At 30.8% G+C, this 57,671-nt stretch carries 51 protein-coding genes, 1 tRNA gene and 1 other RNA gene (2 of these 53 only partly in view); 14 read left to right on the top strand and 39 right to left on the bottom strand.

Features of this window, described 5'->3' with window-relative positions; all coding sequences use genetic code 11:
* On the bottom strand, positions 1-1,173 hold the 5' portion of the coding sequence (locus ACQY6M_RS09425; RefSeq protein WP_428740900.1) for a UDP-N-acetylmuramate--L-alanine ligase. It extends 180 nt beyond the left edge of the window; 1,173 of the gene's 1,353 nt are visible here — the first part of the coding sequence; it begins with the start codon at positions 1,171-1,173; its stop codon lies off the left edge, out of view.
* A gap of 185 nt (positions 1,174-1,358) precedes the next feature.
* Between ACQY6M_RS09425 and ACQY6M_RS09420 the strand changes: the two genes are divergently transcribed.
* Both ACQY6M_RS09420 and ACQY6M_RS09415 read left to right on the top strand, forming a co-directional pair.
* Positions 1,359-7,460, top strand: coding sequence for an alpha-2-macroglobulin family protein (locus ACQY6M_RS09420; RefSeq protein WP_428740899.1), 6,102 nt, complete (start codon positions 1,359-1,361; stop codon positions 7,458-7,460).
* A 43-nt stretch (positions 7,461-7,503) separates the two neighbouring features.
* Positions 7,504-7,992 carry a hypothetical protein gene (locus ACQY6M_RS09415; protein ID WP_428740898.1) on the top strand — a complete coding sequence of 163 codons (489 nt, stop codon included), beginning with the start codon at positions 7,504-7,506 and terminating at the stop codon, positions 7,990-7,992.
* A 35-nt stretch (positions 7,993-8,027) separates the two neighbouring features.
* Here the strand turns inward: ACQY6M_RS09415 and ACQY6M_RS09410 are convergent, their stop codons facing one another.
* Positions 8,028-8,381, bottom strand: a complete 354-nt coding sequence (locus tag ACQY6M_RS09410; protein WP_428740897.1) for a TfoX/Sxy family protein — start codon at positions 8,379-8,381, stop codon at positions 8,028-8,030.
* 187 nt (positions 8,382-8,568) lie between these two features.
* On the opposite strand from ACQY6M_RS09410, the gene ACQY6M_RS09405 reads away from it, so the two are divergent.
* Positions 8,569-11,316 carry a TonB-dependent receptor gene (locus tag ACQY6M_RS09405; RefSeq protein WP_428740896.1) on the top strand — a complete coding sequence of 916 codons (2,748 nt, stop codon included), beginning with the start codon at positions 8,569-8,571 and terminating at the stop codon, positions 11,314-11,316.
* Positions 11,316-12,386, top strand: coding sequence for a phytase (locus ACQY6M_RS09400; RefSeq protein WP_428740895.1), 1,071 nt, complete (start codon positions 11,316-11,318; stop codon positions 12,384-12,386). Before ACQY6M_RS09405 ends, ACQY6M_RS09400 begins: the two co-directional genes overlap by 1 nt.
* A gap of 38 nt (positions 12,387-12,424) precedes the next feature.
* Here ACQY6M_RS09400 and ACQY6M_RS09395 read toward each other — a convergent pair whose 3' ends face one another.
* The 3 genes from ACQY6M_RS09395 to ACQY6M_RS09385 all read right to left on the bottom strand — a co-directional run bounded on the left by ACQY6M_RS09395 (position 12,425) and on the right by ACQY6M_RS09385 (position 15,701).
* Positions 12,425-12,952 carry a DUF4136 domain-containing protein gene (locus ACQY6M_RS09395; protein WP_428740894.1) on the bottom strand — a complete coding sequence of 176 codons (528 nt, stop codon included), beginning with the start codon at positions 12,950-12,952 and terminating at the stop codon, positions 12,425-12,427.
* A gap of 100 nt (positions 12,953-13,052) precedes the next feature.
* On the bottom strand, positions 13,053-14,537 hold the full coding sequence (locus tag ACQY6M_RS09390; protein WP_428740893.1) for a S8 family peptidase: 1,485 nt from the start codon (positions 14,535-14,537) through the stop codon (positions 13,053-13,055).
* 165 nt (positions 14,538-14,702) lie between these two features.
* The gene (locus tag ACQY6M_RS09385) at positions 14,703-15,701 is read right to left on the bottom strand and encodes a M28 family peptidase (RefSeq protein ID WP_428740892.1); all 999 of its coding nucleotides are present in this window, start codon (positions 15,699-15,701) and stop codon (positions 14,703-14,705) included.
* A 67-nt stretch (positions 15,702-15,768) separates the two neighbouring features.
* Between ACQY6M_RS09385 and kdsA the strand changes: the two genes are divergently transcribed.
* Together kdsA and ACQY6M_RS09375 are read left to right on the top strand one after the other, a co-directional pair.
* The gene (kdsA, locus tag ACQY6M_RS09380) at positions 15,769-16,587 is read left to right on the top strand and encodes a 3-deoxy-8-phosphooctulonate synthase (RefSeq protein ID WP_428740891.1); all 819 of its coding nucleotides are present in this window, start codon (positions 15,769-15,771) and stop codon (positions 16,585-16,587) included.
* A gap of 38 nt (positions 16,588-16,625) precedes the next feature.
* A complete protein-coding gene (locus ACQY6M_RS09375; protein ID WP_428740890.1) occupies positions 16,626-17,576 on the top strand; it encodes a transglutaminase domain-containing protein in 951 nt (316 codons plus the stop codon).
* Here ACQY6M_RS09375 and ACQY6M_RS09370 read toward each other — a convergent pair whose 3' ends face one another.
* From ACQY6M_RS09370 to ACQY6M_RS09360, 3 genes are all read right to left on the bottom strand, one after another.
* On the bottom strand, positions 17,577-17,945 hold the full coding sequence (locus ACQY6M_RS09370; RefSeq protein WP_428740889.1) for a DUF1801 domain-containing protein: 369 nt from the start codon (positions 17,943-17,945) through the stop codon (positions 17,577-17,579).
* A gap of 8 nt (positions 17,946-17,953) precedes the next feature.
* Positions 17,954-18,175, bottom strand: a complete 222-nt coding sequence (locus tag ACQY6M_RS09365; protein ID WP_428740888.1) for a DUF3820 family protein — start codon at positions 18,173-18,175, stop codon at positions 17,954-17,956.
* A 144-nt stretch (positions 18,176-18,319) separates the two neighbouring features.
* Positions 18,320-19,528 carry an NAD(P)-dependent oxidoreductase gene (locus ACQY6M_RS09360; RefSeq protein ID WP_428740887.1) on the bottom strand — a complete coding sequence of 403 codons (1,209 nt, stop codon included), beginning with the start codon at positions 19,526-19,528 and terminating at the stop codon, positions 18,320-18,322.
* 253 nt (positions 19,529-19,781) lie between these two features.
* Here ACQY6M_RS09360 and ssrA point away from each other — a divergent pair.
* Positions 19,782-20,177, top strand: a transfer-messenger RNA (tmRNA) gene (gene ssrA, locus ACQY6M_RS09355).
* 108 nt (positions 20,178-20,285) lie between these two features.
* Here the strand turns inward: ssrA and ACQY6M_RS09350 are convergent.
* The 17 genes from ACQY6M_RS09350 to ACQY6M_RS09270 all read right to left on the bottom strand — a co-directional run bounded on the left by ACQY6M_RS09350 (position 20,286) and on the right by ACQY6M_RS09270 (position 40,052).
* A complete protein-coding gene (locus ACQY6M_RS09350; protein ID WP_428740886.1) occupies positions 20,286-21,014 on the bottom strand; it encodes a hypothetical protein in 729 nt (242 codons plus the stop codon).
* A gap of 56 nt (positions 21,015-21,070) precedes the next feature.
* Positions 21,071-21,931, bottom strand: a complete 861-nt coding sequence (locus ACQY6M_RS09345) for a GIY-YIG nuclease family protein (RefSeq protein WP_428740885.1) — start codon at positions 21,929-21,931, stop codon at positions 21,071-21,073.
* Positions 21,932-21,955: 24 nt separating this feature from the next.
* Positions 21,956-22,945 (bottom strand): HNH endonuclease domain-containing protein, encoded by a 990-nt coding sequence (locus ACQY6M_RS09340; protein WP_428740884.1) that lies wholly within the window; start codon positions 22,943-22,945, stop codon positions 21,956-21,958.
* Positions 22,923-25,112, bottom strand: a complete 2,190-nt coding sequence (locus tag ACQY6M_RS09335) for a hypothetical protein (RefSeq protein WP_428740883.1) — start codon at positions 25,110-25,112, stop codon at positions 22,923-22,925. Before ACQY6M_RS09335 ends, ACQY6M_RS09340 begins: the two co-directional genes overlap by 23 nt.
* Positions 25,113-25,159: 47 nt before the next feature.
* Positions 25,160-25,546: a DUF6979 family protein gene (locus tag ACQY6M_RS09330; RefSeq protein WP_428740882.1), complete on the bottom strand. Its 387-nt coding sequence runs from the start codon at positions 25,544-25,546 to the stop codon at positions 25,160-25,162.
* A 6-nt stretch (positions 25,547-25,552) separates the two neighbouring features.
* Positions 25,553-26,590: an HNH endonuclease gene (locus ACQY6M_RS09325; protein ID WP_428740881.1), complete on the bottom strand. Its 1,038-nt coding sequence runs from the start codon at positions 26,588-26,590 to the stop codon at positions 25,553-25,555.
* On the bottom strand, positions 26,583-28,274 hold the full coding sequence (locus ACQY6M_RS09320; protein WP_428740880.1) for an AAA family ATPase: 1,692 nt from the start codon (positions 28,272-28,274) through the stop codon (positions 26,583-26,585). The genes ACQY6M_RS09325 and ACQY6M_RS09320 overlap by 8 nt, the downstream gene beginning before the upstream one ends.
* Positions 28,275-28,347: 73 nt before the next feature.
* Positions 28,348-29,301: a phospholipase D family protein gene (locus ACQY6M_RS09315; protein ID WP_428740879.1), complete on the bottom strand. Its 954-nt coding sequence runs from the start codon at positions 29,299-29,301 to the stop codon at positions 28,348-28,350.
* 56 nt (positions 29,302-29,357) lie between these two features.
* A complete protein-coding gene (locus ACQY6M_RS09310; protein WP_428740878.1) occupies positions 29,358-30,251 on the bottom strand; it encodes a hypothetical protein in 894 nt (297 codons plus the stop codon).
* 263 nt (positions 30,252-30,514) lie between these two features.
* Positions 30,515-31,579 (bottom strand): restriction endonuclease subunit S, encoded by a 1,065-nt coding sequence (locus ACQY6M_RS09305; RefSeq protein ID WP_428740877.1) that lies wholly within the window; start codon positions 31,577-31,579, stop codon positions 30,515-30,517.
* Positions 31,569-33,473 carry an HsdM family class I SAM-dependent methyltransferase gene (locus tag ACQY6M_RS09300; RefSeq protein WP_428740876.1) on the bottom strand — a complete coding sequence of 635 codons (1,905 nt, stop codon included), beginning with the start codon at positions 33,471-33,473 and terminating at the stop codon, positions 31,569-31,571. Before ACQY6M_RS09300 ends, ACQY6M_RS09305 begins: the two co-directional genes overlap by 11 nt.
* Positions 33,474-34,429: 956 nt before the next feature.
* The gene (locus tag ACQY6M_RS09295) at positions 34,430-35,638 is read right to left on the bottom strand and encodes a primase-helicase family protein (protein WP_428740875.1); all 1,209 of its coding nucleotides are present in this window, start codon (positions 35,636-35,638) and stop codon (positions 34,430-34,432) included.
* A 6-nt stretch (positions 35,639-35,644) separates the two neighbouring features.
* On the bottom strand, positions 35,645-35,965 hold the full coding sequence (locus ACQY6M_RS09290; protein ID WP_428740874.1) for a hypothetical protein: 321 nt from the start codon (positions 35,963-35,965) through the stop codon (positions 35,645-35,647).
* A 1-nt stretch (position 35,966) separates the two neighbouring features.
* On the bottom strand, positions 35,967-36,260 hold the full coding sequence (locus ACQY6M_RS09285) for a helix-turn-helix domain-containing protein (protein ID WP_428740873.1): 294 nt from the start codon (positions 36,258-36,260) through the stop codon (positions 35,967-35,969).
* 222 nt (positions 36,261-36,482) lie between these two features.
* Positions 36,483-37,397: a hypothetical protein gene (locus ACQY6M_RS09280; protein ID WP_428740872.1), complete on the bottom strand. Its 915-nt coding sequence runs from the start codon at positions 37,395-37,397 to the stop codon at positions 36,483-36,485.
* A gap of 11 nt (positions 37,398-37,408) precedes the next feature.
* On the bottom strand, positions 37,409-38,653 hold the full coding sequence (locus ACQY6M_RS09275; protein ID WP_428740871.1) for a tyrosine-type recombinase/integrase: 1,245 nt from the start codon (positions 38,651-38,653) through the stop codon (positions 37,409-37,411).
* Positions 38,654-38,915: 262 nt separating this feature from the next.
* Positions 38,916-40,052, bottom strand: coding sequence for a hypothetical protein (locus ACQY6M_RS09270; RefSeq protein WP_428740870.1), 1,137 nt, complete (start codon positions 40,050-40,052; stop codon positions 38,916-38,918).
* A gap of 309 nt (positions 40,053-40,361) precedes the next feature.
* On the opposite strand from ACQY6M_RS09270, the gene ACQY6M_RS09265 reads away from it, so the two are divergent.
* Positions 40,362-40,928 carry an RBBP9/YdeN family alpha/beta hydrolase gene (locus ACQY6M_RS09265; RefSeq protein ID WP_428740869.1) on the top strand — a complete coding sequence of 189 codons (567 nt, stop codon included), beginning with the start codon at positions 40,362-40,364 and terminating at the stop codon, positions 40,926-40,928.
* 108 nt (positions 40,929-41,036) lie between these two features.
* Here ACQY6M_RS09265 and rpsU read toward each other — a convergent pair whose 3' ends face one another.
* On the bottom strand, positions 41,037-41,225 hold the full coding sequence (rpsU, locus tag ACQY6M_RS09260) for a 30S ribosomal protein S21 (RefSeq protein ID WP_428740868.1): 189 nt from the start codon (positions 41,223-41,225) through the stop codon (positions 41,037-41,039).
* Positions 41,226-41,537: 312 nt separating this feature from the next.
* The gene (gene prfA, locus ACQY6M_RS09255) at positions 41,538-42,614 is read right to left on the bottom strand and encodes a peptide chain release factor 1 (protein ID WP_428740867.1); all 1,077 of its coding nucleotides are present in this window, start codon (positions 42,612-42,614) and stop codon (positions 41,538-41,540) included.
* 76 nt (positions 42,615-42,690) lie between these two features.
* Between prfA and ACQY6M_RS09250 the strand changes: the two genes are divergently transcribed.
* The gene (locus ACQY6M_RS09250; protein WP_428740866.1) at positions 42,691-43,125 is read left to right on the top strand and encodes a hypothetical protein; all 435 of its coding nucleotides are present in this window, start codon (positions 42,691-42,693) and stop codon (positions 43,123-43,125) included.
* A gap of 40 nt (positions 43,126-43,165) precedes the next feature.
* On the opposite strand, the gene ACQY6M_RS09245 is transcribed toward ACQY6M_RS09250, so the two are convergent.
* The 5 genes from ACQY6M_RS09245 to ACQY6M_RS09225 all read right to left on the bottom strand — a co-directional run bounded on the left by ACQY6M_RS09245 (position 43,166) and on the right by ACQY6M_RS09225 (position 50,270).
* Positions 43,166-45,721 carry an adenosylcobalamin-dependent ribonucleoside-diphosphate reductase gene (locus tag ACQY6M_RS09245; RefSeq protein ID WP_428740865.1) on the bottom strand — a complete coding sequence of 852 codons (2,556 nt, stop codon included), beginning with the start codon at positions 45,719-45,721 and terminating at the stop codon, positions 43,166-43,168.
* Positions 45,722-45,896: 175 nt separating this feature from the next.
* Positions 45,897-47,075, bottom strand: coding sequence for an AIR synthase related protein (locus tag ACQY6M_RS09240; RefSeq protein WP_428740864.1), 1,179 nt, complete (start codon positions 47,073-47,075; stop codon positions 45,897-45,899).
* 56 nt (positions 47,076-47,131) lie between these two features.
* Positions 47,132-47,617 carry an N-acetyltransferase family protein gene (locus tag ACQY6M_RS09235; RefSeq protein ID WP_428740863.1) on the bottom strand — a complete coding sequence of 162 codons (486 nt, stop codon included), beginning with the start codon at positions 47,615-47,617 and terminating at the stop codon, positions 47,132-47,134.
* A 2-nt stretch (positions 47,618-47,619) separates the two neighbouring features.
* A complete protein-coding gene (locus ACQY6M_RS09230; protein WP_428740862.1) occupies positions 47,620-48,075 on the bottom strand; it encodes a GNAT family N-acetyltransferase in 456 nt (151 codons plus the stop codon).
* Between the two features lie 11 nt (positions 48,076-48,086).
* Positions 48,087-50,270: a glutamine synthetase III gene (locus tag ACQY6M_RS09225; protein ID WP_428740861.1), complete on the bottom strand. Its 2,184-nt coding sequence runs from the start codon at positions 50,268-50,270 to the stop codon at positions 48,087-48,089.
* A 205-nt stretch (positions 50,271-50,475) separates the two neighbouring features.
* Here ACQY6M_RS09225 and ACQY6M_RS09220 point away from each other — a divergent pair, with 205 nt between their 5' ends.
* Positions 50,476-51,501: a glutamine synthetase beta-grasp domain-containing protein gene (locus tag ACQY6M_RS09220; RefSeq protein WP_428740860.1), complete on the top strand. Its 1,026-nt coding sequence runs from the start codon at positions 50,476-50,478 to the stop codon at positions 51,499-51,501.
* An 81-nt stretch (positions 51,502-51,582) separates the two neighbouring features.
* On the opposite strand, the gene ACQY6M_RS09215 is transcribed toward ACQY6M_RS09220, so the two are convergent.
* Positions 51,583-52,524: a calcium/sodium antiporter gene (locus ACQY6M_RS09215; RefSeq protein WP_428740859.1), complete on the bottom strand. Its 942-nt coding sequence runs from the start codon at positions 52,522-52,524 to the stop codon at positions 51,583-51,585.
* 596 nt (positions 52,525-53,120) lie between these two features.
* Here ACQY6M_RS09215 and ACQY6M_RS09210 point away from each other — a divergent pair.
* The 3 genes from ACQY6M_RS09210 (at position 53,121) to ACQY6M_RS09200 (ending at position 53,669) form a co-directional block, all read left to right on the top strand.
* Positions 53,121-53,273 (top strand): SsrA-binding protein, encoded by a 153-nt coding sequence (locus ACQY6M_RS09210; protein WP_428740858.1) that lies wholly within the window; start codon positions 53,121-53,123, stop codon positions 53,271-53,273.
* Positions 53,274-53,286: 13 nt separating this feature from the next.
* A complete protein-coding gene (locus ACQY6M_RS09205; protein WP_428740857.1) occupies positions 53,287-53,520 on the top strand; it encodes a DUF2007 domain-containing protein in 234 nt (77 codons plus the stop codon).
* A gap of 75 nt (positions 53,521-53,595) precedes the next feature.
* A tRNA-Arg gene (locus tag ACQY6M_RS09200) sits at positions 53,596-53,669 on the top strand.
* 146 nt (positions 53,670-53,815) lie between these two features.
* Here the strand turns inward: ACQY6M_RS09200 and ACQY6M_RS09195 are convergent.
* From ACQY6M_RS09195 to ACQY6M_RS09180, 4 genes are all read right to left on the bottom strand, one after another.
* Positions 53,816-54,016, bottom strand: coding sequence for a hypothetical protein (locus ACQY6M_RS09195; RefSeq protein ID WP_428740856.1), 201 nt, complete (start codon positions 54,014-54,016; stop codon positions 53,816-53,818).
* 68 nt (positions 54,017-54,084) lie between these two features.
* Entirely contained in the window at positions 54,085-54,510 is a 426-nt protein-coding gene (locus ACQY6M_RS09190; protein ID WP_428740855.1) for a VOC family protein, read from the bottom strand.
* Positions 54,511-54,549: 39 nt separating this feature from the next.
* On the bottom strand, positions 54,550-54,990 hold the full coding sequence (locus ACQY6M_RS09185) for an SRPBCC domain-containing protein (RefSeq protein WP_428740854.1): 441 nt from the start codon (positions 54,988-54,990) through the stop codon (positions 54,550-54,552).
* A 3-nt stretch (positions 54,991-54,993) separates the two neighbouring features.
* Positions 54,994-55,410 (bottom strand): VOC family protein, encoded by a 417-nt coding sequence (locus tag ACQY6M_RS09180; RefSeq protein ID WP_428740853.1) that lies wholly within the window; start codon positions 55,408-55,410, stop codon positions 54,994-54,996.
* Positions 55,411-55,654: 244 nt separating this feature from the next.
* Here ACQY6M_RS09180 and ACQY6M_RS09175 point away from each other — a divergent pair, with 244 nt between their 5' ends.
* On the top strand, positions 55,655-56,635 hold the full coding sequence (locus ACQY6M_RS09175) for a GlxA family transcriptional regulator (RefSeq protein WP_428740852.1): 981 nt from the start codon (positions 55,655-55,657) through the stop codon (positions 56,633-56,635).
* Between the two features lie 63 nt (positions 56,636-56,698).
* Here ACQY6M_RS09175 and ACQY6M_RS09170 read toward each other — a convergent pair whose 3' ends face one another.
* Together ACQY6M_RS09170 and ACQY6M_RS09165 are read right to left on the bottom strand one after the other, a co-directional pair.
* Positions 56,699-57,145, bottom strand: coding sequence for a heavy-metal-associated domain-containing protein (locus ACQY6M_RS09170; RefSeq protein ID WP_428740851.1), 447 nt, complete (start codon positions 57,143-57,145; stop codon positions 56,699-56,701).
* An 11-nt stretch (positions 57,146-57,156) separates the two neighbouring features.
* Positions 57,157-57,671: the end of an efflux RND transporter periplasmic adaptor subunit gene (locus ACQY6M_RS09165; protein ID WP_428740850.1), read on the bottom strand. The gene runs 1,186 nt beyond the window's last position; 515 of the gene's 1,701 nt are visible here — the last part of the coding sequence; its start codon lies beyond the right edge, outside the window; it ends in the stop codon at positions 57,157-57,159.

The raw sequence follows: 57,671 nt of genomic DNA, 5'->3' as shown, positions 1-57,671 counted from the left end.
TTCTAGCTGTTTAATTTTCACTGCATGTGGAGAATAAAACACCACTGCTCTATCTGCTTTGTCTAAAGCTCCTTTATATTCTGATAAAAATTCAGCGTTTAAACTCGAATATGTATGCAATTCTAAACAAGCTAACAAAGTTCTATCAGAATACTGATTCTTAACCGCAGCTGTCGTTGCTGCAACTTTAGATGGTGAATGTGCAAAATCTTTAAACACAACTGTTGAAGAATTCTCTGCTATTTTTTCTAGTCGTTTGCTTGCTCCTTTAAAACTAGCAATTGCCTCATAAAACTCATCTTCGTCAATTCCCATATGCTGGCAAATCCATTTTGCTCCTGCTAAGTTTTGTAAGTTATGATCTCCAAAAATTTCTAACGGTAAATCTCCCTCAGAAGTTTCTAAATAAGTAGTTCCATTATCGATAAAATAATTGGGAGTTGTATATGGATATTTTTTTATCGGATGTGTTGAACTTTCTACTACTTCTTTTAAAACCTCATCTTCTTCGTTATATACTAGTATTCCTCCATTCGTCAAAGAATCAGTAAAAATTGAAAATTGCTCTACATAGTTTTCAAATGTTGGAAATACATTAATATGATCCCAAGCAATCCCACTTAACAATGCAATATTAGGTTTGTATAAATGAAACTTCGGTCGCATATCTATCGGTGAACTCAAATATTCATCTCCTTCTAACACAATAAACTCATTTTCTTCAGTTAAATGCACCATCGTATCAAATCCTTCCAATTGCGCTCCTACCATATAATCTACTTCTTTTTCATGGTAATTTAACACATGTAAAATCATAGAAGTTATGGTTGTCTTTCCATGTGAACCACCAATAACCACACGCGTTTTGTCTTTAGATTGCTCATATAAAAATTCTGGGTACGAATAAATCTTCACTCCTAATTCTTGAGCCTTTAATAACTCCGGATTGTCTTTCTTTGCATGCATTCCTAAAATTATAGCATCTAAATCGGTAGTGATTTTTTCTGGATACCAACCAAATTCTTCTGGTAGCAACCCTTTATCAGCTAAACGAGTTTTTGATGGATCGTGAATAGTATCATCGCTTCCCGTTATTTGGTATCCTTTTTGTTGTAAAGCAATAGCTAAATTATGCATTGCACTACCTCCAATGGCTATAAAATGAATTCTCATATATTAAGTTATCTGTAGTGTATAAAAAACCAAAAATACAAAACCAAGTAAGAATTTTAAGTATCTTTAAATTTAAACTCATTGAAAAGTTATATACACTCATTCAAATACTACTATTACAAACTTTAACTTGTAATAAATTGTCTTTTTTTGGTGTTTTGTATAGATAAATGAATAATCACGTTATGAAAAAATTGACTTCTATTTTGCTGCTAATTTTATTTTCAACCCTAGTAAATGCCCAAGAAAACTATAAGGATTTATGGGATAAAGTTCATCAGTTTGAATCGGACAACTTACCTAAATCAGCTTTAAAAGTGGTAAACACTATTTATGAAAAGGCTGAAAAAAGTAATAACTCACCTCAAATTATAAAATCGCTATTTTATAAAAGTAAATACTCATTGACTTTAGAGGAAGATGCACAATTGAAAATTATCAATCAATTCAAACAACAAATTGATCAAAGCAATTTTCCCACCAAGAATGTACTCGAAAATATTTTAGCCAATTTGTATTGGCTATATTTCAATCAAAACAGATGGAAATTCTACAATCGTACACAAACAAGTCAAAAAGTTGATGAAAACGATTTCGGAACATGGGATTTAGATACGCTGTTTGCTGAAATTCATTGTCATTATCAAAATTCTTTAGAAAGTGAAACTCTACTTCAAAAAGTAGATGTGTATGATTTTGAAGATATTATTCATACTGTTAAAGACTCTAAAAAATACCGCCCTACCCTATTCGATTTTTTAGCTCATAATGCTTTAGAGTTTTATAAGACTACAGAAACCAACATAACAAAACCTGCCTACCAATTTAAAATTGATGATGCAAAATATATTAGTGATGTACAAACATTTTCAAACTTAAAACTTACTACAAAAGATGGTCTATCTCTACAATTCAATGCTTTAAAAATTTATCAAAACCTACTTTCTTTTCATTTAAAAAATAACAATTTAAATGCTTTGGTAGATGCAGACATTCAACGATTACAATTCGTAAACCAACATGCTACCTTTAACGACAAGCAAAAACTATTACTACAAACCTTAACAACATCAGTCAACCATTATAAAAACAAAGATATTAGCGGATTGTACCGTTATGAAATTGCCAGAATTTATAATGAACAAGCAGCCACATATCAAGCTAATAAAAATGAAGATATTCGTTTTAAAAACAGAGAAGCTTTAGCAATATGCAATCAAGTGATTGAACAATTCCCTGAAAGTTTAGCTGCTAAAAAATGTAAAACTTTACAGCAACAAATTACTACAGAATCATTAAGTCTTCTTTCAGAAAAATTTGTCCCAACAAATACGTCTTCAAGAATATTAGTTACTTACAACAACATTGAAAAACTGCATTTTAGTGCTTTTAAAATTACTCCTAAACAGTTAGAAGAACTTCAAAAATTTCACAAAGAACAAGATAGAGTTACCTTCATAAAAAAACTTAAAAAAACCACCTCTTGGCATAGTGTTTTACGAAATGAAAAAGACTATTTACAACATACCACTGAAGTTGTTGTTCCAAAGTTAACGCAAGGAAATTATCTAATCGTCGCACACAAAACAGCTATTCTTAATGCTACTGACTTATACGTTATAGCTAACTTACAGGTGACTAACTTAGTATTAGTTGAAAATAATAATGACGGCATAAGAACCTATCAAGTAGTAGATAGAAATACAGGAAAACCTATTAAAAATGCGAAATTGTTGCTTGAAAACAAGCCGTCTCGATATGGAAAAAAGATTCATGAGTTGTTAACAACTGATAAAAATGGTTTTGCTAGTTATGAAAGTAATAACAACCATAGCAATGTATATATTACAGTAACCACAAAAGTTGATTCTGCTATTTTTGGGGATTACTTCCTATACAAACATCAAGAAACACCTGGTGTTGATGACGATTTTATAAAAATCAAACCTTTTATTCTCACAGATAGAAGCATCTATCGCCCAGGTCAAACGGTATATTTTAAAGCTATCTTTATTCAGAATAAAGGAGAGGTTTCAAAACCTTTCACTAATGAATATATACAAATAACACTAAACGATGTTAATGGTCAAGAAGTAAAAACATTAGATCTTAAATTGAATGAATTTGGCTCTGCTTCTGGAGAGTTTATACTACCCAACAACGGATTAACTGGTGAGTATTCTTTTTCAATCAATGAGAGCAAAAAGCAAGAAAGTAAATTTTACAATACTGTAGATTTTGATTTTACTCAAGAAGAATACATTACACCTATTTCTGTTGAAGAATACAAACGCCCTAAGTTTGAAACTGATTTTAAACCTATTACCAAAACTTACAAATTAAACGACAGTATTACCATACATGGATTTGCCAAAGCGTTTTCAGGAGCAAACATTACTGATGCAAAAGTAGTATATCGAGTGCACCGTAAAGTACAATACCCTATTTGGTGGTATTGGCGTAAACCTCAGTTTACTTCAGAAGCGCAAGAAATTACACATGGTGAGTTAACAACTGATGCACAAGGAAATTTTTCCATTACATTCAAAGCACTTCCAGATGAAAGTGTAGACAAAGAAAACCTTCCTATTTTTGAATATGAAGTCACCGCTGATGTTACTGATATTAATGGAGAAACTCGTTCGGCTACTTCTATTGTAAAAGTTGGATATCATTCATTACTTGCTTCAATAGTAGCTCCTTCAATAATAGACAAATCGGATAAGGAAACTACAGTTGAAATCTCTAGTAAAAATTTAAATGGAGAATTCGTTCCTGCTAAAGGAAGCTTCAAAATATACAAACTGCAGGCTCCTAAAAATCCGTTACGTAATAGACCATGGAATATTCCGGATTATCAAAACATACCGGAAGTTGAATTTAGAAAATTGTTTCCACACGATGCTTATACCAAAGAAGATGAAAATCCTTCAACTTGGAAACAAGGAGAATTAGTTTTTGAACAAGATTTTGACACTCAAAAATCAAAAGAAATTATTCTTACAAACTATAAAAAATGGACTTTGGGAAACTATATTATTGTAGTAAACTCCAAAGATAAATTTGGACAAAAAGTTTCAGACAAAGCTCGATTTACATTGATTAATAGAGTTGAAAAAACTGTAACCGATAATCAATTATTTGTTTATAACACCAATAAAACAGCTTACAAACCAAACGATATTGTTGAATTACAAATTGGTTCCGCCTCAAAAGATGTAACAGTTGTGGTTCAAATAGAAAAGAATCAAAAAATCATAAAAAAAGACCTTATTCACTTAAATAACAGTCTCAAAACAATTAAAATCCCAATTACCAAAGAAGATATTGGTGGGTTTGCTATCAAATACTACTTAGTGAACTACAACAGTTTTGTTAGTGGAGTTATTCCTGTTTCGGTACCAAATCAACAAGAAACAATTACTATTGAAACCAATACGTTTAGAGATAAGTTACAACCTGGTGCTGAGGAAACGTGGAGTTTCACCATTAAAAATGATAAAAATAATAAAGTAACAGCCGAAGTATTAGCGAGTATGTACGATGCTTCTTTGGATGAATTTAAACCACATAATTGGGAATTCAATCCGATTACTACTCCTGTGTATTATTCTTACGGAAATAATGCAAATGCTTATCAAAGTTTTGGTAACGAGCATTTCAGAATTTTTAATAGAACATTTCCTAAAAACCTATACCAGAATCAACAATACGACCAATTAAACTGGTTTGGATTTCATTTTGGAAGAAATAGAAACATCCTTATAAGAGGTGCCATGAGTGCCCCTAGAAAAAAAGAAGTTGCTCAAAACGAGTATGCTGTTGAACTTGAATCAACCGAAGCTGACTTACAGGAAGTAGTGGTCACAGGATTGGAGAAAGAAAAAAAGATGGAAGAAAAAATTTCTTTGGAAGGAGTACAAATTCGTAAGAACCTCCAAGAAACGGCATTTTTCTATCCACATTTAATGACAGATAAAAATGGAAATGTAACGTTTAGCTTTACCACTCCTGAATCGTTAACAAGATGGAAATTACAATTACTAGCTCATACTAAAGAATTACAATCCGCTACAAAAACATTGACTACTGTTACCCAAAAAGAGTTAATGGTGATACCTAATGCACCAAGATTTCTAAGAGAAGGTGATCAAATTACTTTCAGTACTAAAATTGCTAACATCTCTGATAAAAACTTAAAAGGTATAGCTCAACTTGTACTAACCGACGCAATTACTGGAAAGGAAATTGATTTGCTAACTAATTCATTAAAAAATCAACCTTTTAATGTCGATTCAAATGGAAACACACAAGTTTCTTGGAATTTGGCTATTCCAGATACCTATCAAGCTATTCAATATAAAATAATTGCAAAAGCAGGAGATTTTTCTGATGGAGAACAAAACGTGTTACCTGTGTTATCTAACCGAATGTTAGTAACTGAAACGTTGCCTATGTGGATTCGTTCAAATGAAACTAAAACATTCACATTAGATAAATTAAAAAATAATACTTCTAGCTCTTTAAAAAATCACAAACTTACTTTAGAAGTTACTTCTAACCCTGCGTGGTATGCTGTACAAGCGTTACCCTATTTAATGGAATATCCATACGAGTGTAGCGAACAAACCTTTGCACGCTATTATGCAAACACTTTGGCAAGTCATATTGCAAATTCAAATCCAAGGATTCAAGAGGTGTTCAACGCGTGGAAATCTTCTGATGCTTTGTTAAGCAACCTAGAAAAAAATCAAGAATTAAAATCCTTGATTATTCAAGAAACTCCTTGGTTACGGGATGCACAATCAGAAACAGAACAAAAGAAACGCATTGCCTTGTTGTTTGATTTAAATAAGATGAAAAATGAACAACAAAAAGCGATCAAAAAACTTTCTGAAATGCAATTAAACAATGGTGGATTTCCTTGGTTTAAAGGAAGTGATTATCCAAATGCTTTTATTACGAATCATATTGCTACAGGTTTTGGGCATTTACAAAAACTAGGAGTAACCAATTTTGATAATGCAACTATAGCAATTGTTCAAAAATCAGTTCGTTTTTTAGATCAAGAAATTGAAGAAGTTTACAAAAAGCTTTTAGAAAATGCTGAACGCATTAAGGCTAAAAAAGGACAAAAAAAATATGAAGAATTCTTACAAGAAAACCGTTTAAACTATTTCGTTATTCAGTATTTATATATGCGTTCTTTTTATAAAAATATTGATCTTAATAGTAACACTAAAACAGCTATTGAATATTATAAAAAACAGACAGGAACCTATTGGAAAGAATTTAATTTATATGGGAAAGGGCAAATTGCTTTGATACAATATAGAAGTAGTAACACATCCATAGCTAATAAAATTATAACTTCTCTAAAAGAAAATAGTATTACCTCTGAAGAACTAGGAATGTACTGGAAAGAAAATCAACCTAGTTGGTATTGGTATCAAGCTCCTATTGAAACACAAGCTTTATTAATTGAAGCTTTTTCAGAAATAGAAAAGGATACAGAAACGATTGACAACCTAAAAATCTGGTTATTAAAAAACAAGCAAACTAATCGTTGGAAAACTACCAAAGCAACTACCGAAGCTGTATATGCTTTATTATTACAAGGAAGCGATTGGATTTCGGTAACCAATATGGTTGATATAACTATAGGAAATCAAACCATCAATCCTACTCAAATGGAAGACACTAAAGTTGAAGCTGGTACAGGCTATTTTAAAACCTCATGGAATGGTTCAGAAATTACTCCTGAAATGAGTAAAGTTAGTATTACGAAAAAAGGAAAAGGTATTGCATGGGGTGGTTTGTATTGGCAATATTTTGAAGATTTAGATAAAATTACCTCAGCTAAAACTCCGTTACAACTTAAGAAAAAACTATTCAAAAAAGTAAACACTGATAAAGGGAAAGAGTTACAAGAAATTACCAAAGACTCACATTTAAAAGTAGGTGATTTAATTACTGTTAGGATAGAACTTCGTTCTGATAGAGATATGGAATTTGTGCATATGAAAGATATGCGAGCAAGTGGCGTTGAACCTACTAACGTGTTATCACAATACAAATGGCAAGATGGTTTAGGCTATTACGAAAGCACCAAAGATGCCGCTACAAACTTCTTTTTTGAACGCTTACCTAAAGGGGTTTATGTTTTTGAATACGATGTTAGAGTTAATAACTCAGGAAATTTCAGCAACGGAATTACAACTATCCAAAGCATGTATGCCCCAGAATTTAGTAGTCATTCTGAAGGGAAAAGATTGTTAATTAAATAAAATACATATATTAGCACCAGCTTAATATATTAAATTAGAAATTATGAAAAAAATCTTTTTATTCATTGGTTTTTTAACCCTTTCGTTTTTTACAGCAAATGCACAAGAAATTTCTGACAACGCTATCGGTCTTCGTTTAGGTGATAATGATGGTTTTGGTGCAGAAATATCTTATCAACGCAGACTAAGTGATTCTAATCGTTTAGAAATTGACTTAGGACTTAGAAATGGTAGCAACTATGATGGATTCAAGGCTACAGGTTTGTATCAATGGGTATGGCAATTAGAAAACCGTTTTAACTGGTACGCTGGTGTTGGAGGAGGTTTAGGATTTTGGAGCATCAATAACCCAGATCCTGCCGGAAGTGACTTTTCTGAAACATTTGTATTTGCTTCAGGTGTAATCGGAATCGAATACAATTTTGATATTCCTTTAATGATTTCATTAGATTTTAGACCTGAAATTGGTTTTAACGATGCTTATGATGGTTTTAACTCTGATTTTGGATTAGGTATCCGTTACCAATTCTAACCCCCTTAGAACAAAAATACACAAACCTCCAAAAATTATTTTTTGGAGGTTTTCTTTTTACTTGCCTTCGCTTTTGGGTTATATTCTAATGCTAATGTTAACCAAGAATATAAATTTTCATCTAAACCAGTTGCCTCTTCTGTTAAGAAAACATATCCTTTCATTGGACGCCCTGTAAAAGTCATCTCTTTACATCCTTTTCTTTTTAAACTTTCTTCATAAATAATAGGATCTATTCGCAACATAATTTCTTCCTTATTAACCCCTACACACATCTTATCATCCACCATAAAGCACAACCCTCCAAACATCTTTTTCTCATAAAAAACCACTCCTCTTTCTTTAAAAAACTTCGCTATTCTATCTGAAAGTACCTTATTATAACCCATTTTAATGTTTTTAAAAAGTGATTTTAATATCAAAAAAAAATAAAGAAAACATTAGACAACTTTTAACAACTTAACATTTATAAAACATTTTTCATGTAATTTAATAATTGTTTACTAACAAATTTGAAATCTGGTTACTAGTTATCGTAAATAATTTCGTCCCTGTTAATTTACAAAAGATTTCAACATGAAAAAAATGCTACTAATTACCTTATGCTTCATAAGTGTATTAAGTTACTCTCAAAATAAATCCGGAGTTAAAGGAAGAATTCTAGATGAAAGCAATCAACCTTTGCCTGGTGCTACTATTAGCTTTACTTCTTTAAAACTTGGTATATCAACCGATTTTAATGGAAATTATGAACTTTTAAACATTCCTACAGGAAATTATGAAATTCAAATTTCTTTCTTAGGGTATCAAACTTTAAAAGAAACCATCATTATTACAAATCATATCCAATCTAAAAACTTTTCTTTAATTCCTAAAATGGATAGACTAGATGAAGTAGTAATTAAAGGAAGTATTGGAAAAGGACAAGCTAAAGCTTTAAATCAGCAAAAAAATAAAGAAAATATTACCAATATTATTTCTGCCGATCAAGTTGGTAAATTTCCAGATGCCAATATTGGTGATGCCTTAAAACGTGTTCCTGGTATTTCAATGCAAAATGACCAAGGAGAAGCAAGAGACATCATTATTCGTGGTTTAGCTCCACAATTGAACTCCGTAACATTAAATGGTGATAGAATTCCATCTGCTGAAGGTGATAACCGTAGAGTGCAAATGGATTTAATTCCTTCAGATATGATCCAAACCATCGAAGTAAACAAAGCTGTAACTCCTGATATGGAAGGGGATGCTATTGGTGGTTCTGTGAATTTAATCACCCGTTCTGCTCCTACTTCTTTTAGAGCTTTCTTATCAGGTTCCTACGGACAAAACCCTATAAGAAATTCCTCAAACTACAACGTTTCTGCCTTAATTGCCAATAGAGCTTTTAAAAATAAATTAGGTTACGTAGTTAACGCTTCATACAACTCTAATGATTATGGTTCTGATAATGTTGAATTTGAATGGGAAAGAGAAAATAGCAAAACCTATATAGGTGAACATGATATAAGACGTTACGATGTTAAAAGAAATAGAATGAGCGTTTCTGCAAACTTAGATTGGACACCAGATAATAAAAACACTCTTTTCTTTAAATCGATGTATAACCAACGAAACGATTACGAAAATCGTTACAGGGTTCGTTTTAGAAAAATTGCTGAACCAGATGCTACAGGGCTTTCAGATGCAGAAGTACGACGCCAAACTAAGGGAGGTATTAATAATGACATAAACGACAATACGCGATTAGAGCGTCAAAGCACCTATAACATTTCAGTAGGTGGTGAACATATTGTTTTTGGAAACATCAAGTTAATTTGGAAAACAGGAACGGCTAAGGCTAAAGAAGAGCGTCCAAATGAACGTTATATTAGTTTTGAAAACAAAAATATTCAAGTGGTGCAAGACTTCTCTCGAACTAACTTTCCTGTGTTAAGACCTACTAATAACGACTTCAACGACCCTTCAAAATTTGCTTACAAAGAAGTAACTGAACAAAAAGGATTTACTCAAGAGCGTAAAATTAACTCAAATCTTGATCTTTTAATTCCTGTCAATGCCGCTGGAATTTACAAAAACTCTTTAAAATTTGGTTTTAAACACAAATACAAAGAGAAGCTTAGAGACAATGATTTTTATGAATACGATTTAGAAGATCAGTTTCCAACAATGAACACTACCAGTACAAAAGACTACACAGTAAATGGTTTCTTGGCTGGGAATGATTATAAGTCAGGTTTTTTTACAACTCCTCAATTTTTAGGAAACTTACAATTAACTGGTGGTAATTTGGTTCTGGATGAATTTGTACCTGAAAATTACGACGCTAACGAAAACATCTATGCTTTTTATGGAATGTTACAACAAAATCTAGGTGATAACTTTTCTTTTATTGCTGGGGTAAGAGTTGAAAAAACAATAGTAGACTATAATGGTTTTGCTATTGATGTTGAAACAGCTAATGATTTAAGCGATGTTACGACAACTTCTGGAAGCAGAAACTACACTAACTGGTTACCAAACTTGCAAGCTAAATACAATATTGATAAAAACACGATTGTAAGAGCTGCTTGGACCAACACCATTGCAAGACCTAACTACTACGATTTAGTTCCTTATAGAAATATTAATAGTGATGATTTGGAAGCTGAGTATGGAAATCCAAACTTAGCTCCAACCGAAGCAATGAACTTCGACTTAATGTTTGAGCATTATTTTAGTAATGTAGGTATTATTTCTGCTGGAGTTTTTTATAAAGATTTAGATAAATTTATCTATAATTCAATTACTGATGAACCTATCACTATTGGAGGTGTTACAGAAAACTACGAGGTCACAAGACCTTTTAACGGAGGAACAGCTGAAGTATATGGTTTTGAAATAGCTTTACAGCGTAAGTTAAACTTCTTACCTAGTTTCTTAAGAAATTTAACCGTGTATGGAAACTATACCTATACCGATTCTAAAACAGATGGAATTGCAAACAGAGAAAATGGTTTACCATTAGCAGGAGCAGTTAAAAATATGTTCAACGGATCCTTAGCTTATGAAAGCTCAAAACTATCAGTAAGAGCATCTTTAAACTTTGCTGATGATTATATTTTTGAATACGGAGATGATACTTTTACAGATACTTTTTATGATAATCAATTATTTGTAGACCTAAACGCATCGTACCGTATCACTAAAAATTTACAAATCTACGCTGAAGCCAAAAACCTAACCAACCAAGAATTACGTTTCTATCAAGGGGTAAAGAATCAAACAAAGCAAGCGGAGTTTTATGACTACAATTGGAATGCAGGTTTAAAATACAATTTTTAATGATGAATAATACGTATAAGATAATACTGTCTTGTCTTGCATTAAGCGCTTGTAAAGTTGAAAAAATCATACATCAAAATCCGCAAGATAAACCTGTAATAGCTTTAGTTGCTGATGCAGAAACAGAACCCGTTACTTCTTTTGATGATGCTGCAGATGATCCTTGTGTATGGGTAAACCCTACTGATGTATCAAAATCTACAATCATAGGAACCAATAAAAAGGAAGGGCTAGAAGTATATAACCTAGAAGGGAAGCGTTTATACTCATACAAAATAGGACGTGTAAATAATGTAGATATTCGTAATGAATTTTTACTGAACGGAGAAAAAGTATCGGTAGTCACAGCTAGTAACAGAACAAATAACAGTATTTCTATTTTAACAGTAAAACCTACTGGTGAGTTGGAAGAAGTAGCAGCTAAAACAATCACTTCCAACTTAAAAGAAGTATACGGATTAGGAATGTACAAAAGTCCTAAAACCGATAAACTTTATGTTTTTATGGTGAGTAAAAAAGGAAATGTAGAGCAATGGGAATTGTTTGAAAGCAATGCTAAAATTGATGCTAAATTAGTTAGAGAATTTTCTTTAGGAAGTCAAGGAGAAGGTATTGTTGCTGATGATGTGCACGCCAAAGTATACATAGGTGAAGAAGACAAAGCCTTATGGAAGTATGATGCCGAACCTGATGCTGAAAACAACCGTGTGAAGGTAATTAGCACTAAAGACCTAAATATGAAAGATGATTTTGAAGGGGTTACTCTATACGATTCAGGTAACGGAAAAGGGTACCTTATCTTATCTTCACAAGGAAATAATAGTTATGCTATTTTTGATAGAATTACCAATCAATACTTAGGAAGTTTTTCTTTAAAAGATGGAGGAGCTATTGATGGTACAAATGACACAGACGGTATTGATGCAACCTCTGTAAACTTTGGTTCTCAATACCCTAAAGGGTTCTTTATTGCGCAAGATGGAGCCAATACCCAAAATAAAGACAGTTTACATCAAAACTTTAAACTGGTTGATTGGCAAAAAATTTCTAAAAGTTTAAATTTAGATTAGTGTAAATAGTGTGTTTGTTGTGTGTAATTAAAAAGCCTCTAATTAGAGGCTTTTTTTGGTGGATAATTACTCACGATTTTTTGTATGAGTTTTTGATAATATACTTTTCTTTCTTCAGGGGAAGTTTTTTCCTTAATTTCACTGTTAGCAATTCCCTGCCATATTAATTGATTATTCTTACTTTCTACAAAGTCAATAGTTAATTGCTGATTAATTTTTCTACTTTCAATAGGAATTCCTCCAGAAATACCAAAGCCTACATTTCTTCCTCCGCTTCCTATTCCTAATCCAATTGTGTTCCTGTTTATTGATGGTCGTTCGCTAGAAAGAATGTTGATATATATATCCGGATTTTCCGCTAATTGCATCCCTTTAGCTTCCAATGAAGTTGTCAATTCATTAGTAACTCTTTTTACATCCAATTCATTTAATCCTTTACCTGCATCTTCAAAGAAATTAAACGTTTTATAACTGCTAAAGTTCGCTTGACTATCATAGTCATACACTACTTTAGAAGAAGAACACCCTATAACAACCAACAAAAAAAGATATCTGTAATATTTCATGAATTAAGTTTTTAATTAATAAACATCAAGAATCATACCTTATAAAAATACAAAAAAGCCTCGTACAAACGAGGCTTCTCTAAGGTTAGTTAATTGATTTTTATTGAACAGCTTTTAAAGCGTCAATATTTCCATATCCAAACTCAGAATGTTTATTTGGATAAAAATCAGCGGATTCTTTCATTTTTTGTAATACCTGCTCTCTAGACCATGTTGGGTGTTTCGCCCAAATTAAAGTAGCAATACCTGCGGTAGTTGCCGTTGCTACCGATGATCCTCCAACATAGTTAGCTTGACCATCATAATAACTTAATACAGGAACTGTATTATCAGTTCCATTCGTTCTTTGCATTTGTACCGTAAAGTCAATTTGAGACCCTGTATGGCACACATCACATTTACTATACTGACCTTCTTTTACTCCTGTTACTGCCACTGTTTCAGACATACTAGCAGGAAAAATAACTCCATACCAAGTTGTAAATGAAGTAGAAGTACCACCAGCAGCTAAAATCATTTTTCCTCTACTATGCGCATACTTAACCGCATCCGAAACATTACCAATACTGAACGGAGACCCTAATGACATCGAAATTACTTTTACATCACTTCGATTCGCTAAGGCTGTTAACGCTTCTACAATCCCTCTCTTTTCGTGATAATCATCTATAACCACATTTTCTACAGCTCTATACGTTACCAAGTTTGCATTATATGCAACACCTACAGGTAAATTATCATTATTTCTTGGTGCAGTAGCTACAGAAGCCATACTTGTTCCATGGCCACATTTATCATTTACACCATCATAATTATCAGACCATGCCCACCATGAGTCAACAAAAGTTCCATATTTCTGTACCATTCTACCAGATGAATATCCATCATTAAAGTATTGATTCATCCATCGCTGTTCTGGAGACAATCCTGAATCTACAATTGCTACGGTTGTTCCTGCTCCAGTACTATAGTTCCATGCTTGTGGAATATTATGTGCATCAAAAGACCATGGAACTCTTGCTCCTGGTGTTACTGTACGGTAATCGTTTGTGTTTAATGTAGCTGTACTATATCCGCAACCTGATGCCCCAGAAGAGTCAGATTTAGCTTGTGCTTCTGATTCTAAAAAATTATAAGCAGCAGGTTCAATATAACGTACTCTACTATCTTGTAATAAAACCTTTATCGTTTCCTTATTCGTTACTTTAACATCAAGGTAATTGATCTTCTCATTTACATATACTTCAGAAGTTCCTTTGGCAGATACTGGTTCAAAACTTTTTACCAAAGCTATCAAGTCATCCTTAATATTTTCTGCTTCAGCACTTCTTGCAAAATTATTTTTTGAAGTTCCGTAACCAATGGTTAAAATATTCTCTCCATAGTTTATTGCACTCCAAATTGTTTGTACGTCTTGCGACATCCAACTGAAATCTCCTGTTTCTTGTAAAGACTTGTTAATTTTTGCGTTAATTTCTTTTTGGGTAAGTAAATCTTGATCTTGTTTTACTTGAAGGGTTTCGTCATTGTTTGAACATGACATCATAGCTAGCACGACGGCTAGACTCAGAAAGTGTTTTTTCATTTTTGTGAGGGATTAAATTAAATTTTTTATGAATATAACAAAATTTTAACATTTCACTAAGTGTTACCAAAATAAAAACCACAAAAAATTAATTAAAACATTTAACCCCTATAAAAAAAGGAGCTTAAAGCTCCTTTTAACACTATATTTTTTATTTTTTAATTTTTAATTCATCTCTACTCTACTAGGAGTATCTTTTCCATTAATAATACTTTCTGTTCCTCTTGCAACAGCTTTTACAGTTTCTGTTAACACTTCCATATCTAATGTTTCTGCTTCATCTGAAACTTTATGGTAATCCGTATCTATATCAATAGGTGTAGTAGAAAAAGTATGAGATGGCACTCCTAAACGTGCTAATGAGGCATTATCCGATCTTAAAAACAATTGAAACTTCGGATAAGGATCTGGGAACAATTGATATCCAGAGCCTTCTAAATTCTTTTGAATGATTTGACCAAAATCCGATTTCTCAAAACCAGTTAACCAAGCAGTTTTTGGTCCAGTTTTAGGTTCTTTACCAATTAACTCTAAATTAATTCCAGCAACAAATTTGTTAGCTTCAATTCCTTTACCAAAGTGTTCAGACCCCACTAAGCCCATTTCTTCTGCAGTAAAACATACAAATAAAATACTACGCTCATTAGATCCTTTTTTTGCAAAATATTCTGCCAATGCTAGTACTCCTGTTACACCCGATGCATCATCATTAGCTCCATTAAAAATTAAATCACCTTCTCCTTCTTTCTTCACACCTAAATGATCGTGATGAGCAGAAACGATAACAAACTCATCTTTTTTTGAATTCCCTTCTAGTAAACCAATAATATTGCTCATTTTGATGCCCTTATACTCAAAATTCTGACGGTATGTTGTTAAGACATTAAAAGTTTTTAAGCCTATTCGTTTATACTCATTCTCTATATACTGAGTAGCTTTTTCCATACCTTCTGTTCCAGGTTTTCTTCCCTGCATTTCATCCGAAGCTAGGGTATACAAATGCTTTTTTACAGTAGATAAATCGATAGTAACATCATTATCTTTTACCTGTTTGGTAACTTTTACTGTACTTGTAGCTGCAACATTGCTTACCTTTTGAGTTTCTTTACATCCTACTAAAATAGATACACTTGATAGTGCTAACGAGTATATAAGTTTTTTCATTCTTTATTTAATTTAAAGGCTAAATATAGCCAATTAAATTTCTTAATTTTGTTGAAAATTTTAAACAATGGCTTTAACTGATATCCCGAACATAAAACACATTAATTCTAACAACTTTTTCTTGCTTGCTGGCCCGTGTGCTATTGAAGGAGAAGATATGGCGATGCGAATTGCTGAAAGAGCAATTACCATTACTGACAAATTAGAAATTCCTTATGTATTTAAAGGAAGTTTTAAAAAAGCTAATCGTAGTAGAATAGATAGCTTTACTGGGATTGGAGATGAAAAAGCCCTTAAAATTTTACGCAAAGTTTCGGAAACCTTCAACGTACCAACCGTAACAGATATTCATGAAGTTTCTGATGCTGAAAAAGCTGCTCAATATGTAGATGTATTACAAATTCCTGCTTTTTTAGTTCGTCAAACCGATTTAGTAGTTGCCGCTGCAGAAACTGGTAAAGTTGTGAATTTGAAAAAAGGACAGTTTATGAGTCCAGAAGCAATGCAACATGCAGTGAAAAAAGTACACGATGCTGGTAATCAAAAAGCATGGATAACAGACAGAGGAACGATGTTTGGATACCAAGACATGATTGTTGATTTCCGAGGTATTCCTACTATGCGTCAATACGCTCCAACAGTATTAGATGTTACGCATTCATTACAACAACCTAACCAATCAACTGGGGTAACTGGTGGACGACCAGATATGATTGAAACTATTGCACGTGCTGGCGTTGTTAATAATGTTGATGGTTTATTCATCGAAACACATTTTGACCCTGCTAATGCAAAAAGTGATGGAGCTAACATGTTACACCTTGACTATTTAGAAGGCTTATTAACCAATCTGGTAGCGATTAGAAAAACTATCAATAATTTATAGGCACAATTTTTGTTTGATTAAGTTGTTTTTACTCTTATATGAAACAACTTTTTTTCTTTTTCTTTTTATGGAACTGGGCTGTTAGCGCACAGGATTTTTCTTTGGTAGAACAAAAGGTAGCCAACTACCCCAAATTAACTACTGTTGAGAATTTAGCTAAAAGAATAGCTACTGATTTTGGCACTAAAGACCTACAAGTAAAGGCCACTTTTTATTGGATAGCCCGCAATATTAGATACGACTTAGACGGGTATTACAACCCCAAACAAAAAAGAATTTCCTTTAGGTACAGAAATGAACAAGAAAGGCTAGTGAAAATTCAAGCTATAAAAGATGAAATTGTAAATGAAACCTTATTAACTCGAAAAGCACTTTGTGAAGGATATGCACAAACTATAGCTAAAGTTTGTTCTATACTACAAATTGAAAATGAAGTAATTAAAGGGTATGTTAGAAATTCATCTAATGACATCAACAATCCTAGTAAGAATTCAAATCACGCTTGGAACGCGGTAAAACTGAATAATAAATGGGTCTATATTGATGCTACTTGGGCTGCTGGTATTGTCAATAATGGAAGATGGCAACCGTTGTTTAATAACTACTACTATAACTTTCCTAAGACCAACTATTTTAAAACTCATTATCCAGAAAGCTCTCTTTGGCAACTTAGAATAGGACGAATGGAGAAGGAAGATTTTTATAATCAACCTATTTATCATCCTAACTTTTTACAATCGGATTTGCAATTGATTTTTCCCAAAAAAGGAATTCTAAATAGCAATGGTCCTGTAACAATTCGCATTAAAAATTTAGCCCTAAATCAAACTGTTTTTTTTGGTTATAGTGGGTATCGCTATGCAGTAAAACCCGATAGTATATCTACAAAAAATAACGTAACAACTATCACAACCACCCCTCCTAAAAATAGTAAACAAGCATTTTTAATTATTGATAAGGATGTGATGTTAGAGTTTTTAATTCAATAATTATTTTTTCCAAAAACCTTTATGATTGTGATTTGTCACTTCTTTTACTACCTGTAGAAAAATTTCTTCATTAATATCTTCCACAAAAGTATAACGAAGTGATTTTACAACAGTTCTTCCTTCTGAGACTAAAAAAGCGTCAAAATCCTGCAAAATACCTTTTGCCCAGAAACCAACATCTACAAATCCTTTTTTGTGTGATGCATTTAAGTAACATAATTGATGTCCATTTACATAATATACTGGAATTTTCCACTTATATTTTAATTCTATATCTGTACAATTACTTTCTATCAATACTTGTAAATGCAGTAAAATAGACTTGAAAGGCTCCGGTTGTTTAAGTATGTATTCTTCTGCTGGTTTCATATCCAAATTTAAGAAACTCGACGAATTTTCCTCAAGATATCTTCTAAACCATTTAACTTCAATTCATACACCAACTCTAACATTCTACCTAGTTTACCTTGAGGAAACCCTTTATTTTTATACCAAACAATATAATATTCAGGAATATCTATTAAATACACTCCTTTGTATTTACCAAAAGGCATTTTCATATTAGCCGTATCTATCAAAAACTGTTTATCTGGTATCATTTAAAATAAAAAAACTGTTTCAAAAATGGTAACTGTCATTTTGAACGAATGTGAAAAATCTATTTTATTCTTGATTTAAAAATATAAGATTTCTCCTTTACACTCGAAATGACACGCTTGAAACAGTTTTTATAAAGTTATTTGTTATTCTTTTCCGTCAACGTAATTCTGCAAATATGCATAACGTTCGGTTAATATACCAGTATTTGTTGTCATTTTTGCGCGAGCTAAAATTCCGTCTTTATCATTGTTATAAAATGCAGGAATTACATGTTCTAAAAACATATCTCCAAAACCTTCACTTGCATCTTTTGGCAACTCACAAGGTAAATTATCTACTGCCATTACCGTAATGGCCTTTTCGTCTTTAAAATCAATTTCTGATTCAGTTTCTGGGTTGTAACCATAAATAGGATCTGCAATGGTTGAAGAACGAATGGTTGTGGCTACTGGACCATCAATATCGCAAGAAATATCTGCTACATACTTTATTCTAAACTCTGAGTGTTTTGCATCTTCACGTGTGAATAAATAAGGTGCTCTATCTCCATAAAAATGTCCAGCTATAAAGAAATCTGTTTCTTTGGCATATGGCATAAAATTACTTTCGTAATCCGTTGGATCTTTGTAAAACTCGTACTTATTTCCTACTTTACCATCTTTTCGTTTTGCATACTCCATTACATCAGCTATACAATATACAGGCTCTGTAAATTCAGAGGTTAAATACAAAGCATCACTTACTTGTTTAATTTGTAGGTGATCTAAAATTTCCTGCGCTCCTTTAGCTACTTTTCCTGTACCTGTTAATAAGATTTTAATATTTGGTAAAGTAATTTTATCTAACTCAGCTTTTACAGCATCCAAATCTGGTAAAGTTTCAACTTTAGGTAAATTAAATAAACCTTCTCGTAGACCTAAAGCTCTAAATCCGTTGTAAGCCCCTACCAAACCAGCATAACGACCAAAACCAATTAAACGAGCTCCGTTTTCTTTTACGATAGTTTCATGATCGAACATTTCGATATTTTTCTCTAGCATCGCTTTTAACAACTTACGGTTGTATGGTTGTTTTTTAATGGTATGACTAAAGAAAAAGTATTTTTTATTCGGAATCAACTCGTCTACAGGAACTTCTTTTACCCCTAATAACACGTCGCAATCAGAAACATCATTGGTTACTTCGAACCCAGCATTTTTATAGGCTTCATCAGAAAAAACTCGGATATCAGAACTTTCCACCACTATTTCTGCTTGCGGAAATTGCTTTTTAAATTCTTGCAACTTTTCAGGTGAAAACACAACTCTTCTATCTGGTGGATTTTTACGTTCTTTAATGATTCCGAATTTCATTCTTTATTTGTATTAAAATTAAACAATTTTACATATAATGTTATATCTTATAACAATCATGGCGAAAATACTCGTTTTAAAATGATTGTACAAATAGTATTTTTTTATATTTGCATTCTCTTATTTTGCGTTAGGGATTGAACGATTTGTTTGAGCTCTCCCGATACTTCGGGAAGCGAGTAGTGAAAGCCCGCCCGAACGCCCTAAAAATTGGTATATTTTTTGTAATAAATAAGTAATTCTTTGACATACTGGGGACGACTGGTTTTGACAGCAAGACGAGTGAAAATGTAAGCATACCGAGGAGTGAAATGACAACTCGCTAAACTTATTTCAACTTTATAAACGGCGAAGATAACTACGCTTTAGCTGCTTAATCTGAATTAATAGTAAGATAGAGCCTTGGCGCACTAGGTGCGCAAGCTAAATGTCCACGAAAAGCCTTGGTTTACGGCGTTTCTTTTATGGGCATCGTAAAAGTAAACATAGAAAACTTAGCACTTCGATAAGTTTTCGAAACTAAAGAAGATAAGTTAAAATTGGGCTGTTTTTGGTCAGGTTTTAATCGAAAATTAAACAAAAACTAAGTATGTAGAAAGCCTTTGAGCTGCTTGTTTGGACCCGAGTTCGATTCTCGGCGTCTCCACAAAAAAACCCTGTAAATATTGAATTTACAGGGTTTTTGTTTTTAAGGTGTCAATTTTGGTGTCAAAAAAAATTACATCGTAACTTAATACAAAATCAAAAATCACCAAAGTTATTTAGTTGGATCTAAAGTATCAGCTTTCATGTAACCCCATTTTATATATTCTTTTACTTCATTTGTTAAATTACCAGTTTGTAAACATTCATCCTCAAAAGCTTTTAGATAATCACGAATATTTTTTGCTTTAATAAAGTTTTCTGAGTCAGTAATTAGTTGATTGATCTTTCTGTTTTCAATTTCTATAATCCTAGCCTTCTCTTCTTCTCTCTTAAGCTCGATTTCTCTTTGCTCTTCTTGTAATTTTTGCTTCTTTCTTAAATCAGCCCACCCTTTACTATCCTTTTCAATATAATCATAAATTATTTGTAGATAATCTTCCAACTTTTTTGTTTTCCTATCAATCCAACTTTTACAATAACAAGAGTCTACTAGAAACTCTAGCTTATTACTTTTTTCGTAAAATTCACTTACATTTCCTCTTTCATTTTTAACTCTTTTACGGTGATGTTTTTGCCTTAAATGGATTTCGGTTAATTGCCCATACATTTCAATATGACATCGTTTGTATTCAAACTTAATTTTATGATTGTTTTCTTCTAGCATCTTTATTAGAGCATCCATGAAATCTAATGCTCTTTTTCTTAGTTTTGGCTCTACCGAAATAGGCAAAAATTGTGAATTATATTCTTGTTGAACTTCCCAACTAATACGTTTTAACTTGTCTAATTTTAGTAATTCTGTTTTTGTTTTTTGAACGAGTGGATGGTATGTATTTTCCATAAATAAAAAAGCCCAGTAATTAACTGGGCTTGAATTGTTTTTTTAATTATCTAGATTTAATTATCTAGATTTTTGATCTTTCTTTTTAACTCATCTAAGGTTTTACCATTTTTGTCTTTCCAAGAAGTCCAACCATTTGCAGTTCTTCCAAGGACTGCTGCTGCTGAAGCACTGGGAGAATTGAAAATATAGTCTATTTGTAAAACATAAACATCATTTTCTTCTTTCAAAAACCCTTCATCTAATAAACGCTTGCGTAAAACTTTAACCCATTTATTTATACCTTTTGTTTCTTCTTTAGAAAACTTACTCCCTTTATATACTAAAAACCCATCATCTACTAATTCACCATCAGCTAAAGCATTCTTAGCTATACAGTACATAATTTCTTTAGATTTAGTAGCTTTTCGTTTTTCTTCAAAAATGGGATAGCCTAAGGTTGCAAGTAAAATTTTTGCTGTTTCAAAATTGTCTAGTAAGTCGTGTTCTCTACTTTCTGAAATTGATAGTTTATTAGAGCCTGTACCATTGTATAGTTTATACCTTCCTATTTCTTCCGCTTTTTTTATGCAATAGTGCTCTAAGAATTTACTATCAGCTTTATTATAATCGTTAGTTTTAGATACAACAATAACACAGTGTGTCCAAAAATCTTTTTCTCTGTTATGTGATTGTATTCTGTTAAAACAATCTTCTCCCTCTCCGATATAAACAATTGGTTTTGTACCATCTTCTGAATGACCAAATAAAAAATACACCCCTGTATAGCGAACCATTTCTCGTTGACTTACTTCTTGTATTTTATTTCTAGGGAATAAAATAGCTTTTACCAATCTACTTGTTATTTCAGCTTCACGAATACTAGTTGGTGAACCGTCTGGTAAAAAGATTTGTATAGTTTGTGGACGGTATTTCATAAACTTATTTTTAGTGTTTTGATATTAATTTATCAAATGAATATTTTTACCTATATCCTTCATAAACTTAGCTAATGGTCTTTTGAGCAAGTCTTTATCGTCTACATAATTACCTACTATAAACCTTCTTATCATTTCTTCTGTAAGTTTAATTTCTTCCTCTTCGAAGAAATTTCTTAGTTCTTTTCTTCTAGCTTTATCATAATATCTTGATTTTAAATACATTTCAGAAACTACATCATCAAAATTATTGTATTGTTCTTTAATACTAAATTCCTTCAAGTAATTCTCATACTTTTCCTCATATTCATTATCACCGAAATACTTTGCTTTTAAATCAATATGATGTTTAACTAAGTTCTGGTTTTTTATAGGGTTTATTAAAAAACTGACCAAGTTCTCTTTTTCCACTTTAAACTCTGCTATTTCATTAAATCCCTCTATGTATGGATGCACACTTTCATTTAACTTAAATAACTTTTTAGATTTTCCTTGATTACAATTTACACAGCTTGGTATTAAATTATAAAAAGACAAACTTAAATAAGGGTAAATACTTTTTGGATAAAAATGGTCAAACTGATACAATGATTTTTTAGGTGTACTTATAGTATACTGAGTATTACAATAACTACATGATTTTACAGCTAAAGTTTCAGATAACCACTTAGCATTTAAAGTTCCTCTAAAACTTTTATAGTTAAAAGTTTTTCTTATTTTTTTTCCTAGCTCTTCAAGTTTGTCAGTTCCCTTATTGTAAATTAAATCTTGGTATCCCTTTTTTTCAAAATCAGATATTATTTTTTCTAATCCTCTTGGTGTATTTACTATTATATGTTTTAAATTCTTTCTTACATACTTGACAATATTTGCTTCTTGTAATAAATTATTCCCTTCTAATTCATTAATTAACTCTTGTAATTTACATGATAAAGATTTATAATTACTTTTAGTTGTATTAATTTTTTTGTAAAACTCTTTTACTTCTGTATTACTTATCTTTATTTGAATCATCTCTTTCTTTCAGTTTATTTTGTAAAATTTTGATTTGATTTTTTAACTCCTCTACTTCATTGATCTCAAACACCTTTTCAAATAGGGTTTCTAATTGTTGTTTAATCATAGGCTCTCCTATCAGATTAATTATCTGCTTAATTTCTTTTTTATGTGATACATTCCTCTCTTTTATTTGACTTAAAGCCCATGTCATTTTTTCTTCTGAAAAAGCTCCTATTGTATTTTTCATAAAAAAAGTATCATTTAACAATGAATATATATTTGCTCCAAAAGTTTTATTAGAAACTGTATCTGTTTGTGGATTTCCTTCTTCTAACCTTAAAATATTTGAAGAAGGAATATCTGATAAAATGAAAGGTGAATGTGTCAAAAAAATTATATTATATTCATGATTATAATTCTTTAAGAATTTTATAGATTTCACTAACTCATTAACATAAACTCTCTGAAAGTCAGGATGAAAACAAAGTTCTACTTCATCTAAAATAATATTATGTTTATTATAAAAAACACCAAATGATTCGTCTCTTGAATATATTGACTCTAGATTAATCAGGTGATATATAATTGAGTTAACACTATAAATCATTTGCTTTTCTCCTGAACTCAAATCTTTAAAAAAACCCTTATCTTTGAATTCAAAATCAACTTTAAAAAAAGCAGGAGGTAAATAATTTATCAAACTATACTTCTTATAGGTATAGTTATTATTTAACTCTAAATCATTTTCACTTGGATCTCCTTTATATTTATCATTACTCTCTAACTCGCTTTTTAAAAGGTTATTCCTATGATCATTTACTTTTTTAGAAGTGTAAGATATATAATATTCCTTTTTTACTTCTTCCTCTAATTCATATAAATTATAAACTAAAAAATTTAACGCTTGTCTTAGTTTAAATGTGCTATGAGTATAATCTTTTGCTAACTCACTAAAACAGTCTTTTATAATTTCTTCTTTTGCATTACTTCTAAATACTCTATTTTTATATGTTTTAAACTGAGGATACCTTTTAACAATATTTTCTACTTTTCTTAATATATATTCAACTGTAATTTTTTTTATTTTAGTATTGGAAAACTGGACATCCTTAAAATCAAAACCATTGTAAAATGCTTTTATTAATAAATGTAAATAATTAAACTTATTTCTACTTTTATTGAGTTCTGTATATTCCAAATATATAGAAATGTCATTATTAATTTCCACTGTATTTCCAGCTATATATTCAGATTTTAATTCATCTCCTTCAATTATCTTAAATTTTCTTAAGTCCAATTCAAGTATTAATTTTTCTACAATTTTATTATTAATGAGATTACGTAAACTATCTTCTTCTTTTTGATTTTCTTCTAATTCTCTAAAAACACTTCCTAATAATCTTGACTTTGATAAATCTGTTAATCTATTGATATCTATTCTTCCTTCTGTTCTCATTGGATTAAGAACTATCGGAGTTTGATATCCATCATTTTTATGAAAAATGGATTGAAGCCAAATACCTATTTCATTAGTATTTAAACCATATAAAGAATAATTTACTATAATTGAATAAAAAAAAGAGAAACTAAAAAAATCACTTGTTTTTTCTTTTTTATTTGATCTTTCGTTTAGCTTGACTTCACTTTCTAATTTATATTTAAAAACACCTTTCCATTCTTTATCCTGCTCAATAATTTTATATGACAAATGTCTAAACCCATTTTTATTTTTCTCTAAATAAAAAATTTCTTCATCATATGTATAATATATCCCACAAGTAAATGATTTTAAACTTTCCAATTCATTTCTTAGACGATTTTGTTCATCTTTAGATAGTTTATGATTATTAATAAAATCTTTAATCTCTATTAAGCCTAGTTCTTTTGAAATACAAAAAACAAAAGCACTATAAAGTTCTACTATAGTACTTTTCCCGCTTCCGTTTTTACCAACTATTGCTGATATACTTATGTTATCAGCATAGAAATTCTCTGGGACATCAGATTTATATTTGATTTCAATAATTTCTTTTTCATCATTGTCAAAAACAAAATCTAAATATTGGTAAAGTTTATAAATTTCTCCTCTATTTAAGTTTTTCAAATGTCTCTCATCACAATCTTCTAGAGATCTTATAGCTAAAAGTTTAAAATTCTTTTTCAAAGGAAGACTCTTTTTCATAATCATATAATTTTTTAAGTTAGTTCTCTTTCTAAGTCACAGGCTTTTCATTTAATTAAATTATTTTCCCATAGTGCTAATACTACATCCATTTGGGAATTGTGTTTTTTTTCACCTAAAGCTAATTTTTTTCTTACTTTATTCCATAGTTCTTTTTTAGAAAATGTTGGGTTTTCTTTCAGTATTTCAACAGCGGTTATTGCATATTTTTTGTTGAGGTTGTTTTTTTTACTTTTAAGATAAATACCAGCCTTAATCCCTTTTATCAAACCAACTTCACACAACCCTAAAAAAGCATTTTTAGGACAGCCTTTTTCTTTTGAGTTTTTAGATGTGAAATTTTTAGATACAGATTCTACCCAAGAGACTACTGGGTTTTTACCAATTACTACAGCCTCTCTAGCTACTAAACCGTATTTATTATAGGTTTTCATTTTAATTTACTCTGCTTTTATTTGTTCGTATACATCTTTATACATTTTACCTAACTTTTTTGATAAAATTTCATGAACCTCAGTCGGTACATCTTTTAAAACTACTTCTTTCCAATCTAGATTATAAGGTTCTTGATTATAATATTTTAAATAAAATTGTATAAATTTATTTATATCGCATAGGTAAGGTTTATAACGTTGACTTAACTTTAAATCCCTATCTGAAAAGTCGTCTCTATACCCATCATTTTTCATCAAATTTAAAGAGTCTGTTACCCCATCTATTACAGCTTTGGGGCTAATTTTAAATTTATAATTATCATTAAATGATTCATAAAACGGGTGTTGGTGTGTTTCGATACAAAATTCTTTATCACCTTTTTCACTAGAGTTACAAGTGTGACAACTCGGAACTAAATTATAATAAGACAATGCGAAATATGGATGTTGGGATTTAGGATAAAAATGATCAAGATCTAAATAGGCTTTGTTTATTTCTTCTTCATCTTCTTCTTCACTAATATTAACTACTTTGATAGGATTTTCATTACAATATGGACAGGTGGTTTTTTCTAAATTAGCATCAATTAATAATTGATAACAAAATTGAGATTGTCTAAAAGCTTTGTAATTAAATAAATTTGTAATTAGTAAGTTTCCAAAAACTGTTTGTTTAATTTTGCCTCCAACTGTTTCAGAAAAATCATCTTGATTTACAATGGTTAATATTTCTGTTTTTAAATCCAATAATCTTTGTGGTCTTGAAATAACCAACTCCTTCAATTTAGAACACCCATCTTCTTTTAAATAGTTCAAAAAGTTTTTTTGTCTCTGAAGTTTATCGACATCATTATTAGCATAATCTTTAAGATAGTTTTCTTCTTCTAACTTTAGCTGTAATTTTACCAACTTTTTAACCAAAGAGTTTTCATAATATTCTTCATCTACTCTTTTTTTATTCAAGTTTTCCCACATCTTATTCGCTAAAGAATCTAAATAATCGTCAGCATCTTTTCTATTTAGATGCTCTTGTATCTTAATCATTCTGCAATTTTTTCATTAAATGAAATTTAATAATTTCATCCCCAATTAACTCAATTCTTCTTTTTAAATCTTCTTTATCATGTTTTAATACAGAAACATCTTCCCTTTCTAACTTTTTAAAAATTTCATCAACTTTTTTCTTAGCAAAAACGCTCATTCTTTGATTACCCAAGAAAAATGGCTCCTCGTATAAAGAGTATATATTACCAGCAAATGTTTCTGTTTCTAATTTATTTCCATTCAACGTTTGTGTTTCTTCATTAGGTGATACAACTGTAATATTTTGTTTTGGAAGATCGGATAATAAAAATGGAGAGTGAGAAGTTAAGATTATTTGAATATTACCTTTAAAAATCTCAGGTAATACAGTTACTAACTTATCAAAAAATTCAATTTGCCATTGTGGGTGTAAATACAAATCACCCTCATCTATACATAATAGTAAGTTTGGTCTCCTTACTCTTTTTAATTCATGATATATTAATGAAAAAATATTTAAATATGCCTTATGTCCTGAACTAATGCCTAGCCAATTAACGTCAAACATTTTACTATTTTCAAAGAGCTCTATATACTTTACAACAACGTCTTTTGTCTTAGGAGAATAATCAAATAAAAAATATTCAAAACTCCTATTTCTTGTACCTTCTATTTTATACTCGAAGTCTACTTCAATAAGGTGATTTCTTATTTCAAAAAATATATTCAGTCTTTTTTCAAAAGAGATTAATTCTTTTTTTTCTCTATAATTTACCTTATTATAGTTTTTCAACCTATCACTAATATATTGCATCCATTTTAACATACTATCAGTCATGGATTGAGTACTTTCCCCTTTGTAGCGTTTAGTTTCTATAAAAAACTCGTCTAAGTAATATTCGTTTTTATTATCTAGATTAGATATAATTGATAAATTCTTAATCGTCTCTTCAAAAAATGCATAAACAACATTGTAATAAAACTTTTTATTTGATTTTATGTCTCTTAACCTATTTTTATACAGTTCTCGAAACTCTTCTACACTGCTATTAAAGTAATGATGCCTTTTTGAACCCGCAATTGTAAATTTAGAGTTCCACACCTTACTAATAATTTGAATTTTATTAGGAGTTTGAATATTCAAGTTTTTAAATAAAGGAGAATTAATAAAGCGGATTTGTTTTTTAAAATCAGTTTCTAAGTTATAATTATAGAAGGTTCTTTTAAATCTTTTGTTATAAGAAATATCTGAAATATCTTTATCAAAATTATTTTTACGTTCATCAAAAACATTTGAAAAATATATTATTTTCAAGGGATCAATATTTTTCTCATACCTTTTGAGTTTTAGAGGAAAATTATAATTTAACATCCAAACATTATCACTTGACCTATAACAAACAAATTCACTATCTTCTTTTGTTACAATTAAAAAATCTTCTGTGACAGATGTTCTCCCCCCTTTTAAAAGTTTACATACTAATTCTAAGGCATTACTTTTTCCTGAACCATTTTTACCAATTAAAGCAGTAACATCAGTTATTGATTCTCCAAAAAAATTGCTAGGTAGTTCCTTTATTTTTTCAATAGTTAACCTCCCTTTTTCATTATTATAGTGAAACTTTTCAGAGCTAGAAAAATTAAAACCAGTATTCTCAAAGTTTCTGAATTGACTAACCCATATGTAACATAATTTTAAACTCATAATAATTATTTCTTTCCTTTTTACTTAACAATTTTTCTTGCAAAAAAATCTTTGTTTTTTCTAATGCATATATTTATTTATAAATCCCTTTTAATATTGGGTTAGCCATACTAGTTTTACCATACGATTCTTTTCCTGTTTTATGGCAATAATTTTCTGGATAATCATAATTACCATAAACATCCCACATACGGTAAGCACTTAAAGAAAATGGTTTGTCTGGGTTAAAAGGTATTTCTCTACCTGTTCTTATACAGTAACCTACTTCTTCTTTATAATCATTTGTTGTTTTTGAAAATTGCAACTCTTTATCAACTTCAATTGTTTCTTTTAAATTCTCATTAGAGTTTATATTTTCTTCTGAGACCCTTTCTTTTTTAACTTCTCTAGTAGGTTTAATGTTAAACTTCTTTTCTATAACAGATTCAACCTCTAAATCAAAACTGTCAAGAATTCTTTTTTCATAATTTTCGTTGTTTGCAAAGAAATCTTCTGAAATATCATATATAATTTTAGAATCTTGATACTTTTTCCCCATGAAATACCTTTTGGAATATTGAGGCTTTTTTAAATATATAACGTCTGACTTTTCGTACATCAACTCATTTGTAAATGCTTCTGTTTCTCGAAAAAGTTTGTCTCCTATAAAACTATCTGTAAAATGCACTCCATATTCTACATTATTTATCATAGAATAATCGTAAAGGTTTAACGAGGTAATTAACCCCTCATTTTCATTGCAATAATGTTTTGCGTGTAAGTCTTTATTATAAAGAATAGTTATATTTTTAAATTCAGTAAAGTACTGAAAGTCTTCTTTACTTATACTACGATTACGACTATTCTCATTTTTACCAAATAATAGGTAAAACTTTATATCGTGATGCATTTTTACTTTTTCTAGTATATTTTTTACATAATCATCTAATTTGATAAATGGCGATACTATGATTATATACTTTTTTGCGTTCCAGATTATATCTGTTAGTTTGTCTTCTAATTCTTTTCCTGTTAAAAATTTACTCATTTTTCTTTTTTCAGTTTTGGTCGTTGTGGAATAATATTCTTTTATAGAATTCAAAGCTAATCGAAAATAGATGTTTGCCCATCATCTTCTATTTCATCTGGTGGAATAACCGAAAAAACCTTAGTAGCCTCATAAGTTACTTTTGGCTTATTCTTATTAGGTGATGTTGTATAAATAATTTTTAACTGTAATTTTAAATAATCATTAGGCTGTATAACATGTTTTCGTTTATGATATTCGTCTAACCACATATTATCAGTAATTCTAACATCAATTGATTTACCTTCTCTTTTTAACTTCCAATATGAACTATCTGACAATAAATCCATTGTTTTAATCTTTAAAACTTCTACTCTTTCCTGTTCAATTGTAGTATCACCTAATTCTTTTAAAATCTTTGGCATATCAATAAAGCTTTTATTATTGATTCTTGCTTTCTTTTTACCGCTTTTAAAAGAGATATACTCCCCATTTTTTAATTTCTTAGCTTGTATATTAATATCATTAATCGTGTTTAAAATATAATAGTTATTAACAGACAATACCATTTTATTAGATGGGGCATTTTCCTTTATTTTCTTATTTATATCATCGGTTAATTTATCTAAATCATTTTTAGACTTTACTTCTTCACTCTCAATAGCTTTCAATGTTCTATGTTTTATATAAACTAATAAATGACCTAACCACGAACTAGGATTTAAAACATCTTTAAGAACATCATCTGGTATATTAATAAATACTTGTTTAATTTTGGTCAATATTGAGCCAAACTGAATATCAACCAAATCATACTCTATTTTGGCTTCAATTGATATATTGTACAATATATGCTTATCTAAAACTAATAATTTATCATAAAAACTTGATAATTGCTTTAATACTTCTGAAGGATTTTTATTCCCTTCAAACTCCAAGTTGAGTTCAAAGTCAAATTCTTTTTCTTTCATAGACTGTACACTTAATACTTTTATTTTATATAAAGTTTCTTAACTATTCTCAACAATTTTTATTTCTTCTTCGGTTTAACCGTACAACTCATACACCATAGTATCAATTGTTGCGTCGATTTGGTTTATTTTAGCTTGTAACTCTTGTGTTTTCTGTTTTCCTCAAAGAGGTGTTAGCTATTGGAATTTTTATGTCAAGTATTTATACAACCCCTATAGTTTCTAAAAACATCCTCCTTAACCTGCGTATTCTTAGTTTATTATCAATATTTTTTAAACTCTAAATACTCAATTATTTTTTTGTACTCTATGTTTTTCATGTAATTTTCCATAAACTCATAATCAGGTTCATTATTTTTATTGATTGGGAGCATTATTTTTTGTCTTTTCAATCTCGCTGTCCCCATTTTATAACCATAGCCATATTTTCCTTTCTGCTTGGTGATTTGTTGAGATATAAAAAGACCAACATATTTATTCATTTTTTTTAACCTCAATTTCCTACAGTCATTACCAAACAATGCCTTATAAGGATGGTAAAATGAATAGCCAACAGAACCATTTCTGTTTACTGATAAACAATTTGATTCTAGAGTTTTATTTTCATTACCTATAAAGTAACCTATCCCATTCTGATTAGCAGTAGCAGAAACATAAGGTGTATTTCCTTCAATTCGTTCTCTTGCGTAAATATCTTTTCCTGAAATTATTTCGGCTATTTCCTGTATAAAAAACTCGCCCCATTCTCTTTCTTCAATAGCTTCTGTTTTTGGTATGTTATTGAGTTCTTTTAAGCGATTTTTAATATATACTTGATATTTCTTTTGCTTCTCATTTTCTTTATGACGCACATATTGCTTCATAAATTCATAATCAGGTTCATTTTCTTTTGTTATTGGGACTAACAATTTACTCCTCCTAAGTCTTGTTAATGTAGCTCCATTACCACCCCAATTAAATTTTTCCATTTGCCTTTTTATCAATGGAATTAAAAATTGAGCAATATCTTTATTTAGCTTATCAAATTTTAAAATCTGAATATTTTGACCTGTATAAAATTGATTAGGTTGATAAAAAACCGTTTGAGTATCAAGTCCTATTGTAATTACATTTGATTCGTCCATTTTATATTTGTTAGACTGTCTACAAACAAACGAATCATAGGCATTATCCTTCTCAGAACGCGTTAAATAAGGAATACTACCTGCTTTGTTTATTAATTTATTTCTATCAATACCACTTGATGTCGATTCAATTTGAAAAAAATCTTCAAAAATAAATTCTTTCCATTCTCTTTTATCTAAATCCAGTGTCATATTATTCTTCATTTTTAAATAAATAAGAGCGTCCTTGAGCTACCATATTAAATTCAAAAGTTAGATAATCAGCAATGGTATTTTCAAAATCTTCTTCTTTTGGTATTTCATCATTAAAATAGTAGAAAGAATGTAACCATTCGTCTGTATCTTCAATGGTAGTTTTTACACAAAATTTGGTTTCAGCGTCAATCTTATTGAACCAAACATCTAATAAATGTTGTTTTTTATCAACTGCTTCAATTGTTTCAATTAACCCTCTATGTTTTTGAACTTCAAAACCATCATTTTCAAAATTGATAAATTTAACTTGTTTTTCCTTGTAATGAGGAACACCAGCTGTAAAGACAGCAATACAAGGATTTGTCCCTACTCCATAAAATGTATTTTTATTTAAAGTAATAACGCCTTCTAAAGTATGTTTTTTAAGAATATTAGCTTTAATTGTTTTCTCTTCTCTGGTTTTACCTACCATTGAAGATTGAGGTACAATTACAATTACCTTTCCATCTTCTACAATGGAATCAAGTAGATGTTCTGTAAAGTTGATTTCATATAAACTTGGGTTACTTTTACTTCCCATTGAATATGGTGGATTCATCATACCTACTGTACATCCTTTCTCTTGCAATTGAGCGGGATTAAATTTTAAAAAATTTTCTTGTTCAAGATTACTTTTTCCGTCTCCACGTAAAATCATATTAGTAGTTGAAATTGTAAACATATAAGGTTGCAATTCTAAACCATGAAGCTGATTTTTTCTTATGTTTCTTTTTTGTTGAGTATTATCAGTTTTCTGTACCATATCGTGCATTCCAGCAATAAGAAACCCACCAGTTCCACAACAAGGGTCTAAAATAGAATCGGTTGGTTTTAATTCTGCTAAATCACAAAACAATTCTGTGATATGCTTTGGTGTTAAAACAATTCCCAAAGATTGTCCGTCTCCACCAGAATAAGACATAAACTCTCCATAAAATCGCCCTAAATAATCTTCAGAAGATTGTATATACTTAATATTCTTATAAATATTTTCATATAAGAATTCTGTAAAATGTTTTAAAGGAGATTTTTTTAAATGCTCATTTATTACATTTATTGCTTTAGTGTCTTTAATTACCAAAAACTGACTTAGTAATTTATCTTTTTTTACCTCTGGTGAAACATTGGCTCTTTTTAAATTTTTTTCAATGGCTTCATAAATCTTCTCTCCATCTGAATAAATTTTATCTCCAACAAGGTCATCAATACTAAAACCTTTGTATTCCATTTCACGCAAAGCCAAAAGAATACCAGATACTATTAAAGGTTTATCTTTATCTTGAATACTTCCGTAATTTCTTAAATCTTCATGTAAACTTTTTGCGTCTTTAAGAATTTCTTCTGTTGTCTTTTCTTCAGGAGTTTTTTCTTTTAGAATATTTTTGGTATAATACTCGTTAATATTTTTTTCATTGAAAAGCGCAAATGTTTCTACGTCTTCTAATTCTTTATATTCACCTCTCTCATTTATATATAAAGGTGTTATTCTGTGTCTCTTTTCATTTCCAGAAACACCAAAAGCGATAATTTTTTTATACGATGTGTTTTTAGCTAGATGTTTACCATAATGTAATGCTCCATTAATAGCATAATCTTTTTTACTTTTAATTCTATTACAAATTAAATCTTTAGAATCGCGTTTAAGATGAAAAGAAACATCTGCTTTATCTTCAATAACCAAAAGAAAATCTTTTACAACTCCACAATATTCAGGAAACCCGACTTTTCCAGTATTTGATTTTGAAGCTGTTTTTAAAGCTTCATTTATTTCTTTCACATTACTTCCTTGTGGATCAAGTTTTATATTAGCCTCTTTAAGTAAGTCATTTACCCATAAATCCGTTACAACTTCTTTCTTAGCCATTATTTTTAATTCTTTTATCTATTAGTAATATTGAGTCTTACATAGTATAATATATAGCTTTCATAACTTAAGACTTCTTTTATTCTTCTGTAAACTTAATAAATATTGACTATTCAATAATAACTTTTCGTATTTAATTGCAACATCTAATCCATGTTACCTCATACTCTCTCTGCAGTTATTTTTTAGATAAGTTTTTCTGTATTTAGCTTATTTTTATTTTACGTTAATTATAAAATGCAACTCATTTTTATAATATATAACACCTCTTATTAGGCTATGATTTTAGTTCAAGGACATAATAACTTATTCTTATAAACACAAATAAACTATACTAAAGCTCAATAGTTTAAAAAAAGAATAAATTAAACAGTTTAACTTACATTCTTATAATTTAAAAGAAAATCATTATTTTTACACCATTAAGAGTTGTTTAAACCTTTGACAATTGGAGTCTTCTGGTAATTAAGCAACTCTTTTTATTTTTAAGTCAAATTCTTCACATGAGTTTTGCGTTTTTTATAAAACGCAATTAATTAAGAAGTGCAGTACAATAACCACAACACATTATAATTCAACACTTTTTATACCCTTAACTTTTTTTGCGTTAAAAACGCAAAAAAAACAAAAACGCAAAAAGTATTATGAGCTAATAAGAATACTACCTCTACACAGAGTGTTACCCATACCAAAGAAAAGTAATTGTAGTTTATAGTGATTGATTGGATGCCTTTTTATTCATTTTGCGTAAATAACGCAAACCGCAATAATTAACTTAATTAAGAAAGAAACTAATAATTAAATTTTTGTTGCTGTGTTGAACAATAACTACAACCCTATGTAAAAGAAGAGTTACAGGTTCAACAAAAAATCAACAGTTGGTCAACATGCGTTTTTTGCGTTTTGTGTTGACCAACTGTTGAACTCTTGTTCACCTCTGAATGTTGCTATTTTACTCACGAATGTATTACTTTGTCAACAGTCAACGAGCTATCTATAAAATCACTTTTTAAAAACTCATAGTATCTGCCTTTTTTTGTTTCAAAATCGACAATTGTTTTTTGTGAAGTATTAAGAGTCATAAAGTATTTCTTATAACTTCCATTAAAAGGTTCTAACTTATAATCATCTTTCAAGCTTTTTGAGATTTTTGACCGAGTAGTTCTTAATCCTTTACTTAACTTTTCAAATAAATCTGTTGCAGTGTAACGCAAAACATCAGTTTCAAACGCAATAAAGTCATCAATTATAATTTCTTTAATTTCCTGACTCAAATAGGTTTTGTTTCCTTTTACAACTTTATCTAAAGCTTGCGTATAAATCTGTTGTTTTGTAAACCACATTCTAGTTTTTCTTTCAGAAACTATTTTTCTTTTATTCAAGAAATACAAAAAATGAGGGATTTCATTTTTCAACTTCTTTAACATATCTACATCTTCAGTTTGAAAAGAGTTTACTTTAATTACCCAATAGCGAATTTCATTTTCATCTATTTGAATAAAATTTTCTTCATTATTAGAACACAATATAAACTTACCAAAGAAATTAGTTTCTACTTTGTCTTTTCCTTTAGATTCTATCTTATATGTACCCGCAGTAGAAAGGTTTTTAATCCGTTCACTATCTTCTCTTCTATCTAAAAGAACTTCATCTACAGAAATAATTAGTTTAGATGCCCAGTCGCTATTAAATCGACTTCTAAAATCCTCATTTTTATTAATAGTCATATTACCTTGAAATATAAGTTTCAGCCATTTTAAAAATGAAGTTTTTCCTGTGTTCCGAGAATTGCTAACCAAACATAGAATAGGTAAAATTTGCGTTGGAATTTGCCATAATATTGTAAGATAATCTAAACCTAACTCATATTGTTCTCCAAAAATATGTTTCAAAAACTCCTTTGTTTTATCAAACTTACCTTTCACTAAATTATATTCTAACTTTTCATATTGATTATAAAAAGAATTTATCTCTTGTTTATAATTTTGATGATTTGGTATAGTAATAAAGCCATCATACTTCTTGATTGATTGTAAAAAGTCTTTGCCTTTATCTGTTATTATTTCTCCTTTCGACCATTTAAGCAATGTTCTAGTTGCGTCTCCACTATAAAGCGGCACACTACAAATCTTGTAATAATCTGTACCAATTCTAACATAATCCATAACAACCTATAGTTTAAAGTTTAACACTACTCTATTAGGACTTACATCATGTTTCCAGTCAAAAAAGATATTTGCCCCTGTTAATGACTTATCTTTTTTAAAATTAGAATCAATTTCTTGTTCTAAAAGTTGCCATTTAAACCTCGGATTATTTGCTATCAAACCTTTAATTTTATCTATTTCATTAGTATAAAAATCTAAATGCTTGCTTAACAGAAAATCTGATACTCTGTTAATTTTTAATTTGTACATTTCTGACTGAAGATTATCAACTATAAGAATCAAGTTATTATTAAAGGATTCACTTTGCATATTAAAATCTTCCATACTATCTACGATATTTTAAAGATTTAACCTCCTTTAATGTGTTCTCCAAAGCTTCAAGATTTATAACAATCCTTCTACCTATTTTAGAAGCATCGATAACACCTTTTTTAATGTAGTTTCTTATTGTAAGCTCTGTAACGTTTAATCTTTTAGCAGCCTCTTTAACCGTTACATTTTCTTTTTTAGGATTTAGCTTACTATTGATTAAATCTTCTAATGGATTGATTCTTGTTGATACTGCTGTATCAATTAAACCTATAAGTTCTTCTGGTGTTGTTACTATTATGTTTTTCATAATATGTTTTTTTATTTTAATTAGTATTTAAAAACATATCATATTCAGTAATTACTAATATCCATGGATTGAATATTTATGTTTTATTACCGCAAAGATTAGTGGTTTAATTATAAAACTAAAAAAGTTGGAGAAAGCTTGGAGAAAGCTTGGAGTAAAACAAAACACTCATTAACAATAAATTAAACACATTTAAGATGTCGTTTTTTAGTAGTTTTTGGGTTAAGAAAATTTCGTTTTGAACATTTCATGACTTAGATATTCTGCAAAATTATTCAGTTTAAAAGCTTTACACTTTTCAATCAAAATTTTTAACCTATTCTTTTTTTCTCTATCAGACCCACCATAGTAAATATAGCCTTTATGATATTTTTCATAAACAGTATCTTTAATTTTTTCGAGCCTTTTTTCTGTAAACACCTCACAAGAAATTTTTAAAATTAGAGTTAATTCATAAACTGATAATTTATTTTCTTGTGTCCTTTCATGTTTGAACAAATAATGCATTAAAATAAATTTTTCCTCTTCGGTAAAAGGATTATCATGTTTTTCTTTATTTAATTTAGCATTCTTTGTTTCTGCTTTTTTATCAACTTCTTGTGAAGTAAAGTTTTCTTTATTTTCAAAAGTTTCTAAATGCTTTTCACTTATAGTCAATACATTTAAATCATCTTTAATATATTTTATATTAAAGAAGTCATTAACCTTTTCTTCATCTAATAAATAATAAAAAAGCTTTCTGTTTTCGTTTAAAAAGCTTCTATAACTTTTAAGAGTTAAGGTCTTTGAAAAACACTGAATGAAATGACTAAAATTTTTATACTGAGAACATTCTCCATTACTTAAAAAATATTGATATACATCTCTGTTTATTATATTTTCTACTCTATTAAATTTATAATCTTTAGTGTATATATAACCCAAGGATATACCAGTTAAAGATGATTCCTTCATACCTATTTTATCCTTTTCTTCAAGATCATTAATCCTTCTTTGAATTTCGCTGTTATACTTAGAATATAAATCATTTGCCATTTCAGGAGAACCGTAGTCTTTTTCAATTTTTTCTGTAATAACTTTTTTAAAAGCAGAAAGTTCTTCATTGTATAGCTTTATAAACTCTTTTCCGTAATCCATTATTTATTTTTTTAAAATTTTATATCAAAAGTTTCATTTACAGCATCTTTTACATCTTCATTTGAAACTTGGTAGTATTGGTTTAGTGTTTTCATATCATTATGTCCTGATATTTCAGCAATAAGCTTATCGCTTTTTCCGTTTCTTTTCATCATAGTAATAAAGGTTCTTCTAGCTGTATGAGAACTTATTCTCTTGTAAAAAGGCATTTCTTCTCGTATTACTTCTTTACCCCTAGTAGAAGTTTTCATAACATTATGAGTATAACCCGCTTCTTCAAAAACATCTTTTATATAATCATTGTATTTCTGATTAGCAATTATTGGCAAAGTATAATCATATTTATCTAAAACATGTAAGGCAATACTACTCAAAGGAATCTCTCTACTCTTTTTACCTGATCCTTTTTCTTCTTTAAGTAATAATGTTTTCCCGTCTATAATGTTTTTAGAAACAAACTTTAATTCACCAAACCTCATACCTGTAACACATGAAAAGATAAAAACATCCTTCACACGTTCTAATTTCTTAGAAGGCATCTCAGATTTTAACAAAATCTCTAAATCTTCTTTTCTAAGAGCTATCTGATTTGTAATAACTTTAGGCTTCTTCTTAAAACTTATAAAATCTGCTTTATAGGTATGACCGTTTTTCAAAGCCCAAAAAAGAAAAGTTTTAACCAACCCAACGTTTCTGGTAAATGTATTATTAATATGCCCTCTGTTTACCATACAAAAATCGGTAAACTCAGTATAAAATTTTTGGTTAATCGTGTCAAATGTGATTTTGTACTTTTTTGTTTTTTCAAAATCTTCTAGTAAAGCTTTGATATTATTATACCTTTTTATCGTTGCTTTAGACCATTCTTGATTTTTTTGCTTAAAAGACATGAACTCATCATAGGCTTCATAAAATTTATTTTTTCCAGCAGTAACTCTTTTAAATTCTTTATCAAACTCTTGTCTAATTTTCTCAACGGTTAACTCTTGATTTGTATTCTTATAAGTTTCGGTAATGAGCAAAAACAAATTAGAATACCTATCTAATTGTCTTTTTATAGTTCTATGGCTATCTGCTTGCGAAGTTCTTCCTGTTAAATTATTAGGCTGTCTATTTTTAAAATCCCATTCCTTTGGATGAATAGACTCACCTGTTGAGTAAACAAATCTTTTTCCTTCTTTTTTAAAATAGGCTTTTAAATAAATTAAGGTTAATCCATCTTTCTTTTTATCCTTAAGATTAAATGTACATGTCATAGCAAACGGGTGTCAATTTAGGTGTCAGTAAAGGTAGTATTTGATATATAATTTACCATAAAATAAATTATAAAAATTTTAAAAACCTAGTGTTTTCAGTAGATACAACAAGAGTTTAGCTATAACAAGACAAAAGAAGGTCTATTCTCGGCGTCTCCACAACTAAAAACCTTAATCATTTACGTATAAATGATTAAGGTTTTTAATTATCTAATAAACTATTAGACACTACAGTTTCTTATTTTTTTAAAAAATCAATAATCTACTGTTTGGTATAGTCTTTATATAATTTTAATGGAGTATCGTCAGTAATTCCCACTTCATTTATGTACACTTTATTGTTTATTTGTGGTGGATACACATAAGTATACAATCCACCCCATCCATCATTTTCGTAACAGAAGGTATTCCAATTTTCACTGTTAACTTCATTGGTCTGTAATAAAAAGGCACCAGTAACTTCATTTTGTATTTGCTTTTTGTGTCTTAACACTACCCCATCGTATTCATTAGGAATTCCTTTAAATCGAAGTAACACCTCATCCGCTATCTCCACCATTGTTAGTGTAAAAGTGTCTGTTGTATAACACTTCACGTTATCAGCAAGTAACGATATATCAGGAAGCTCTTCTTTTACTACTTCTGGCTTCGTATTTTTAAAAACCATTATTTCTGTTACCAAAGCTTCTGCTTCTTCCTTTCTTGGAGTATTTTCATCAAGAGAAAGATAATATTCAATTTCATGAAGTACATCATCAGCTAAAACTAATTTTCCCTCTCTATCGCTGCGTTGGTTATAGTTATCTAGCTTTTCCTGAATAGTGTTCCATACTTTTTCCGATTTTTCGTCTAACAGTTTATGCTCCCAAACTCCTTTTAATGATTGAATCATTAAGTTCTCTGGAAAAGATTTTAACGCTTGTTTTATATTAGCAATCACAGCATGAGCTGGTGCTTTTGTAGTATTGAAAAGTTCAACTAAAGCATCCGAAACACTTCCAATACCTATACCATATAAGTTATTATAATCTCTTATAATCAACAATTGTCCTTTTTTTAAGGCTGGAAATTCCAACTCATATACATGTGGTACTACCAGTGTTATTTTAGGCTCAATGCGTTTTGTATAGTCATGATTTACTACATCTAAATCTTGAGCAAAGAATGATGTGTGTTCGTAATACCAATCTGGTCGAAATACAACGATTTTAAATTCTTTATCTACTGGAGCATATTTTAGGCTTCCTAACTTATTAAAACCGAATTCCATTTTAATAGCATATGGTTCTATAGCATAAAAAAGACCATCTACCAAAACGTAATATCCATAAACAGATAATTCATTACTTGCTTGTGCCAATTGTGAAGCCTCATGTGGACTTGTTTGTGTTTGTTTCATAATGCAGTTTTTATTAAACAGATTTTGTAATGACAATAGTAGATATCTAAACCCTCAAAAATGCTCCATCCGAACGAATGGAACATTTTTAGCTAACTTTAAGAGATAAAAAATCAGTATATTTAGCACTATGTTTGATTTTAAACCTATACTTATATTGTTAACAGCTTTTGTTATTGCAATTAGCATAACTAATTTTTTAAAAAGAAAACGAGATAACTATTAACTCTTTTACCAATATTTTTGCAAAACAAAAGACACAACCAATTTGGTTGCATTTTTTATTTTATAACAAGACGGACATTAAAAATGAAAAAACATAAAATATATTTAATTCACGGATATACAGCTTCTCCAGACTCTAACTGGTTTCAAGATTTAAAAAACAATTTGGAAAATGAGTTTATTAACGTTTCAATCTTGAACATGCCTGATTCCCAAAATCCAAAGCTTAACGGCTGGATTAACCACATGGAAAATCACATAAAAGATATTGATGAGCATACTATTTTTATTGGTCATAGTTTAGGATGTGTGAGCATTTTAAACTTTTTAAACCAATTTAAAGCAACAAAAATTAAAGGATTATTTCTTATTTCTGGGTTTGTTGAATCTTCACCAATACCCGAGCTTATTGAATTTGTAAAACCAAAATTAAATTATAATCACTTAAAAGAAATAACCAAAACTAGAGTTGCAATATCTGCTATTGATGACGATATTATTCCTTTCGAATACTCTAAAATAATGGCAGAAAAGTTGGATGCTAAGTTTACTCTCCTCGAAGAAGGAAAACACTTTATAGACAGAGATAATTTTACTAAATTCCCTTTCCTTGTAAAAGAAATAACTGAGTGTATTAGAGAATTTGAATAAATAATATTGAAAATAAATTCAACTATTTAATCTTACTTTAATAGCTTATAACACATACAAAAACGCAACCAAATTGGTTGCGTTTCTGTATTCTATATAGTTAAATAACTATTCTTCTTTTAACAACTGCTCTTTATAAGCTGCTTTTTGAACTTGTGCTCTTTTGATTACTGATGGTTTTACATATTGTTTTCTATCTCTCAACTCTCGTAAAACTTTTACATCTCTAAACTTACGCTTATAGCGTTTTAAGGCTCTATCAATATTTTCACCTTCTTTTACAACTATTCTTAACATATGATAAGGTTTTAATTATTAAACATTTTAAACCATACAAATTACCACATACTCTACACTAAATGTAGCTTATGATTTTGTACGATATTATTTTAGATTAAAAATTCTATTGAAAATGCTTTATAAAGCAACTGAAGACTAAAAAACTGAAGTATGACAGATAAATAGTATAAAGACTCGTAGATTTTCTCCTGGAATGGGATAGAACATTAATACGCCCCAAAGGTATGCTTTATTTATCGGCTCTACAAGGATTGTGGACGCTAATTCTTTTTGATAAAAAAAGCGCTACCAAATTGGTAACGCTTTTTCTTAAATTGTTTCTCCTAATTCTTTTAGTTTAGAAGTATTTTCTGCGAGCATTAACTCATCTATAATTCTTTGAATATCTCCGTTTACAATATTTGATAAATCATATAACGTTAATCCAATTCTGTGATCTGTTACACGTCCTTGCGGATAGTTATACGTTCTAATTTTAGCAGAACGGTCTCCTGAGGTTACCATCGAACCACGTTTTGCTGCATCCTCTTCCTGCTTCTTCGCCAACTCCATATCGTATAAACGAGAACGCAATACCTTGAACGCTTTCTCCTTGTTTTTATGTTGCGATTTTTGATCTTGACATTGTGCCACTAATCCTGTAGGAATATGCGTTAAACGTACTGCTGAATAGGTAGTGTTTACCGACTGTCCTCCTGGTCCTGACGAACAGAAAAAGTCAATACGTACATCTTTTGGATTGATTTCTACATCAAACTCTTCTGCTTCTGGGAAGACCATACAGGTTGCTGCCGATGTATGTACACGTCCTTGAGTTTCCGTTTGTGGTACACGTTGTACACGGTGTACACCCGCTTCAAACTTTAAAGTTCCATACACATCTTCTCCAGTAACTTCAAATTGAATTTCTTTAAATCCACCATTGGTACCTTCAGAAAAATCTACTGTAGAAACTTTCCATCCTTTACTTTCGCAATACTTGGTATACATTCTAAATAAATCACCTGCAAAAATACTCGCTTCATCTCCACCAGTACCTGCACGTAACTCCACTACAGCATTTTTAGAATCTTCTGGATCTTTCGGAATTAGTAAAAACTTAATCTCTTCTTCCAATTCTGGAATTCGAGTTTTTGCATCTTCCATTTCCATTTTAGCCATTTCTACCATTTCCGCATCCGAACCGTCAGCAATAATTTCTTTGGCTTCCTCTATATTGTTTAATAAAGTTTCGTACTCGTTTGCTTTTTTTACAACCTTTCCTAAATCTTTATATTCCTTATTTAATTGCACATAACGTTTTTGATCAGAGATAACATCTGGCTGGATGATTAAATCTGACACCTCATCATAACGTTGCTTAACTATCTGTAATTTATCTAGCATAGTATCTTTTCTTGGGGTGCGAATTTACGATTTTTTATCGAATTTAATTCATTATCTTTAATCCTTTAAGTGTTTTATGATGCGATTTTTATTACTATTTATTACTGGATTCCTGCTTTCTTCTTGTCAAAATGCTACAGAAATAAAAAAACCTACATGGTTGTTCGGAAAATGGAAACGTATAAACAATCGACCTGACAAGTTTACGTATGAGTTTTGGAATGACGATTTTTCTGGAATTGGATTTACCTTAAAAGAAAAAGATACCGTATTTAAAGAAGTATTACATATCATTACCAAAAACGATTCGTTGTTTTTACAAGTTACTGGAGTGAATGAAAATCCTACATTATTCGCTTTTACACAGCAAACTGATACTTCTTTTACTGCAGAAAACAAACAAAATGAGTTTCCTAAAACTATACGGTACTGGAAAGAAAACAATCAACTGAAAGCTACAGTTGCCAATGATGAATTTTCGATTGATTTTGTGTTTAAAAAAACTAAATAATCCTCTGAAAAATCTGAGGATTTATAAGTAATACTGCTTTTTATCCGCATTTGGATGTTCCACAATCATTACACGTTAAACAGCCTTCTTGATAAATTAAATTATCTGATTTGCAATTTTCGCATGTTTGCCCTATAACTTTTGTGCCATCTTCCACATAATGTTTTAACGCTCTTACTACTCCATTCTTCCATGTGTTTATAGACTCACTATCTAACTGCAAACTCTGAATTAGTTTTACAATTTTATCAATAGGCATTCCATGACGTAAAGTTCCTGAAAACAGTTTTGCATAATTCCAATACTCTGGATTAAACTTATGTGACAATCCTTGAATTGTTGTTTTATAGCCACGTTTGTTTTCGTATTGAAAATCGTAACGAGAAGTTCCATCTTCATTTCTGTTTTTAATAATCACCCCCTTTTCAACCCAACGAGGCAACAAAATTCCATCTTCATCATCAGCTAAACCCGTAAAAATTTCATACGGTTTACCATCTACCAAACCTATAAAAGCAATCCATTTCTCTTTTTTATTTTGAAAACGAACGACATCTGCTTCTAAAATTTGCGGACGCTTTGTAGGGAATGGAGTTAGTGTATCACTTTGGTTATTCTCTTTCTTTTCGTCATTTGCTATCAATACCCCCGACCTAGAACCATCTCTATACACCGTAACTCCTTTACAACCTACCTCCCAAGCTTTTAAATACAACTCTCCTACCAACTCTTCGCTAACATCGTTCGGTAAATTAATAGTTACACTAATAGAGTGATCTACCCATTTTTGTACCGCTCCCTGCATCGTTACTTTACTTAACCAATCTACATCGTTAGAAGTCGCTTTGTAATACGGTGATTTTTTAACCAACACATCCAATTCTTGCTGTGAAAAGTTTTTAGTAGTATCTATTCCGTTTACCTCCATCCATTGTTTAAATCGGTGATGAAAAACCACGTATTCTTCCCAAGAATCTCCTACCTCATCTACAAAATCTACACGTACTCCTTTATCATTCGGATTCACTTTTTTTCTACGTTTGTACACAGGCATAAACACTGGTTCAATTCCAGAAGATGTTTGCGTCATTAAACTGGTAGTACCTGTAGGCGCAATCGTAAGTAATGCTATATTTCTGCGTCCATGTTCTAACATTTCATAATACAACTTACTATCAGCTTCTTTTAACCGTAAAATAAACGGATTGTTTTTTTCTCTTTCTGCATCAAATATTGAAAACGCCCCTCTTTCTTTAGCTAAATTTACTGATGCTCGGTATGTTTCTATTCCTAATGTTTTATGGACTTTTACCGAAAATTCATTTCCTTCTTTACTTCCATAACAAATTCCTAAAGCAGCCAACATATCTCCTTCCGCAGTGATTCCTATTCCTGTTCTTCTTCCTTCATAAGCTTTTTTCCTAATATTTAACCAAAGTGTTTTCTCTGTAGTTTTTACCTCATCTAACTCTGGATCAGCATCAATTTTCTCTAAAATTTTATCTATTTTTTCTAATTCCAAATCAATAATATCATCCATCATTCGCTGAGCAATGACAATATGCTTTTTAAACAGTTTAAAATTAAAAGCAGCCTTTTTGGTAAACGGGTTTTCTACATATGAAAACAAGTTAATTGCTAACAGACGACACGAATCATAAGGACATAATGGAATTTCTCCACAAGGATTGGTCGACACTGTTTTATATCCTAAATCAGCATAACAGTCAGGTACCGATTCATTAATTATTGTGTCCCAAAACAAAATTCCTGGTTCGGCAGATTGCCACGCATTATGTACTATTTTTTTCCACAATTTTTGTGCTTCAATAGTTTTTGAATACTTCGGGTTTTTACTAAAAACGGGGTATTTCTGCGTATATGTATCTCCTTTTTTCACTGCTTTCATAAAAGCATCGTCTATTCTTACTGAAACATTAGCTCCAGTTACTTTTCCCTGCTCTAATTTTGCATCAATAAAGTCTTCTGAATCTGGATGATTGATAGATACCGACAACATCAACGCTCCTCTGCGACCATCTTGCGCTACCTCACGTGTTGAATTCGAATATCGCTCCATAAACGGAACAATTCCTGTGGATGTTAATGCTGAATTTTTTACAGGTGAACCTTTGGGTCTTATATGCGACAAATCATGACCTACACCACCTCTTCTTTTCATCAGCTGTACTTGCTCCTGATCTATTTTCATAATACCTCCATACGAATCAGACTCTCCATCATTACCAATAACAAAACAATTTGAAAGTGATGCTATTTGGAATGGATTTCCGATTCCTGCCATCGGACTCCCTTGTGGTACAATGTATTTAAAGTTTTTAACAACCTCAAAAACGTCTTCTTCTGATAACGGATTCGCATATTTCTTTTCTATCCTTGCAATTTCTTTTGCAATTCTTCTATGCATATCATCTGGTGTACTTTCGTAAATATTCCCTTCAGAATCTTTTAATGCATATTTGTTTAACCAAACGCTTGCTGCTAAATCGTCGTTATTGAAATAGTGTAGTGCTGCTTGTAACGCTTCTGCTCTTGTTACTGTTTTTTGAGGTAGGTTTTGTATGACTGATTTCATAGTTTTTATTGAATTAATTATAGCTTGTTCGATTATAAAGTAATTCAATAAAAACAACTTAAAACATGATTTAAATCATAAAGTCAACCAAAAAAAAATGTAAAAAACTAAAAACTAGCTTTTTACATTTTCACCAACATAAAAATGTTGATATTTTATTTCTTTTTAAAAAAGTTTAATACTCAAAAGTTCCGTATTCACTATTGATTGTTAATCGCTTCTTTTCAGAAGCTTCAACTCTACCAATTACCTGTGCATTTACATTGAACGATTTTGAAATTGCAATGATATCTTCTGCTACTTCAGGAGACACGTATAACTCCATTCTGTGCCCACAGTTAAATACCTGATACATTTCTTTCCAATCCGTTTTTGATTGTTCTTGTATCAATTTGAACAATGGTGGAATTGGGAACATATTATCTTTTACAATATGTAAATCATCAACAAAATGTAAGATTTTTGTTTGTGCTCCACCTGAACAGTGAATCATTCCATGCACCTCTTTCGAAGAGAATTTTGATAAAACTTCTTTGATAATTGGCGCATAGGTTCTTGTTGGTGACAACACTAACTTACCAGCGTCAATTGGTGAATCTGCTACCTTATCTGTTAATTTGGTATTTCCTGAATACACTAAATCAGAAGGTACTGAAGCATCAAAACTTTCTGGATATTTTTCTGCTAAATAGTTGTGGAATACATCATGACGTGCAGAAGTTAATCCGTTACTTCCCATACCTCCATTGTATTCTTTTTCATACGTTGCTTGCCCGAAAGATTCTAAACCAACAATTACATCTCCAGCTTTGATATTTGCATTATCAATCACATCCGAACGCTTCATACGAGCAGTTACTGTAGAATCTACAATAATGGTACGTACTAAATCACCCACATCGGCAGTTTCACCACCAGTTGAATGAATCGTTACTCCAAATCCTTTCAATTCAGCAATCAACTCTTCTGTCCCATTGATAATAGCTGATAATACTTCTCCTGGAATATTGTTTTTGTTACGCCCTATTGTAGAAGATAATATGATATTATCAGTAGCTCCTACGCATAATAAATCATCAATATTCATGATTAAAGCATCTTGAGCGATCCCTTTCCATACCGAAATATCTCCTGTTTCTTTCCAGTACATGTAGGCTAAAGAGCTTTTCGTTCCTGCTCCATCTGCATGCATGATTAAACAATAATCTTCATCATTGGTTAAATAATCAGGAACAATTTTACAGAAAGCTTTTGGAAACAATCCTTTATCAATATTCTTGATAGCGTTGTGTACATCTTCTTTAGATGCCGATACTCCGCGTTGTGCGTAGCGTTTAGATACTTCGTTACTCATGTGTTGTGTTGTTGTTGCCGCGAAATTACTTTAAAAACAGTAAACTATCAAAGTAATTATTGTTTTTTACTTCGTCTTTCATACAAAACGGTATCTCTCCATACCCCATCTAACTGAGCTATTTTTTCTCGATATCCTATCTTTCGAAAACCGTATTTAACATGTAGCTTTTCGCTCCCTATATTCTCTGGAAACAAACTAGAATACAGCGTCCAAATACCGTTATTTTCAGAAGAATCTATCAATGCCTCCATTAACAGACTCCCAATTTTCTTTCCTATTGAATTGATTTTTACATATACACTAACTTCCGCTACTCCTCTATATTCAAACCTCTTGGAAACTGGAGCTATTGCACACCACCCAACAACCTTATCTTCTTCTACAGCAACAAATCGAGAATGTTGATGATGTGACGTATCCCATTCTTCCCATGTAGGAACTTCTGTTCTAAAAGTAGCATTTTTGGTCTGGATTCCTTCATTAAATATTGCTACTACTTCTTTCCATTGGTTTTGAGTAAGTTTAGCTATACTTATCATATTTAAAAGCTTATCAATTCTTTCTTAAAACAAACACTTGATGGCACGTCTTTGTATGGTTCATAATTAGGTATAATATTGTATCCATTTTTTTGATACAGATATACCGCTGGTTGCATTGTTTTACTCGTTTCTAAAACAACTGTATCAAACTGTTCTTCTTTTGCCCAACCTTCCAATTCTTTTAAGATTAGTGTTGCAATATGTTTTCCTCTGTACGTTGATTTAACATACATTCGTTTAATTTCAACTACCTTGTCTGCTATTCCTTTAAATGCTCCACAACCTACAGGTATTTTTCCTACATAACATACAATTACATACTGTAATGTATCTATCGTATTAAACTGCCTAAAAAAATCATCCTGATTACCATTAATTCCAGAGAGATATTTATCTAGTTCTTGTACTAAACCAACAAAATCCGCATCTCCTGAATTAGTTCTCTTAAAGTTCATTACATCACTCATTACCTCGTAAACAACAACTCTCTATACTTTGTTAAAGGCCATAGATTGTCATCTACCATTAACTCTAATTTATCGCAGTGGTAACGAATCTCATCAAAATAAGGTTTTACCTTATTACAATATGCATCTGCATTTTTTTGACCAACTAACTTGTTTGCCTTTTTACGCTCTTCAATCATTAATTCAACCTTAGAATTGATTTCAGCTATATGGCTAGATATCTTTTGAATTAAATCGATTTGCTCTTTGGCATATTTTTCAAAGTCTTTTCCAAAAATCTCTTTCAATCCTCTCACATTCTCTATCAATGTGTTTTGGTATTGAATCGCAGTTGGTATAATATGATTTCTTGCAATATCCCCTAATACTCTACTTTCAATTTGAATCTTCTTTGAATATTCTTCTAACTTAATTTCGTGACGAGCTTCCACTTCTACTTTATTCATCACTCCCATTTCTTCAAAAAGTGAAATCGCTTTTTTAGAAACTTTCGCTTTTAAAGCTTCTGGAGTTGTTTTATTATTAGACAAGCCTCTTTTCTTAGCTTCCTTCTCCCAAGCCTCTCCGTATCCATCTCCTTCAAATCGGATGTTTTTAGACGCTTTAATATACTCTCTTAAAACATTAAAAACGGCTTCATCCTTTTTAAGTTTCTTTGTATCAATTAATTTGTCAACCTCTTCTTTAAACTCAATAAGTTGTCTCGCTATTATAGTATTTAATACGGTCATTGGACCCGCGCAGTTAGCCCATGAGCCTACAGCACGTAATTCAAATTTATTTCCAGTAAAGGCAAAAGGCGAAGTTCTATTCCTATCTGTATTATCTAATAGGATTTCAGGAATCTTACCTACAATATTTAGCTTTAAATCAGTTTTCTCTTCTGGTGATAATTTCCCTTTTGTTACATTTTCTAACTCATCCAACACCTCAGATAATTGTGACCCTATAAATACTGAAATAATAGCAGGAGGTGCTTCATTAGCTCCTAAACGATGATCATTACTTGCACTGGCTATTGAGGCTCTAATTAACTCTTCGTAATCGTGAACAGCTTTGATAGTATTCACAAAAAAAGTTAAGAACTGTAAATTTTTCATTGGAGTTTTACCTGGACTTAACAAGTTAACTCCTGTATTGGTAGACAAACTCCAGTTATTGTGTTTTCCTGAACCATTAATTCCTTCAAAAGGTTTTTCATGGAATAGCACTTTAAATTTATGACGTTGCGATACTTTTTCCATCACATCCATTAATAATGAATTATGGTCTACCGCTAAATTTGCTTCTTCAAAAATTGGCGCTAGCTCAAACTGATTTGGCGCTACCTCATTGTGTCGCGTTTTAACTGGCACCCCTAACAACATACATTCACGTTCCAAATCACGCATAAAGTTCATTACTCTTGTTGGTATTGACCCAAAATAATGATCATCTAATTGTTGTCCTTTAGCAGGCGAATGCCCTATTAAAGTTCTTCCTGTCATCATAATATCAGGACGAGCATTGGCTAAAGCCGTATCAATCAAAAAATATTCTTGCTCCCAACCTAAAGTTGCATTTACTTTACTTACATTCTTGTCAAAATACTTACACACAGCTGTCGCTGCCGTATCTACAGCTTGCAACGCTCTTAATAATGGCGCTTTATTATCTAATGCTTCACCCGTATATGCCACAAAAACTGTAGGAATACATAAAGTCGTTCCATATATAAAAGCTGGTGAGGTAGGATCCCAAGCTGTATACCCACGTGCTTCAAAAGTATTTCGTATTCCTCCATGTGGAAAACTAGAGGCATCCGGTTCTTGTTGTACTAATTGTCCTCCGTCAAACTTTTCCATAGCTCTACTTCCTTCAACCGTTTCAAAAAAAGCATCATGTTTTTCTGCGGTAGCACCTGTTAAAGGTTGAAACCAGTGTGTATAATGAGTTGCTCCTTTAGACAAGGCCCAATCTTTCATACTTACCGCTATCTGATCTGCTATCTTCCTATCTATCTTAGTTCCAAACTCAACAGCATCCATAACACTTTGATATGCTTCCTTGGTCATATATTGACGCATCGCCTGCTCGTTAAATACGTTTTTACCAAACAATTCCGAGCGACGTTCATTTTCTTCAATTAATATTGGTTTTCTATGTAAAACCTCTTGTAATGCATTGAATCTTAAAACTGACATATATAATAAAGTATAAAATTAGACTTCTCAAAAATACAAAAACTATTTTAAAACAAATATACCCCCTAAAAAATAGGGGTTAAATTAATTTAATGTTAACTTTTACAAAATAAGCCCCTTAAAATTTTGAGTTAACGTAAAAAAAACTCATTTTTGTACCGTAATTATTTCCATAACAACACAAAACAAAAACAAATTACAAATCATGACAAGATCTAAACTAGAGTACATTTGGTTAGACGGTTACTATCCAACTCAAAACATGAGAAGCAAAACTAAAGTTGTTGAAGACTTTAGCGGTAAATTAGAAGATTGTCCAATATGGTCTTTTGATGGTTCTTCTACTAAGCAAGCTGAAGGAGGTAGTTCAGATTGTTTATTAAAACCTGTAGCTATCTATCCAGATCCTGCACGCGAAAATGGTTTTTTAATCATGACAGAAGTTTTAAATCCTGATGGAACTCCACACCCAACAAACGCTCGTGCTAAAATTGATGATGATGATAACGATTTCTGGTTTGGTTTTGAGCAAGAGTACTTCATTATGGACACTCACACACAACTTCCTTTAGGTTTCCCTATTGGTGGTTATCCAGGTCCTCAAGGTATGTACTACTGTTCTGTTGGTGGTAAAAACACACACGGTAGAGATTTTGTTGAAGAGCATGCTGACTTATGTATTGCTGCTGGATTAACTTTCGAAGGAATTAATCAAGAAGTAGCTAGTGGACAATGGGAATTCCAATTATTTGCTAAAGGAGCTAAAAAAGCTGGTGATGAAATTTGGGTTGCTCGTTACTTACTAGACAGATTAACTGAAAAATATGGTTACTACATTGAGTACCACCCAAAACCTATTAAAGGTGACTGGAACGGTTCTGGAATGCACGCTAACTTCTCTAATACTTTATTAAGAACTTGTGGAAGTAAAGAAGTTTACGAAAAAGTTTGTGAAGCTTTCCGCCCAGTAACTAAAGAACATATTAATGTTTACGGTGAATACAATGATCAACGTTTAACAGGTTTACACGAAACTGCATCTATTAACGATTTTAGTTATGGTGTTTCTGATCGTGGAGCTTCTATCCGTATTCCAATTATTACTGTTGAAAAAGGATGGAAAGGTTGGTTAGAAGACAGAAGACCTGCTTCTAATGCTGATCCATACAAAGTAGCTGGAAGAATTGTTGAAACTGTAAAAAGCGCTAAAGTTGAAGCTACAGTAGCTTAATAATTTATAAAACTATTTAATCCCTAATAAAAAAACCGTCAGTTGACGGTTTTTTTATTTCTTTATATATATAAATCTTTTTTAAGACACGGTTAAGTAGACAAAAATGACGTAGCTAATTATTAGCAATATACCATCTCTCCATCCTAAACGCAATCCTTTTGGTATAAACACTAAAGGTAAAATTGCAAACGAAATTCCCAGCATCCAATAAATATCATTATTTATCAAACTCAACGCATCAGACTTTACCTCAACAGGAGTAATAATTGCCGTAAGCCCTAAAACAGCCAAAATATTAAACACATTAGACCCTATTAAATTCCCCAAAGAAATTGCCTTTTCTTTCTTTAACACCGCTATTACTGAAGCTGCCAGTTCCGGAATACTTGTCCCTACCGACACTACCGTTACCCCTATCACTGCATCACTCACTCCTAAGTTTCTAGCCAAAGAGACCGATCCATTAATCAACAATTCTGAACCTCCCCATAAACCAAGTCCACCAACTACCAAAAACAATGCTATTTTATACAACGGTAACTCTTCGTCATCCTCAGGCATTTCGTCAACAACAGCTTGTTTTTGAAAACGCAAAAGGTAAATTAAAAACACAATGAGCATTCCAAAAAGTATCACCCCTTCATAAGTTTGTATCGTTCTATCATTCACAATGAAAAAATACAACATCACTGAAGCTATCATCATTACAGGCCAATCCGTTTTATAAAAACTCCTCTCCACATAAATAGGAGATAAAATAACAGTTATCGCCAGCACCAAAGCCAAATTTGCAATATTAGACCCTATCACATTTCCTACTGCCAATCCTGTTGCTCCATCCAACGCTGATTTAATACTAACAATTAATTCTGGAGCTGAAGTAGCAAAAGACACTATCGTCATACCTATAACTATCTTAGGAATATTAAGCTTTAGTGACATAGCTACTGCCGCTTTTAACAACCAATTGCCCCCTAAAACCAGAAAGACTAATCCTATAACGATATATACAATATTCATGAATTATTTTTTTTGCGAAGATAGGGTTTTTACCCTCTAAAAAACTCTTCTAATTGATGCGCTTCTGAAACTCAAAAAATAGAAGATTATTTTTTACTAAAAAATCAAACTACCCATTTTTCAATTTTTAAAAAATAACAATCCCTTTACTTTTTTAAAACACTAAAAAAACACCCTTTATTTAATTACACTTTAAAACATTATATAATATTTAAACTTATAATTTAAAACATAATTCAAGACTACAAAATTTCATATTAAAACAAAAAATGTTTTTTAAGCTTCATTTCTATATTCAGTTAAATTAATTCTTATTTAAAAATTTGACTAGCATATTTCCTTTCTCATATCTTCATAAAACAATTCTAGAATTCATCAAAAATTACAAACCAAAAACATTAAAACTAATGATTGTATTCTTATTAAATCTTGTTACCATAATTTTAAAAATTGCCATCTTTTTAACAGAACATATTTTTTAAATTACACATATCAATTAACGAAAGCTTAAATCACTAATTTCAAACTAAGTATTTTATCCCCCACTTATTATAACAAATTATTTTTCGTTATTTTTGATATAGAATCAACGACTAATGAAAAAAAGTATTTTTAAGCTTTTAGCCAAGCTAAACAAGACGTTATTACCCTCTTTTACCAAAAAAGAGCTGGATATCACCAAAGCTTCAAAATTTCAACTAGCTATTATTGGATGGAGAGCTTTTGTTACTATAAATTCTTTGGATTAAAAACTTACGCATTATGAACAAGCACGTCAAAGTCTTTTCTGGAAGCTCAATTACTGCAAATCGATTGGGACAACTCTTAAATCTGATTGAAGTTCCTTTTTTAATAAAAGATAACAAAGAAGCAGGACGAGTAGCAGGTTTCGCAACACTTGGTGACTCTGTAGACATATTTATCTATGAATCAGACGTTAAAAAAGCCGAAGAAACTATTCACAATTTTAAAGTAGAAATAAACGAGGAGGAATAATTTTAAAAGTGCGAAAAAAAATATTTTTTTTGCTTTACAATTTAAAAAACATTCTTATATTTGCACCCGCAAAACGGCCTCGTAGCATAACTGAATAGTGCACTTGATTACGGCTCAAGAGGTTGCAGGTTTGAATCCTGCCGAGGTCACAAAAAACCAGTAATTCGATAATTGAATTACTGGTTTTTGCTTTTTTAGAATCTTGTCAATCTAACAAAATACATCTATACTTTTCTCTTCATAGATAGATTAAGTAAATAGATAGATTAAGTAATAAGTAAATAATCTAGTTCTATCAAACCTCATCAGAAAGCACTTCTATATCAAATCCGTAGCTTTTTACCAATTTAATAACTGGATTAGGATCAACTATTTCATCTACAATTTCAACACGAAGAATCTTATCACAATCTTCTAAATCAAAATTAATTATATAACCAGGAAACTCCTTCTGAAATTTATCCAGAAGGAATGTTGTTTCTTCAACGGTTTGCACAGATGTACTAAATACTTCTACCATTAATCTTTTATCAGACCTATTACTAGACTTAATTTAATATAGTACTATACATTCTGTTCACTATAATTCACCATCCAATGAATTCCGAACTTATCTGTAAAACTTCCGTAATAGTCTCCCCAAAATTGCATTTCTAAAGGCATTTCTATATCTCCTTCTTTAGACAAACCGTTAAACAAACGATCTGCTTCTTCTTTACTTTCTGGATGTATAGAAATATAAGAGTTATTACCTTCTTTTAAAGTTTGTCCTGCACAAAGTACAATATCAGACGCCATCAAAGTAGTATCTTTTGACAATGGTAATGAGATGTGCATTACACGATTTTTATCTTCTTCTGGTAACTTATCTGCATCGGGAGCATCACTCATTTTCATAAGAGCTGTAAACTCTCCACCAAATACAGATTTGTAAAAATTGAATGCTTCTTCAGCATTTCCGTCAAAATTTAAATAAGGATTTACTTTCATGTTTTTTATTTTAATAGGTTACTTACTATACTAATTTTACTATTGCTTTTCAGCCAATTCTTTTATTTTTCCTAAAGCCTTAGGCCATGTATCTAAAAAGAAATTTTTATATGCATCAAGAACATCCATTTTTACATTCAAATGTGTATCACCATCCACAAATTTAAGTTCATAGCTTTCGGTTGCTCCTGACCACTCTTTTGCTTCTTTAGATGCAAAATCTTCTTTACCATTTTCTATAATACCTAAATGTTCTATCGACATATATACATTAGGAATTCTTTGTTTTATTTTACTCACCATTCCTCTACCGTCTGGTGTTAAAAAAAGAGCTTTACTTCCTTCTTCCCAATCTGTTTTAGCATAAGAACCTTCAGAAAAAATAGCGGTCCATTTACGATATGTATCGTCATTCCAAAGCACTCTCCATACTTTCTCTGGAGCAGCACTAATAATTGTTTTAAATTCTTGCTGTTTCATTTTTTATTTTTTTTGTGGCATTTTTTCCATATCCATATATAACATACTCCATCGGTGTCCATCCAAATCTTCAAATCCAAAAACATACATCCAACCTTGAGATTCACCAGGTTCTGCAAAAATTGTTCCTCCAGCATTGCGAACAGTTATTGCCATTTCATCCACTTCTTGCTTACTTTGTGCATCTATATTTATTAATACTTCCGTACCCTTTTGAGTATTACTAATATTATTTTGCGTAAATGCTTTAAAATCGCTTTCTGGAAAAAGCATCATTACAAAATTGTTTTCTCCTATTAAGAAACTACCAACATGTTCAGCATCTTTACACATTGGGTTTTCCTTAAAACCAATTGTTCTAAAAAACTCTTTTGATTTTTCAATGTCCTTCACAGGAAGATTTAGCCAGATAGTTTTCATATAATTTTATTTTTAGATTACCCATTCTTATCAACTACTCGAGAGATACTTAGACAACAAATCATCATATATACTTTTCTTTTTCATACTACATACTGTTGCTAACTTTCCAATTACGTTTAGCTTGTATTCCAAAGATACAAGTACTATTTTACACTTTAAAGGTATGTTTCCGTCAACATAACGGGTTGATTGCGACAAAATGTTAACGTATATTTGGAGTTAATTATCATATTTTCAATATATGAAACATATTTCCGTACTTGTTCCAGAGGGAGATTCTAGCTTAAGTAACTTAGAAGCTACCTATAAAATGTTTACCATGGCTAACGATTCACTTAAAAGAGCAGGAAAGCCTCCCTTGTTTTCTATTCATCTTGTTGGTATGCACAAAAAAGCAAAATTGAGTAACGGCTTGTTTAGCATAACACCCAACACTACTATTTCCGACATTCAACAAACTGATTTAATTATTATCCCCGCCATTCATGGTGATTATAAAAAGGTTATTAGAGATAACATTCCTTTCATTCGCTGGATAAAAAAACAATATGATAACGGTGCTGAAATAGCCAGTTTATGTATAGGTGCATTTTTACTAGCCAGCACAGGACTACTTAACGGAAAAGATTGCGCAACACATTGGTTAGCTGCTAGTGAATTTAGAGAAATGTTTCCTGAAGTTAACCTTATTGATGATAAAATTATTACCGATGAAAACGGTTTATATACTAGCGGAGGTGCCTACTCCTCTTTAAACCTAAACCTTTATTTAATAGAGAAATTTGCCGGACGTGAAATGGCTGTACTTTCATCTAAAATTTTTGAAATAGATATTAACCGCGATAGCCAATCTCCTTTCATTATTTTTAAAGGACAAAAATCTCACGATGATGAGGAAATATTAAAAATACAGGAACATATTGAGCAAAACTTTCAACATAAAATAACTGTTGATGACTTATCTGAAAAAATAGCTGTAAGTCGCAGAACATTTGAAAGACGTTTTAAAAAAGCTACATCAAATACTGTTGTAGAGTACCTGCAGCGAGTTAAAATAGAAGCTGCAAAAAAAGAACTGGAAAGAGGAAGAAAAACAGTTAATGAAGTAATGTACGAAGTGGGATATTCAGACCCTAAAGGATTTAGAGAGGTATTTAAAAAAATTACTCATATGACACCTTCGGAATACCTAAACAAGTACAGTAAAATAATGCTGACATAATTTTAAATAACTCAAAGAAAAAAAGTGTAACGAAATATAAAATCGTTACACTTTTTTTTAGAATTAGTGATTAGACGTTTCGTCTGCTTTTACATCACCTTTTAAACTCATTTCCATACTGTGATCGTACTGACAGCAACCTGGTAAATTACTGTAAGCTTCTTCAGTAGTTGCTACTTTATCAGTATCATACCCAGAAGCCGCAATTGCATTATGAATCGCATCTAAATTAGTCTTAGAATCATCAAACGATACATTGATTTGCTTTCTTACTTTATCCCAATCTGCAGATGCTACTCCATCAACACCAGTTACCGCTTTTTCAATTGTGTTTTTACACATTCCGCAGTTACCACGAACTCCAAAAGTCGCAGTAGTCATCGCTACTTCTTTAGTTGAAGTTTGTTCTGTTTGTACTTCTTTTGTTTCTGTTTCTTTTTTAGCTTCGTTTTTGCAACTTACTAAACTGATTGCAGCTAACATAGCTACTCCTAAAATTACTTTTTTCATTGATTTGATATTTAATTATTATTTATTGTTTCTTTTACTTCACCGCATTTCAACATTTTATCTCCAAAATACGGGTTTAACACTTGTTTTTCTTTGCTTAACCAATACGCCCCTTTATCGCTATCTGCCATCGGGCAATATTGTTTATAAGCCACTTCTTTAATCCCGAAAGAATGCACAGCTTTAATAAAATAGTCTGACACCATTTTAAAATGCTTACGTTGCATATCAACATCAGAAGCTTGTGCTATTTTTTCACTATTGGCTTTTAATACCGGAATCAATAGCATCCATTTTTCATGTGCTGATTCACTAGCAAGCAACTTCATATCAATTGACTCTAAATCTCTTGTTAAATTCTCTGCGTTTGATTTGGCTGCTGAAACATCTGTTTTTACCAACGCATCCTTTAAAGTGATGTAACTATTATAAGCCTTTTGTAATTGCTCTTTAAACTTTTCTGGAACCTCAAAAGATTCTACTATTTCTTTTGCATGATTCATCATTGATTTCTTTCCTTGAAGTT

This window comes from Tenacibaculum sp., from assembly GCF_050290165.1.
Taxonomy (GTDB): Bacteria; Bacteroidota; Bacteroidia; order Flavobacteriales; family Flavobacteriaceae; genus Polaribacter.
The sequence above is the reverse complement of the archived record's forward strand: the minus strand, read 5'-3'. Positions and strand labels throughout refer to the sequence as shown.

Bases quoted from the DNA above. Each gene is read 5' to 3' on its own strand.
- ACQY6M_RS09420 (WP_428740899.1), top strand. From the start codon at position 1,359: ATGAAAAAATTGACTTCTATTTTGCTGCTAATTTTATTTTCAACCCTA.
- ACQY6M_RS09415 (WP_428740898.1), top strand. From the start codon at position 7,504: ATGAAAAAAATCTTTTTATTCATTGGTTTTTTAACCCTTTCGTTTTTT.
- ACQY6M_RS09410 (WP_428740897.1), bottom strand. From the start codon at position 8,381: ATGGGTTATAATAAGGTACTTTCAGATAGAATAGCGAAGTTTTTTAAA.
- ACQY6M_RS09405 (WP_428740896.1), top strand. From the start codon at position 8,569: ATGAAAAAAATGCTACTAATTACCTTATGCTTCATAAGTGTATTAAGT.
- ACQY6M_RS09400 (WP_428740895.1), top strand. From the start codon at position 11,316: ATGATGAATAATACGTATAAGATAATACTGTCTTGTCTTGCATTAAGC.
- ACQY6M_RS09395 (WP_428740894.1), bottom strand. From the start codon at position 12,952: ATGAAATATTACAGATATCTTTTTTTGTTGGTTGTTATAGGGTGTTCT.
- ACQY6M_RS09390 (WP_428740893.1), bottom strand. From the start codon at position 14,537: ATGAAAAAACACTTTCTGAGTCTAGCCGTCGTGCTAGCTATGATGTCA.
- ACQY6M_RS09385 (WP_428740892.1), bottom strand. From the start codon at position 15,701: ATGAAAAAACTTATATACTCGTTAGCACTATCAAGTGTATCTATTTTA.
- kdsA (WP_428740891.1), top strand. From the start codon at position 15,769: ATGGCTTTAACTGATATCCCGAACATAAAACACATTAATTCTAACAAC.
- ACQY6M_RS09375 (WP_428740890.1), top strand. From the start codon at position 16,626: ATGAAACAACTTTTTTTCTTTTTCTTTTTATGGAACTGGGCTGTTAGC.
- ACQY6M_RS09370 (WP_428740889.1), bottom strand. From the start codon at position 17,945: ATGAAACCAGCAGAAGAATACATACTTAAACAACCGGAGCCTTTCAAG.
- ACQY6M_RS09365 (WP_428740888.1), bottom strand. From the start codon at position 18,175: ATGATACCAGATAAACAGTTTTTGATAGATACGGCTAATATGAAAATG.
- ACQY6M_RS09360 (WP_428740887.1), bottom strand. From the start codon at position 19,528: ATGAAATTCGGAATCATTAAAGAACGTAAAAATCCACCAGATAGAAGA.
- ACQY6M_RS09350 (WP_428740886.1), bottom strand. From the start codon at position 21,014: ATGGAAAATACATACCATCCACTCGTTCAAAAAACAAAAACAGAATTA.
- ACQY6M_RS09345 (WP_428740885.1), bottom strand. From the start codon at position 21,931: ATGAAATACCGTCCACAAACTATACAAATCTTTTTACCAGACGGTTCA.
- ACQY6M_RS09340 (WP_428740884.1), bottom strand. From the start codon at position 22,945: ATGATTCAAATAAAGATAAGTAATACAGAAGTAAAAGAGTTTTACAAA.
- ACQY6M_RS09335 (WP_428740883.1), bottom strand. From the start codon at position 25,112: ATGAAAAAGAGTCTTCCTTTGAAAAAGAATTTTAAACTTTTAGCTATA.
- ACQY6M_RS09330 (WP_428740882.1), bottom strand. From the start codon at position 25,546: ATGAAAACCTATAATAAATACGGTTTAGTAGCTAGAGAGGCTGTAGTA.
- ACQY6M_RS09325 (WP_428740881.1), bottom strand. From the start codon at position 26,590: ATGATTAAGATACAAGAGCATCTAAATAGAAAAGATGCTGACGATTAT.
- ACQY6M_RS09320 (WP_428740880.1), bottom strand. From the start codon at position 28,274: ATGAGTTTAAAATTATGTTACATATGGGTTAGTCAATTCAGAAACTTT.
- ACQY6M_RS09315 (WP_428740879.1), bottom strand. From the start codon at position 29,301: ATGAGTAAATTTTTAACAGGAAAAGAATTAGAAGACAAACTAACAGAT.
- ACQY6M_RS09310 (WP_428740878.1), bottom strand. From the start codon at position 30,251: ATGAAAGAAAAAGAATTTGACTTTGAACTCAACTTGGAGTTTGAAGGG.
- ACQY6M_RS09305 (WP_428740877.1), bottom strand. From the start codon at position 31,579: ATGAAGAATAATATGACACTGGATTTAGATAAAAGAGAATGGAAAGAA.
- ACQY6M_RS09300 (WP_428740876.1), bottom strand. From the start codon at position 33,473: ATGGCTAAGAAAGAAGTTGTAACGGATTTATGGGTAAATGACTTACTT.
- ACQY6M_RS09295 (WP_428740875.1), bottom strand. From the start codon at position 35,638: ATGGATTATGTTAGAATTGGTACAGATTATTACAAGATTTGTAGTGTG.
- ACQY6M_RS09290 (WP_428740874.1), bottom strand. From the start codon at position 35,965: ATGGAAGATTTTAATATGCAAAGTGAATCCTTTAATAATAACTTGATT.
- ACQY6M_RS09285 (WP_428740873.1), bottom strand. From the start codon at position 36,260: ATGAAAAACATAATAGTAACAACACCAGAAGAACTTATAGGTTTAATT.
- ACQY6M_RS09280 (WP_428740872.1), bottom strand. From the start codon at position 37,397: ATGGATTACGGAAAAGAGTTTATAAAGCTATACAATGAAGAACTTTCT.
- ACQY6M_RS09275 (WP_428740871.1), bottom strand. From the start codon at position 38,653: ATGACATGTACATTTAATCTTAAGGATAAAAAGAAAGATGGATTAACC.
- ACQY6M_RS09270 (WP_428740870.1), bottom strand. From the start codon at position 40,052: ATGAAACAAACACAAACAAGTCCACATGAGGCTTCACAATTGGCACAA.
- ACQY6M_RS09265 (WP_428740869.1), top strand. From the start codon at position 40,362: ATGAAAAAACATAAAATATATTTAATTCACGGATATACAGCTTCTCCA.
- rpsU (WP_428740868.1), bottom strand. From the start codon at position 41,225: ATGTTAAGAATAGTTGTAAAAGAAGGTGAAAATATTGATAGAGCCTTA.
- prfA (WP_428740867.1), bottom strand. From the start codon at position 42,614: ATGCTAGATAAATTACAGATAGTTAAGCAACGTTATGATGAGGTGTCA.
- ACQY6M_RS09250 (WP_428740866.1), top strand. From the start codon at position 42,691: ATGATGCGATTTTTATTACTATTTATTACTGGATTCCTGCTTTCTTCT.
- ACQY6M_RS09245 (WP_428740865.1), bottom strand. From the start codon at position 45,721: ATGAAATCAGTCATACAAAACCTACCTCAAAAAACAGTAACAAGAGCA.
- ACQY6M_RS09240 (WP_428740864.1), bottom strand. From the start codon at position 47,075: ATGAGTAACGAAGTATCTAAACGCTACGCACAACGCGGAGTATCGGCA.
- ACQY6M_RS09235 (WP_428740863.1), bottom strand. From the start codon at position 47,617: ATGATAAGTATAGCTAAACTTACTCAAAACCAATGGAAAGAAGTAGTA.
- ACQY6M_RS09230 (WP_428740862.1), bottom strand. From the start codon at position 48,075: ATGAACTTTAAGAGAACTAATTCAGGAGATGCGGATTTTGTTGGTTTA.
- ACQY6M_RS09225 (WP_428740861.1), bottom strand. From the start codon at position 50,270: ATGTCAGTTTTAAGATTCAATGCATTACAAGAGGTTTTACATAGAAAA.
- ACQY6M_RS09220 (WP_428740860.1), top strand. From the start codon at position 50,476: ATGACAAGATCTAAACTAGAGTACATTTGGTTAGACGGTTACTATCCA.
- ACQY6M_RS09215 (WP_428740859.1), bottom strand. From the start codon at position 52,524: ATGAATATTGTATATATCGTTATAGGATTAGTCTTTCTGGTTTTAGGG.
- ACQY6M_RS09210 (WP_428740858.1), top strand. From the start codon at position 53,121: ATGAAAAAAAGTATTTTTAAGCTTTTAGCCAAGCTAAACAAGACGTTA.
- ACQY6M_RS09205 (WP_428740857.1), top strand. From the start codon at position 53,287: ATGAACAAGCACGTCAAAGTCTTTTCTGGAAGCTCAATTACTGCAAAT.
- ACQY6M_RS09190 (WP_428740855.1), bottom strand. From the start codon at position 54,510: ATGAAAGTAAATCCTTATTTAAATTTTGACGGAAATGCTGAAGAAGCA.
- ACQY6M_RS09185 (WP_428740854.1), bottom strand. From the start codon at position 54,990: ATGAAACAGCAAGAATTTAAAACAATTATTAGTGCTGCTCCAGAGAAA.
- ACQY6M_RS09180 (WP_428740853.1), bottom strand. From the start codon at position 55,410: ATGAAAACTATCTGGCTAAATCTTCCTGTGAAGGACATTGAAAAATCA.
- ACQY6M_RS09175 (WP_428740852.1), top strand. From the start codon at position 55,655: ATGAAACATATTTCCGTACTTGTTCCAGAGGGAGATTCTAGCTTAAGT.
- ACQY6M_RS09170 (WP_428740851.1), bottom strand. From the start codon at position 57,145: ATGAAAAAAGTAATTTTAGGAGTAGCTATGTTAGCTGCAATCAGTTTA.